The 55,859-nt window shown below is 66.5% G+C and carries 54 protein-coding genes, 1 pseudogene and 2 riboswitches (2 of these 57 running past the window's edge); of the genes and pseudogenes, 33 read left to right on the plus strand and 22 right to left on the minus strand.

Annotation, left to right across the window (positions count from 1 at the left end):
• A protein-coding gene (locus tag ACSGDB_RS01540) for a Na+/H+ antiporter (RefSeq protein WP_434992287.1) crosses the window boundary here: on the plus strand, positions 1 to 872 show its 3' portion. The gene continues 742 nt to the left of window position 1, outside the view; only the last 872 of its 1,614 coding nucleotides appear in the window; its start codon lies off the left edge, out of view; its stop codon occupies positions 870 to 872.
• A gap of 143 nt (positions 873 to 1,015) precedes the next feature.
• Here ACSGDB_RS01540 and ACSGDB_RS01545 read toward each other — a convergent pair whose 3' ends face one another.
• A complete protein-coding gene (locus tag ACSGDB_RS01545) occupies positions 1,016 to 1,540 on the minus strand; it encodes a hypothetical protein (protein WP_434992289.1) in 525 nt (174 codons plus the stop codon).
• A 276-nt stretch (positions 1,541 to 1,816) separates the two neighbouring features.
• Here ACSGDB_RS01545 and ACSGDB_RS01550 point away from each other — a divergent pair, with 276 nt between their 5' ends.
• From ACSGDB_RS01550 to ACSGDB_RS01560, 3 genes are all read left to right on the plus strand, one after another.
• Entirely contained in the window at positions 1,817 to 2,407 is a 591-nt protein-coding gene (locus ACSGDB_RS01550) for a hypothetical protein (RefSeq protein WP_434992291.1), read from the plus strand.
• A gap of 197 nt (positions 2,408 to 2,604) precedes the next feature.
• Positions 2,605 to 2,778 (plus strand): hypothetical protein, encoded by a 174-nt coding sequence (locus ACSGDB_RS01555; RefSeq protein ID WP_434992293.1) that lies wholly within the window; start codon positions 2,605 to 2,607, stop codon positions 2,776 to 2,778.
• Positions 2,779 to 3,937: 1,159 nt separating this feature from the next.
• Positions 3,938 to 5,740, plus strand: coding sequence for a hypothetical protein (locus ACSGDB_RS01560; protein WP_434992295.1), 1,803 nt, complete (start codon positions 3,938 to 3,940; stop codon positions 5,738 to 5,740).
• Between the two features lie 97 nt (positions 5,741 to 5,837).
• Here the strand turns inward: ACSGDB_RS01560 and ACSGDB_RS01565 are convergent, their stop codons facing one another.
• Positions 5,838 to 7,091, minus strand: coding sequence for an ISL3 family transposase (locus tag ACSGDB_RS01565; protein WP_434992573.1), 1,254 nt, complete (start codon positions 7,089 to 7,091; stop codon positions 5,838 to 5,840).
• Positions 7,092 to 7,320: 229 nt separating this feature from the next.
• Between ACSGDB_RS01565 and ACSGDB_RS01570 the strand changes: the two genes are divergently transcribed.
• Complete coding sequence (locus ACSGDB_RS01570) at positions 7,321 to 7,917, plus strand: hypothetical protein (protein ID WP_434992298.1); 597 nt, start codon at positions 7,321 to 7,323, stop codon at positions 7,915 to 7,917.
• A gap of 296 nt (positions 7,918 to 8,213) precedes the next feature.
• A pseudogene (locus ACSGDB_RS01575) lies at positions 8,214 to 9,250 on the plus strand (IS3 family transposase); the annotation flags it as partial.
• A gap of 8 nt (positions 9,251 to 9,258) precedes the next feature.
• On the opposite strand, the gene ACSGDB_RS01580 reads toward ACSGDB_RS01575, so the two are convergent.
• Positions 9,259 to 10,293 carry an IS30 family transposase gene (locus ACSGDB_RS01580; protein ID WP_434992299.1) on the minus strand — a complete coding sequence of 345 codons (1,035 nt, stop codon included), beginning with the start codon at positions 10,291 to 10,293 and terminating at the stop codon, positions 9,259 to 9,261.
• Positions 10,294 to 10,374: 81 nt separating this feature from the next.
• On the opposite strand from ACSGDB_RS01580, the gene ACSGDB_RS01585 reads away from it, so the two are divergent.
• The 4 genes from ACSGDB_RS01585 (at position 10,375) to ACSGDB_RS01600 (ending at position 14,421) form a co-directional block, all read left to right on the plus strand.
• The gene (locus tag ACSGDB_RS01585) at positions 10,375 to 11,439 is read left to right on the plus strand and encodes a hypothetical protein (protein ID WP_434992300.1); all 1,065 of its coding nucleotides are present in this window, start codon (positions 10,375 to 10,377) and stop codon (positions 11,437 to 11,439) included.
• Positions 11,436 to 12,707, plus strand: a complete 1,272-nt coding sequence (locus ACSGDB_RS01590) for a PP_RS20740 family protein (protein WP_434992301.1) — start codon at positions 11,436 to 11,438, stop codon at positions 12,705 to 12,707. The genes ACSGDB_RS01585 and ACSGDB_RS01590 overlap by 4 nt, the downstream gene beginning before the upstream one ends.
• Positions 12,708 to 13,061: 354 nt before the next feature.
• Complete coding sequence (locus ACSGDB_RS01595; protein WP_434992302.1) at positions 13,062 to 13,583, plus strand: GntR family transcriptional regulator; 522 nt, start codon at positions 13,062 to 13,064, stop codon at positions 13,581 to 13,583.
• On the plus strand, positions 13,555 to 14,421 hold the full coding sequence (locus ACSGDB_RS01600) for a DUF3883 domain-containing protein (protein ID WP_434992305.1): 867 nt from the start codon (positions 13,555 to 13,557) through the stop codon (positions 14,419 to 14,421). The genes ACSGDB_RS01595 and ACSGDB_RS01600 overlap by 29 nt, the downstream gene beginning before the upstream one ends.
• A 59-nt stretch (positions 14,422 to 14,480) precedes the next feature.
• Here ACSGDB_RS01600 and ACSGDB_RS01605 read toward each other — a convergent pair whose 3' ends face one another.
• The 5 genes from ACSGDB_RS01605 to ACSGDB_RS01625 form a co-directional block, all read right to left on the minus strand.
• Positions 14,481 to 15,101, minus strand: a complete 621-nt coding sequence (locus ACSGDB_RS01605) for a TetR/AcrR family transcriptional regulator C-terminal domain-containing protein (RefSeq protein WP_434992307.1) — start codon at positions 15,099 to 15,101, stop codon at positions 14,481 to 14,483.
• A gap of 64 nt (positions 15,102 to 15,165) precedes the next feature.
• The gene (locus ACSGDB_RS01610; RefSeq protein WP_434992309.1) at positions 15,166 to 16,128 is read right to left on the minus strand and encodes a zinc-binding dehydrogenase; all 963 of its coding nucleotides are present in this window, start codon (positions 16,126 to 16,128) and stop codon (positions 15,166 to 15,168) included.
• A 228-nt stretch (positions 16,129 to 16,356) separates the two neighbouring features.
• A complete protein-coding gene (locus ACSGDB_RS01615) occupies positions 16,357 to 17,199 on the minus strand; it encodes a glycosyltransferase family 8 protein (protein WP_434992310.1) in 843 nt (280 codons plus the stop codon).
• Positions 17,200 to 17,232: 33 nt separating this feature from the next.
• A complete protein-coding gene (locus ACSGDB_RS01620) occupies positions 17,233 to 17,901 on the minus strand; it encodes a D-arabinono-1,4-lactone oxidase (protein WP_434992313.1) in 669 nt (222 codons plus the stop codon).
• Positions 17,870 to 18,439: an FAD-binding protein gene (locus ACSGDB_RS01625; protein WP_434992314.1), complete on the minus strand. Its 570-nt coding sequence runs from the start codon at positions 18,437 to 18,439 to the stop codon at positions 17,870 to 17,872. The genes ACSGDB_RS01620 and ACSGDB_RS01625 overlap by 32 nt, the downstream gene beginning before the upstream one ends.
• Between ACSGDB_RS01625 and ACSGDB_RS01630 the strand changes: the two genes are divergently transcribed.
• From ACSGDB_RS01630 to ACSGDB_RS01640, 3 genes are all read left to right on the plus strand, one after another.
• Positions 18,381 to 18,638 carry a 4-hydroxythreonine-4-phosphate dehydrogenase PdxA gene (locus ACSGDB_RS01630; RefSeq protein WP_434992316.1) on the plus strand — a complete coding sequence of 86 codons (258 nt, stop codon included), beginning with the start codon at positions 18,381 to 18,383 and terminating at the stop codon, positions 18,636 to 18,638. The genes ACSGDB_RS01625 and ACSGDB_RS01630 overlap by 59 nt on opposite strands.
• 10 nt (positions 18,639 to 18,648) lie before the next feature.
• Positions 18,649 to 18,795 carry a hypothetical protein gene (locus tag ACSGDB_RS01635; protein WP_434992318.1) on the plus strand — a complete coding sequence of 49 codons (147 nt, stop codon included), beginning with the start codon at positions 18,649 to 18,651 and terminating at the stop codon, positions 18,793 to 18,795.
• A gap of 315 nt (positions 18,796 to 19,110) precedes the next feature.
• Entirely contained in the window at positions 19,111 to 19,869 is a 759-nt protein-coding gene (locus tag ACSGDB_RS01640; RefSeq protein ID WP_434992319.1) for a DUF6994 family protein, read from the plus strand.
• A gap of 42 nt (positions 19,870 to 19,911) precedes the next feature.
• Here the strand turns inward: ACSGDB_RS01640 and ACSGDB_RS01645 are convergent, their stop codons facing one another.
• Both ACSGDB_RS01645 and glnT read right to left on the minus strand, forming a co-directional pair.
• Positions 19,912 to 20,907 (minus strand): alpha/beta fold hydrolase, encoded by a 996-nt coding sequence (locus ACSGDB_RS01645; protein WP_434992320.1) that lies wholly within the window; start codon positions 20,905 to 20,907, stop codon positions 19,912 to 19,914.
• Positions 20,908 to 20,913: 6 nt separating this feature from the next.
• Entirely contained in the window at positions 20,914 to 22,275 is a 1,362-nt protein-coding gene (glnT, locus tag ACSGDB_RS01650; protein WP_434992322.1) for a type III glutamate--ammonia ligase, read from the minus strand.
• A 128-nt stretch (positions 22,276 to 22,403) separates the two neighbouring features.
• On the opposite strand from glnT, the gene ACSGDB_RS01655 reads away from it, so the two are divergent.
• Together ACSGDB_RS01655 and ACSGDB_RS01660 are read left to right on the plus strand one after the other, a co-directional pair.
• A complete protein-coding gene (locus ACSGDB_RS01655; RefSeq protein WP_434992324.1) occupies positions 22,404 to 23,111 on the plus strand; it encodes a TetR/AcrR family transcriptional regulator in 708 nt (235 codons plus the stop codon).
• Between the two features lie 124 nt (positions 23,112 to 23,235).
• Complete coding sequence (locus ACSGDB_RS01660) at positions 23,236 to 24,579, plus strand: ammonium transporter (RefSeq protein WP_434992325.1); 1,344 nt, start codon at positions 23,236 to 23,238, stop codon at positions 24,577 to 24,579.
• Positions 24,580 to 24,654: 75 nt separating this feature from the next.
• Here ACSGDB_RS01660 and ACSGDB_RS01665 read toward each other — a convergent pair whose 3' ends face one another.
• A complete protein-coding gene (locus ACSGDB_RS01665) occupies positions 24,655 to 25,575 on the minus strand; it encodes a nuclease-related domain-containing protein (RefSeq protein WP_434992327.1) in 921 nt (306 codons plus the stop codon).
• A 196-nt stretch (positions 25,576 to 25,771) separates the two neighbouring features.
• Here ACSGDB_RS01665 and ACSGDB_RS01670 point away from each other — a divergent pair, with 196 nt between their 5' ends.
• Positions 25,772 to 25,993, plus strand: coding sequence for a hypothetical protein (locus ACSGDB_RS01670; RefSeq protein ID WP_434992329.1), 222 nt, complete (start codon positions 25,772 to 25,774; stop codon positions 25,991 to 25,993).
• Between the two features lie 79 nt (positions 25,994 to 26,072).
• On the opposite strand, the gene ACSGDB_RS01675 is transcribed toward ACSGDB_RS01670, so the two are convergent.
• The gene (locus ACSGDB_RS01675) at positions 26,073 to 26,501 is read right to left on the minus strand and encodes a hypothetical protein (RefSeq protein ID WP_434992330.1); all 429 of its coding nucleotides are present in this window, start codon (positions 26,499 to 26,501) and stop codon (positions 26,073 to 26,075) included.
• Positions 26,502 to 26,736: 235 nt separating this feature from the next.
• Between ACSGDB_RS01675 and ACSGDB_RS01680 the strand changes: the two genes are divergently transcribed.
• Positions 26,737 to 28,287 (plus strand): alpha/beta fold hydrolase, encoded by a 1,551-nt coding sequence (locus ACSGDB_RS01680; protein ID WP_434992333.1) that lies wholly within the window; start codon positions 26,737 to 26,739, stop codon positions 28,285 to 28,287.
• Positions 28,288 to 28,315: 28 nt separating this feature from the next.
• Here ACSGDB_RS01680 and ACSGDB_RS01685 read toward each other — a convergent pair whose 3' ends face one another.
• From ACSGDB_RS01685 to ACSGDB_RS01700, 4 genes are all read right to left on the minus strand, one after another.
• Positions 28,316 to 28,939, minus strand: a complete 624-nt coding sequence (locus ACSGDB_RS01685; RefSeq protein ID WP_434992335.1) for a TetR/AcrR family transcriptional regulator C-terminal domain-containing protein — start codon at positions 28,937 to 28,939, stop codon at positions 28,316 to 28,318.
• A gap of 65 nt (positions 28,940 to 29,004) precedes the next feature.
• Positions 29,005 to 30,102 (minus strand): alcohol dehydrogenase catalytic domain-containing protein, encoded by a 1,098-nt coding sequence (locus tag ACSGDB_RS01690; protein ID WP_434992336.1) that lies wholly within the window; start codon positions 30,100 to 30,102, stop codon positions 29,005 to 29,007.
• Positions 30,099 to 31,601 (minus strand): purine-cytosine permease family protein, encoded by a 1,503-nt coding sequence (locus tag ACSGDB_RS01695; protein ID WP_434992338.1) that lies wholly within the window; start codon positions 31,599 to 31,601, stop codon positions 30,099 to 30,101. The genes ACSGDB_RS01690 and ACSGDB_RS01695 overlap by 4 nt, the downstream gene beginning before the upstream one ends.
• The gene (locus tag ACSGDB_RS01700; RefSeq protein WP_434992340.1) at positions 31,598 to 31,768 is read right to left on the minus strand and encodes a hypothetical protein; all 171 of its coding nucleotides are present in this window, start codon (positions 31,766 to 31,768) and stop codon (positions 31,598 to 31,600) included. Before ACSGDB_RS01700 ends, ACSGDB_RS01695 begins: the two co-directional genes overlap by 4 nt.
• Positions 31,769 to 31,903: 135 nt before the next feature.
• Between ACSGDB_RS01700 and ACSGDB_RS01705 the strand changes: the two genes are divergently transcribed.
• The 3 genes from ACSGDB_RS01705 (at position 31,904) to ACSGDB_RS01715 (ending at position 33,820) form a co-directional block, all read left to right on the plus strand.
• Positions 31,904 to 32,701, plus strand: a complete 798-nt coding sequence (locus ACSGDB_RS01705; protein WP_434992342.1) for a nitrilase-related carbon-nitrogen hydrolase — start codon at positions 31,904 to 31,906, stop codon at positions 32,699 to 32,701.
• Positions 32,702 to 32,731: 30 nt separating this feature from the next.
• Positions 32,732 to 33,055: an NIPSNAP family protein gene (locus ACSGDB_RS01710; RefSeq protein WP_434992344.1), complete on the plus strand. Its 324-nt coding sequence runs from the start codon at positions 32,732 to 32,734 to the stop codon at positions 33,053 to 33,055.
• Between the two features lie 303 nt (positions 33,056 to 33,358).
• On the plus strand, positions 33,359 to 33,820 hold the full coding sequence (locus ACSGDB_RS01715; RefSeq protein ID WP_434992346.1) for an excalibur calcium-binding domain-containing protein: 462 nt from the start codon (positions 33,359 to 33,361) through the stop codon (positions 33,818 to 33,820).
• 169 nt (positions 33,821 to 33,989) lie between these two features.
• Here ACSGDB_RS01715 and ACSGDB_RS01720 read toward each other — a convergent pair whose 3' ends face one another.
• Positions 33,990 to 35,228, minus strand: coding sequence for an amidohydrolase family protein (locus ACSGDB_RS01720; protein WP_434992347.1), 1,239 nt, complete (start codon positions 35,226 to 35,228; stop codon positions 33,990 to 33,992).
• A 93-nt stretch (positions 35,229 to 35,321) separates the two neighbouring features.
• On the opposite strand from ACSGDB_RS01720, the gene ACSGDB_RS01725 reads away from it, so the two are divergent.
• The gene (locus ACSGDB_RS01725; RefSeq protein ID WP_434992349.1) at positions 35,322 to 36,170 is read left to right on the plus strand and encodes a MurR/RpiR family transcriptional regulator; all 849 of its coding nucleotides are present in this window, start codon (positions 35,322 to 35,324) and stop codon (positions 36,168 to 36,170) included.
• 121 nt (positions 36,171 to 36,291) lie between these two features.
• Positions 36,292 to 37,731 carry a sodium:solute symporter family protein gene (locus ACSGDB_RS01730; RefSeq protein WP_434992350.1) on the plus strand — a complete coding sequence of 480 codons (1,440 nt, stop codon included), beginning with the start codon at positions 36,292 to 36,294 and terminating at the stop codon, positions 37,729 to 37,731.
• Between the two features lie 253 nt (positions 37,732 to 37,984).
• On the opposite strand, the gene ACSGDB_RS01735 is transcribed toward ACSGDB_RS01730, so the two are convergent.
• On the minus strand, positions 37,985 to 38,854 hold the full coding sequence (locus ACSGDB_RS01735) for a Rieske 2Fe-2S domain-containing protein (protein ID WP_434992352.1): 870 nt from the start codon (positions 38,852 to 38,854) through the stop codon (positions 37,985 to 37,987).
• 97 nt (positions 38,855 to 38,951) lie between these two features.
• Positions 38,952 to 39,398, minus strand: a complete 447-nt coding sequence (locus ACSGDB_RS01740) for a DoxX family protein (protein ID WP_434992353.1) — start codon at positions 39,396 to 39,398, stop codon at positions 38,952 to 38,954.
• Between the two features lie 389 nt (positions 39,399 to 39,787).
• Between ACSGDB_RS01740 and ACSGDB_RS01745 the strand changes: the two genes are divergently transcribed.
• The 9 genes from ACSGDB_RS01745 to ACSGDB_RS01785 all read left to right on the plus strand — a co-directional run bounded on the left by ACSGDB_RS01745 (position 39,788) and on the right by ACSGDB_RS01785 (position 51,752).
• Complete coding sequence (locus ACSGDB_RS01745) at positions 39,788 to 40,546, plus strand: pullulanase X25 domain-containing protein (protein WP_434992355.1); 759 nt, start codon at positions 39,788 to 39,790, stop codon at positions 40,544 to 40,546.
• A 613-nt stretch (positions 40,547 to 41,159) separates the two neighbouring features.
• On the plus strand, positions 41,160 to 41,915 hold the full coding sequence (locus ACSGDB_RS01750) for a matrixin family metalloprotease (protein ID WP_434992357.1): 756 nt from the start codon (positions 41,160 to 41,162) through the stop codon (positions 41,913 to 41,915).
• A gap of 141 nt (positions 41,916 to 42,056) precedes the next feature.
• A complete protein-coding gene (locus ACSGDB_RS01755) occupies positions 42,057 to 42,602 on the plus strand; it encodes a heme-degrading domain-containing protein (RefSeq protein WP_434992358.1) in 546 nt (181 codons plus the stop codon).
• Positions 42,603 to 42,721: 119 nt separating this feature from the next.
• Positions 42,722 to 42,820: riboswitch (SAM riboswitch) on the plus strand.
• 105 nt (positions 42,821 to 42,925) lie between these two features.
• The gene (locus ACSGDB_RS01760; protein ID WP_434992359.1) at positions 42,926 to 44,590 is read left to right on the plus strand and encodes an ABC transporter substrate-binding protein; all 1,665 of its coding nucleotides are present in this window, start codon (positions 42,926 to 42,928) and stop codon (positions 44,588 to 44,590) included.
• Positions 44,587 to 45,588 (plus strand): ABC transporter permease, encoded by a 1,002-nt coding sequence (locus tag ACSGDB_RS01765; protein ID WP_434992361.1) that lies wholly within the window; start codon positions 44,587 to 44,589, stop codon positions 45,586 to 45,588. Before ACSGDB_RS01760 ends, ACSGDB_RS01765 begins: the two co-directional genes overlap by 4 nt.
• Positions 45,585 to 46,475, plus strand: a complete 891-nt coding sequence (locus ACSGDB_RS01770) for an ABC transporter permease (RefSeq protein ID WP_434992363.1) — start codon at positions 45,585 to 45,587, stop codon at positions 46,473 to 46,475. The genes ACSGDB_RS01765 and ACSGDB_RS01770 overlap by 4 nt, the downstream gene beginning before the upstream one ends.
• A 2-nt stretch (positions 46,476 to 46,477) precedes the next feature.
• Positions 46,478 to 48,250, plus strand: a complete 1,773-nt coding sequence (locus tag ACSGDB_RS01775; protein WP_434992364.1) for a dipeptide ABC transporter ATP-binding protein — start codon at positions 46,478 to 46,480, stop codon at positions 48,248 to 48,250.
• Positions 48,247 to 49,518 (plus strand): acyl-CoA dehydrogenase family protein, encoded by a 1,272-nt coding sequence (locus tag ACSGDB_RS01780; RefSeq protein ID WP_434992366.1) that lies wholly within the window; start codon positions 48,247 to 48,249, stop codon positions 49,516 to 49,518. The genes ACSGDB_RS01775 and ACSGDB_RS01780 overlap by 4 nt, the downstream gene beginning before the upstream one ends.
• 620 nt (positions 49,519 to 50,138) lie before the next feature.
• Positions 50,139 to 51,752, plus strand: a complete 1,614-nt coding sequence (locus ACSGDB_RS01785) for a DUF222 domain-containing protein (protein ID WP_434992367.1) — start codon at positions 50,139 to 50,141, stop codon at positions 51,750 to 51,752.
• Positions 51,753 to 52,016: 264 nt separating this feature from the next.
• Here ACSGDB_RS01785 and ACSGDB_RS01790 read toward each other — a convergent pair whose 3' ends face one another.
• A complete protein-coding gene (locus ACSGDB_RS01790; protein ID WP_434992368.1) occupies positions 52,017 to 52,670 on the minus strand; it encodes an SDR family oxidoreductase in 654 nt (217 codons plus the stop codon).
• Positions 52,671 to 52,888: 218 nt separating this feature from the next.
• Positions 52,889 to 54,277, minus strand: coding sequence for an LLM class flavin-dependent oxidoreductase (locus tag ACSGDB_RS01795; RefSeq protein ID WP_434992370.1), 1,389 nt, complete (start codon positions 54,275 to 54,277; stop codon positions 52,889 to 52,891).
• 36 nt (positions 54,278 to 54,313) lie between these two features.
• A riboswitch (SAM riboswitch) is annotated at positions 54,314 to 54,427 on the minus strand.
• A gap of 304 nt (positions 54,428 to 54,731) precedes the next feature.
• Between ACSGDB_RS01795 and ACSGDB_RS01800 the strand changes: the two genes are divergently transcribed.
• On the plus strand, positions 54,732 to 55,349 hold the full coding sequence (locus ACSGDB_RS01800; RefSeq protein WP_434992373.1) for a helix-turn-helix domain-containing protein: 618 nt from the start codon (positions 54,732 to 54,734) through the stop codon (positions 55,347 to 55,349).
• Positions 55,346 to 55,564: a hypothetical protein gene (locus tag ACSGDB_RS01805; protein WP_434992374.1), complete on the plus strand. Its 219-nt coding sequence runs from the start codon at positions 55,346 to 55,348 to the stop codon at positions 55,562 to 55,564. Before ACSGDB_RS01800 ends, ACSGDB_RS01805 begins: the two co-directional genes overlap by 4 nt.
• Positions 55,565 to 55,572: 8 nt before the next feature.
• On the opposite strand, the gene ACSGDB_RS01810 is transcribed toward ACSGDB_RS01805, so the two are convergent.
• Positions 55,573 to 55,859, minus strand: the 3' portion of a protein-coding gene (locus ACSGDB_RS01810; protein ID WP_434992375.1) for an SDR family NAD(P)-dependent oxidoreductase. It continues 472 nt past the right edge of the window; 287 of the gene's 759 nt are visible here — the last part of the coding sequence; its start codon lies beyond the right edge, outside the window; it ends in the stop codon at positions 55,573 to 55,575.

Genomic DNA, 55,859 nt, shown 5'->3' on the forward strand with positions numbered 1-55,859 from the left:
GGATCAGCACCGCCGCGTCCCGCCGGCAGACCGAATCGACGTGGCCGCTGGGTTCCTACCTCCTCAACGGGGCCCTGTTCGTCCTCATCGGGCTGCAGGTCCAGGCGATCGCCCACGAGATCGAAGCCCGTGACATCGGCCGGCTCCTACTGACCACCGTCGCGGTGTGGCTCACGCTCATTCTGGTGCGCTTCACCTTCCAGACCTTGCTCGTGTTCGTCATCCGTGTCCTCGATCGCAGGCCCTCGCAACGGGAGCGCCGCATGAACTATCGGGCACGCGTAGTCAGCGCCGTCGCCGGGTTCCGCGGAGCTGTGTCCCTCGCGATCGCCTTGTCCGTACCCCTGATTATGGACAACGGACAATCCCTACCCGGCCGCAATGACATCCTCTTCATCACCGCCGGCGTCATCGTCCTGACTCTCCTCGTACAAGGACCGCTCCTACCAAGAATCGCCAAGTGGGCGGATTTGCCAGCCGATGCCGCAGAAGACGAGATCCGCCTGGTCGAACGGGCACTCAACGAAGCGGCCCTGACCGTCCTCTACAACACAGACCCAGCCGACACCCCGTCAGGCCCAGGGCCGGCGACCGACACAGAGACGCGCGAGCTATTGATCCGTGAACACGAAGCCCGAAGAAAGGTCCTGCAATGCCTCGACACCACGGCCGAACAGCGGGATAGCTCAGCCCCGTATGCCACCCACCACATCGAGGAAAACCAGTTGCGGCTGGACATCCTCAAGCACAAGCGTCAAGCACTCCTGACACTGCGCCGCGACGGACACATCGACGACGTCGTGGCACGACAATTCCAGACCCGCCTCGACGTCGAAGAGCAACGCCTCACCGGCGTCGAATCCGTCGACTGATCCCCATAAGTGGAAGCGGAATACGCGACGTGGCACTGGCGCCCACCGGTGCCACACATCGCCACCGTATGGCTTCTCGCACGGGCGCAGGGTGATAGTCGCGGATCCCACTGCGGGATCGCTCTGCGCGCAAGCGTCACTCCCTAAGTGTTGGCTTGCTGCTCGGATCCCGGCGCGGCCGGAACAGTGCGCCCATCGGACAGGGTCAAGCTTCGTACGACTGTCCCGTCGCCGAGCCGGACACCTTTCAAGCCCAAGGTCAGGGTGTTGTCCGTGAATCCGCCGGGCTGGTCGTAGGCGTAGGTCATACCCTCCGGGAGCTCACCCAAATCGGCCTGCGGGGTGAAGCGGACAGTGAACGATGCGCGGCGTGCGGATTCTTCGCAAATCTCGACGGAACCGTCCGGATGCAGTAGGCCGATGAGGCTGGTTGCGTTCGGCGATGCCATGACGCCGAACAAGCTGTATCCCGATGGGAGATTCCTCGCCGGCCCCCCGCCATCCTCGCCTACGAGCATGGCGGCCTCATCCTGCTCTGCCTGCTCGACGGCCTGGCAGGCGCTGATCGCTTCGATGGGAGGGCTGATCTCCTGAGGAGGTGGTGTGTCGTTGATCGGCGGGAGAAGGACGATCCCACTGATCACCCCGGCCACGACAAGCCCGCCCACAACGAAACGCCTACCTTTTGAGGGTGCTGGACGGTGGCTAGAATCAAGGGACCGTTCCTCCGGCGAATCGGCACCAAGATCAATAATCTGGACACGACCGACCTGATAACTACCGTCCCTCAAACCATCAACGCCATTCCCCATGATCCGACCCTAAGGTGCATCGGGTACCGGCGTTTGAGACCAGCCACTCGTGTCGTTCCACCCGCCGAGTGACAACGTCCGGCCGAGGATCCCTCACTGATCGAATAGGTATTGGACTGGCAGACTGTGTGGGTGACTCCCACCGAACAGACCGCAAAGAAGGAAAGCGTCTGGGTCAAAGCGCTTCGACGCCTCCCAAACTGGCTCATTTTCCTCATCATCGCTGCGCTGTACGTAAGTTTTCTGCTCGGAAAGGACCTTCTTTCTGGGGAGTCAATCGGACCGGCTGACGTCGCCCTCGCCGCTCTAACCGGACTACTCGTCTCAGCTGTCATCCTCTGGATCAACCGGTGGAAGAGTTTCAGGGATAGAAAGGAACCACCGGGCACCCCCACTGCGACCAACTTCGAAAGAGCAATGTCCACGGGTCGACTACCACACGACGCAACAGCCGAGCAATGGGTCCCAGAGCTCCAAAGGGCGATTCGCGCGGACCGAGTCATGGCTTGGATAGGCCCCCTATTATTCGGGGCGTTCGGAAGCTTGGGCATCTACTTGATCATCGACAACCCGGAGCACCCCTGGTTCTGGGTGCTTGCCACCATCTTCTTCTTCTCCGTTGCCGCTTGGTACCCGATCTGGACGCGCCGTCGCCGCCCGAAGCTACTAGGACTCATCGCTCAGTTGCCTACCCACGGCGACCCCGACGATAGCGCCCGGTAGCTCATCGGCTAACGGGCGGCTCGACCCTGATCTATCCATACTGTCCGGATCGGTCGGATGACAGGCGAAGCCGCTCGGGCAACTTAGGCGTCTATTTCTCGTCATCGCCGCACTCGTGGGATTGGCTGGCTCTCCATTAGGAGAGACCTCCTCGCGATAGGTTAGAAGCAGAAGATTTTTCACGCCGAGGAGGACAAGTGCAGCAGTGGATGTGGGTCCTTCCTGGGGTGCCGCTTGCTATCGCAGGCTATGCGGTGCTCTTTAAGATTAATAAACGAAAATCAGGTACAAATACTCGCCGCCTGTACTTGATTATCGCGCTGATCCTTCTTGCTATGTTCGCCCTAATTTTCATTGCAATTGAGGGATGAAGCTGGTTCAAGGTCGCTCGTGGTCAGTGACGCGACGCTGTACGACATACGTGGCAGATGGATCCGTCACCGGACGAGAACGGCCCGCGTCCGGTGACGGATCGGCTTTCGGGCGCCCCGCCCCCTGGCCCTCGTCGCGGTCTGGAAAGGGCACCCAGGACCCGAGTGGCCAACCTACTTCCCGATGCAGTAGAGATAGCCTGCAGAAAGAAAAGCCCGTCGGTCCTCATTCAGGCGAAAGTGATATCTATATGAAACGCGAACCGATCCAACAGGTCAGTGCACTCTGGGATTCGCCGCTTTCGTCCGTGGAGGTTCTGACGGCGGTGAGTGAAGCCTTCGATGGAGAGAAGGTGACTGTGGATGCCTCATCCGGCACTGTGGAAGTGAGACGCGGATCAAACTTCAAGTATCGGATATGGGGAGGCTCTGAACGGGTACAAGAACTTCCCCGTCGCTCTCGCATTGGAAGCACGTGCCGCACCCGGGGGCTCCATAGTGGAAGTTTGTGCGTTCGACACCTTCGGATTCCGCGTGACGGACCGCCTTTTTATGGGCACCGACGTGACGCTCAAGTCCAAGCTGGTTGACCTGATGGAAGTTGCCTCGAGTGCAGTGACACCGCGTAACCCTGGTTGGTCGTAGTCGCCATACGCTCGGCCTGTCCCGTGGTCGGATCGAGAACTTGGGCATTTTTGCTTGGGCTAGAGTCTGCCGAGTCAAGCAGATCGATGAACGGGGTGCGTCGTGGATGGTCATGCATCGCAGCGGAAGAAAGCGCAGGCTGCTGGTCTGGTAGCAGTGCTGTCCCTCCTTGTCGCGTCGTTGGTGTTGAGAACTTTCCTCGACGGCGACAGTCCCTGGGTTTGGGTGGGCGTGGTTATCCAAGCGATCGCAGTCGTTGCGAGCGTGGTCTACCTGGTCAAATTCGTTCGGAGGCAGCGCGACGACTATTGGAAGGAGCGAGGCCGCAACCCTCGTGATCCGAAACAACCATCATCGTGAGGAACCATGGAGGATCCTGCCGCGTCCGGTCTGTCAGGCGCTGGCGGCCGGTTCGTCATGGGCCGGCAGTTCCCCTTTCAGCAGTCCACAGTTGTGGACGGGCTCGCCGCGGCCGGTTACTTATCGCAGGCAGCCATAGACGACAATGAATCCTATGAACGTCGAGCTGCGAGCCGTTACTAAAATAGTTGACATGATTTCTGCGTGCTCACGTTTGGAACCAGTGATCGACTCGAATGACAAAACCCTGTTGACTGACGGACACATCGACGTTCATTCATCGGAAGTGCATAGCAAGGAGACCTTTGAGGGTCGCGTTGTCGTTCAAGTCAAAGGCCGCAAGCCCACAGGGGCTAGAGAGCTTCCGCATACATTTCCAATCTCTAAAACGGATCTTGCTGGGTATCTCAAAAATAATGGCGTTCTCTTTTTCGTCGTATTCGTTAATCCAAAAACTAATACAAGACATCCAGCGTATGCACTACTGAATCCATTTAAGATTCAGTACCTTATCGATAAAATGGAAGGCCGAAAGCAGATCGCAGTAGACATAAAGCGACTGCCTTCCGATCCTTCCAAGATTGAAGCCATAGTCAAGCTGGCGCTGCAAACGCGTAATGAGCAACCCGGGATGAGGGTTGATATAAAACAGTTGGGCGATCTTAGTAGCATCACCGTCTACTCAGACGGATCGCTAAATTTCGATGCTCCCGTAGTGTTAAAACGCGCTACGCACGACTTCACTCTTGTCGCGGAAAATGCCAAGGGTATGACAGTGTTTGTTGATATGGAATTTTCCCTTACGCCGAACGAGTACGTTGGCGAAGAGGCGAACCTAACTTTTTCCAGTGGAGATTTCGTATTTCGCAACCCAGTAAAACGAAGAGTGGATCAAGAAACCTTCGAGCTTGTGCTTAGTGATGGCTTGAAGATTCAGTTGTCCATTATGGGGCAGACTGCCTCGGGCTCAATGATGCTGACAATGCGTGAAACCCTGAGAGAGCGATTCAATGACCTGGGCTTTTATTTTGCATCTGTAGACAATCAGTTCTTCCATGTTGATGGGGAAGAAAATAAATTTGATGTCGCCCCAGGCGAGGATCAGCAGGATCTGCGGCGACACTTTAAGTACCTAACGACTTTAGTGTCCCTGTGTGATGCGTTAGGGATCAACTCAAGTCTTGTCGAGCTGGAACCGCTGGAGGGTGTCAGGGGTCGGCAGCTCATCAGTCTGCATGGAGTGATGGTGGAGGGAAAAGAAATTGATGACCCCCATCGGGAAACAGGCAGAATTTTCCAACCAGTGGGGCGCTGGGGTATCCAGCTAATCGTTGTTCGAGACAGTGCCAAGGATAGATGGCAGTGTCGTGATCTTTTCGACCCAGAACTGGGTCAGCAATTTATTTTGACCGGAGAAACCGAATCAGGCGAAAATCAAATTAGAAGAGTGACGCCATATGAGATCGTGGACCGCGAACAGTTGCCGTACACCCTAAACCTGCACCTCGACAATGTGGTCAACGCATACGACGAGATTTTTGAGTACCCTGAAACCTCAGAGTACGCCAACTTGACCGTACTCAACCTCATCCACGCCGCCGATATTGTTGAAGTCCGAAAAACTGAGTTTCTGGATGCGGCGCTAACCCTGAATAACTGGTTGATCTTGAAGCAGGGCGACCGTCCGAATCATCAAATAAACGATTGGCAGATTGCTGCTAGAAAGGGCAAGCTTGCACAGGATCAGCGTTCTGCCATTCGGTCATTAAAACGCGAAATAAGCAGCAGTGAAGATGAATATGCCCCCTTCATTGAAGCTGGCTGCGCAATTCTGCTCGGAGAAGAGGAAGACGTCGCTTATTACCTTAGTCTCCTCGATGCCGCCCAGCTGACCAGGATGCAGGAGTGGCCTATTTGGGATTTGTACATGGCCGCGAAGACGGTGAAGGACGCATAGCGGTCGTCCACTGGCGCCATGCAGGGGTTCCAGACCGGCCAGCAGCGCCAGGCCGGGGGAGGGACGTTTAGCGGCCCTTCGGACATCCGGTGGGGGGTCATTGTTTGAGGCCGCCGGCGGCGAGGAGCATGCGGAGTCGGTAGTTGTGGCGGTTGCGGTAGCCGCGGGCGAGGCGGCGGTGGAGTTCGATGATGCCGTTGATGGCTTCCGTGCCGCCGTTGTTCGTGCGGTTGGTGGTGAAGTAGGCCAGGAACGCCTGACGCCAGCGCCGTAGGGTCCGTCCCAGGCGGGCGATTTCGGGGATCGGGCAGGTCGCGAAGGTATCGGCGATGTCCTCGGCGATCCTGCGCCCTTCTGTGAGATGCTCCGCGCGGTAGGCCGAGCGCAGCCTTTGTGCGCACTGCCAGGCGATGAAGACCTCGTCGTGGACCGGGTTCGCGTCGATCGCGGCGGTGAGCCGGGCGCGTTGTTTGTCGGTGAGGTTCTCCTCGCCGGCACGCAGGATGGTCTGGATTCCGTAGAGCGGATCGCCCTTGCGTCCGCGGTGGCCGAGGGTGTCCTGCTGGACGCGCCGGCGGACCTCGTCCACGGCATGGGTGCCGAGTTTGACGACATGGAACGCATCGAGCACCGCGACGGCGTCCTCGAGTGTGTCGTCGATGGCTGTCTTGTAGCCGGCGAACGGGTCCAGTGCGGCGACGTGCACGTTGTTGCGGAACGCCTCGCCGCGGGCTTGGAGCCAGTCCCTGTAGGCCTTCCCGGACCGTCCGGGAACCAGATCCAGCAGCCGGGCCCGTGTCTTGCCGTCCTTGTCGCGGGTGAGATCGACCATGCCGGTGAGTTCCTTAAGGCCCCGTCGTCGGGGATCGACGTGGTGCCAGATGTGCTCATCCACGCCCAGGGAGCTCACCCCGTGGAAGCGGGATTCATCGGCTGCGAGCCGCGCCAGTTCGGGTTCGACCGCCCGCCACACCGTCTTCCAGGAGGTGCACAGTTGCCGGGCGATCCCCGCGATCGTGGCGTGCTCGCGGCGCAGCTGCCCGATCGCCCAGACGGTCGCGCGTCTGGTGATGGATCCCCGCGCTTTCACGAGTGTTGGGACCTGCTCGAGGAACACGCCCCGAGCACAGTCGGGATCGGCGCACCGCCACATGCGTTGGCGCCAGATCACCTCCACCCTGGTCGCGCCGGGCACGTCGTGGAGCACCCGCCGGCGGCGGCCCCGACCGACCGCGATCACCCCGCATGCCGGACACCCCATCGGTTGCGGCGACGTCGACACGGTCACGACGAGCACGCCCTCCAGGCGCTGGACCTGCTCGACATGCACCCCCTCGAGGCCCACCAGCAGATCGCAGCGCGAACACGCCCGCGAACAAGGACAATCGGCAGGGCGCGCACCGGCGCGCCTCGAACTATGGTGAGACACGTCGAGGTCCTCGGACTAGGAACAGCGGTTGGCGCTACTGATCCTCGGGGACCTCGACCCCTTCCCGCCACCCCTCAACCGGAAAGTCTCAGGTCCTCACCCCCACCGGATGTCCGAAGAGCCCAGAAAGCCTTACAGGAAGGAGTGCCCAATGCCGGCCAATAACCCATGGCTTAGGACCCTCACGGCGGCGACTGCCGTGCTCATGATGGGAATTACAATGGTCGCATGTGTTGAAAAGGAGCCAGTCAATACAATGTCGGATAAAACGATGCCGGAGAAGACGATCAGCGCTAGGGAAGGGCGGGACCGAACGGTCGAACTCGTCATCAACACCACCAAACAGCTCGACGTCACCGGGTGGTGGCCCCGCATCGGCGTGGCCTGGGCTCAGGAGTGTTCCCTTGGAGGTGGTGAGAAGGGCGCAAGCTATAGCTACGACCACTGGGCGCCGCAAGGAACAGACCATATTGAGGACGCAAAACGTGTCGCCGAGTATTGGGAGTCCCTTGGCATGACTGTACGCACCGTAAACCCGACAACACATCCAGTTGTTTTTGCAGAAGGCGGCCCCGTCGCCCGGGCCGAATTCGATACCGATGCATCGGAAAAGTCGTACAGTGTTGGTGTAACGGCTCTTTGCTCACCCGGTGAAGCGTTTGCGCTGAACGACGAGGACGAAGCAGAGCGAGATCGAGGCAAGGTACTCCCCGGAGACGAAGGGATCGTCGTGCAGGAGGACCCCTAGCGATAACTCCACGATGCAAGCACAGTTGAACGCTGATATCGAGTGCTGACCAACAACGGAGCGGCCCGCAATTGGCTGTGTGCGCCAGTGGCCATCTGCACACCCTTACTTCCTTCACCTGGACATCAAGCGGCTCTTCACTAACGAGGGCATATCTGGGGGGATCCTTGGCTCGAGGGGTTCGATGATCTTCGGGTGAGCTTGCTGCGGCCTCAATTGTTGATGTGGGCGGCCTAGGGATTTCGGACGGTGGGCCCTCTTAAACTGAGGGTGCTACTGGAAGAGAGATCCGCAGGATGAGTGCTTCACGACGACGTTTCACCCAGGAGTTCAAGGACGAGTTGTGTCAGGAGGTGATCAGCACTTCCAAGCCCATCAAGGACGTCGCGACCGCATACGGTGTGGCACCTGAGACGTTGCGGAACTGGCTGACCAAGTACCGTCAGTCCCACGGCGGTACCGAGGCCGCGCTGACCGTCCCGGAACGGGCCCGGCTGAAGGAGCTCGAGCGCGAGAACCAGGAGTTGCGGGCCGAGACGGCGTTCCTGAAAAAAGCCAGTGCTTACTTCGCCAGGGAGCAGCGGTAGTGAGCAAGTACGAATACATCGATTCCCAGAAAATCGACCCGGCAGAGTCGAACCCGGTGGCGTCCATGTGCCGGTGGATGGGAGTCTCCACCTCCGGCTACTACCACTGGCGGACGCGCCCGCAGTCAGCGACCGCGGCCCGCCGCGCAGTCCTCGCAACCCGGATCAGGACCTTCTTCGAGGCCTCCGACGGCACGTACGGGTACCGGCGGATCCACGCGGACCTCGCCGCGGAGTCGGTCGAGTGCTCACCGGAACTGGTGCGTCAGATCATGCGCCAAGAGGCACTGGTGCCGTGCCAACCGCGGCCGTTCCGGGCCATCACCAGCGCCGATGCCGAGGCCGCCGCGAGTATGCCGGACCTGGTTCGGCGGGACTTCAGCGCGGACCGGCCCGGGGTGAAGTTCGTCGGGGACATCACCTACCTCCACACGTGGGAGGGATTCGTGTATCTGGCCACCGTCATTGACTGCTACTCCAAGAAGGTCGTCGGCTAGGCTATCGCTGACCATATGCGCTCCGAGTTGGTCGAGACCGCGATGACGAACGCTGCCGCGACGACTTGGATCGCCCCGGACGCGATCTGGCACTCGGACCGCGGGTCGGTCTACACCCCGGCCAGTTTCAGGGCCCTGGTCACCGGCCTGGGCATGCGCTCATCGATGGGCCGCATCGGCGTGTGCTGGGACAACGCGATGGCGGAATCGTTCTTCTCGGCGCTGAAGAACGAACGCGTCTACTGGACCGCTTGTTGTCAACCGGTGGAAGCAACATTGTCGGTGAGTAGTCGGGTGAAGACTTCCCGGGGTGTGAGGTAGCCCAGGGTGGCTCTCGGTCGGTCGTTGAGTTCGTCGGCGATGGCGTCGAGGTAGGGCTGGTGGCTGGTGATCTCGACGCCTTTGGGTAGGTATTCGCGGATCAGCCTGTTGGTGTTCTCGTTCGTGCCGCGCTCCCACGGCGAGTGGGGGTGGGCGAAGTAGACCGGCAGATCGGTGGCGACGGTGAGTTGGGCGTGGCGGGCCATTTCGGTGCCTTGGTCCCAGGTCAGGGATCCGCGCATCAGCGCCGGCAGGTCGTTCACCCGGTCGATGAGCACATCGGCCAGACCCGCGGCCTTTTTGCCCTCGGGCAGGCCCAGCATGATCAGGAACCGGCTCGAGCGCTCCACCAGGGTTGCGACCGCACTCCTGCCGGCCTTACCGACCACGAGGTCTCCTTCCCAGGAGCCCGGTATCCGCCGGTCCGCGGCAGTGTCCGGGCGGTCATCGATGCTGACCATGCCCACGATCCGGCCACCGGTGCGCTCACCCAGGGGTTTGCGGCGTTTCCGGGTGGTCTGCTTGGACTGCAGCAGGATGCCCTCGCGGGCGAGTTCGCCCTTGGGCATCGCGTAGATCCACCGGTAGATCGCTTCGTGTGAGACGGTGCGGCCCTGCGCGTCGGGAGATTTGACCATGCGTCCCACGCTGGAGTCCGCGGCCTCCAAACGCAAACGACCCGCGACCTGCCGCGGTGTCCGGGAGCCTCGGAGGTCCGCTTTCACCCGGGCCAGGAGGACCTGATCAGCGTCGATCTTGCGGACCTGCGGGCGCTTCCGACGGTCCTCGGCCCTGCAGTCAGCGGTCACCGGCTTATAGCCGCGGGTTCTCGTCGTGTTCCTGCGCCGTTCCCGCCACACCACCGTGTGATCCCGCCCGATGTCGGCTCCGATCCGCCGGTCGGAATGACCCGCTCGGATCCCAACCGCGATGTCCGCCCGATCCGAGAACGTCAATGCTCTGCGCCCCACCAGGCAACTCCCTCTATCCAGTTATGTTGTTGCTACGACGCTATGACACCAAGGTGTGCCTTCGGCAAATTAGTTCGCAGCGTGTGGGATCAGCTCGAGAGCGGTGCCGTTCGTAATCCCTCGCTCAGCCACCTGCTCGACAAGTACCTTCAGACTGTGTGGGAACTGGCGCTCGCTGCTCCTCTGCCCTATGTCGAGGGGAGTCCCTCAAGCTTGCCGATCGACGCCGATCTGTTTGAGCTGCCTGGCAACCAACCTGGTGCTGCAACCGAGATTTCGCATGACCAGTTCAAGAACGTACTTCCAGAAGAGGTAGTAGGACAACCATCTTCCCTCCCGTTCGATGTGTTTTTCGATGACCTGCAACTTCAAAGACCTATTGTTTTCAATTCCTTACCTGCAACAAGTCATGCACTTACACGGCCCTTGGTTTTCGCTGGTCATCTGATCGAAGGGTTTGAAGGGCGTGACGAAGCGGATACGACAGGGACACTGGAGTTCTACGCCTACATCATGTGGGCGCCGAAGATTGCACCCGTCGAGCACAACGGCGTGATGATTCGTGTGAACGGCGCGAGCGGGACTCTTTTCGACCGCTCCTTCCTTCAATTCCAGATTGCTGAACTGACTCGGCTTCGCCAGCTATCGTGTGAGGTGTTCGTACTACGCGGCTTCGAGGGCGCACTCAACATCGATCGTGAAGCCTTTAATGCATCTCACCCTCATGCCCTACGACTGACCTCTTGGGTGCACGCAGCAGTCGCCCGCGTAATTAATCAGCAAAAGAGTCTTGCCAATGCAGTGCGTCGGGAAGCGCGGAGTTCAGCAAGTAGCGTCGAGCGAGACAGGCTTGAGACAATCGCCCGCGAAGCGTGGCAGAAGCATCGGAACGTGGATGAAGAATTTCCCGAAATCGTTTGGTCAGACTCATCGCGAGCGCGCACATTAGAGAGCATTTCACTTGAACGTGAAATTATTCTGGGTAACAGCGCGGACAAAAACGATCGGGGTGCTGTTAGGCGGCGTCGGCAAGTGGTAGCCATGGCCCAGGTTTTAGCTGCATTCAACCTTATGGACGACTTCGAGCGGGAGGAGTTCCATGAGCTTCTCCGATATCTCGCCGATGTGCTGGAGGCCGACGCGTGAGCGATGATTTCAGCGACGATCAGTTGGAGTTCGAAGAATTCGACGTAAACAGCGTAGTTGCCAAGTCATCCTACGCGAGCGCCTACCTTCCCGCAGTAGATCTGACTCCTGCCCTAAAGCCCTGGCATAGACCACACAAGCATTATGTTCGCACGCGCCAGTGGCTTAAAGCGGTGCAAAGCCTCTTAGGAGACCCGGCGTCTGCTGCGCTGCGTAGCGATAGCGGAGTGGAACCGAACAAGACAGTCCTCAAATACCTGGGCTTACCGGGAAGTGACCTAATTGATCTTGACATGATTCAGCAGGAGTGCTTGCGCCGCGACATACAGCTCCGCTATCTAGGTTTTGATGATGCTTCCAGAGGATCTGATGCTGATCTTGCATATTTAGCCTTGAATGAAGAAATTCTAAAACGGCGTGGCGGAATACATCGCGAAAGCACAATTATTCCCGACAACATTTCAGAGCTGGGGTTGATTAACTCTATGGCGCGCCATGCTGTCGGAGATAACACTTTTGACGTTGTCAACATTGATCTTTGTGGCAGTCCACTTGCGGACCCGGCCGGCAATGCTCGTACAATATATAGCGCATTGTCAGGGGTGCAGTCCATTCAATCTGCCCGGACTAGACCGTGGCTCTTGTTCATCACCGGTGCGTTCGATCGTCGAGGTTCGGGGCCTAGACAGCTCGAGAACCTTAGGGGTCTCGTAGAGGTTTTTCAATCCGCCTTGGAAGGCTGCCCCATCGCGCAGGGCGAAGTACACCGGGTCTTTGGTTCTGATCCCCTTCCAAAAATTCTCGAGCATGAAGGTTGCTCCGAGTCAACCCATGCGCGGCTAGCGGTGTTGAGTTTCGTAGCCTGGTTGGCAGCGATTAGTAGAGGCCACGGTCACTCGCTACACAACCTTTTGAGCGTTTTAGCGTACCGCACTGATGAATCACAAGAAGATCCTCCGATGCATAGCCTGGCAATTCGAGTTACGCCCAAACTGGCCATCCCTCCTGACGCAACTGGTCTACTACCGAATTCACCCGAATCGGACGCCAGCGCGACGACTTGCAATGAATTCTGTCAGTTTGTAAAACGCACCGAGAAAATTGTGGATGTTGATCAAAAGCTGTGGGATGACGACTCCCTCTTCAATGAACTAGTTGTCGAAATCAGTGCCTTGCTCGAACAGCGTGGTTATGACGTTGGGTCTTATCAGGCGAGTCCCCTTAGCGCCCGATTGTCTTATCCTAGCCGCAGCAGTGGAGCGGTTTAGTGGCAAGACTAGTCGTCTTGGGTCATTGAGTTGGTGGCGGATCGATGAGGGCGTGAGGCCGGGAGCGTTGCCGATCGCTTTGTGTGATCGATGGCAGTTATAGTGGATATTCCAAGACCTGGCGGCGCGTTGCGTCTCTATGGTGGGTTTGCAGGGCTTGGAAAACCTATTTCGCAGAGGTCTGGGTGTAGCGGTTCACATTGCCGTAGTAGTTCGGATTGTTGAAGCGTGCGCCGGGGTGGCGAAGATGCTCCAGTTGAAGCCCTACGCCCGGTGGTCCAATACGCGGTAGGTCACATCCCGGGTGGTCTGGTCGCTGCCGTGGCGGCAAGAGAGTCACTCGCCCCAAAGGCCGTGCCTATTCCGCGGCACACTGTCCTGCTTCTACACACCTGGCTCCCCTTCCCGGCGTTCTCCGCGCTTACCGCGGAGGACTTGCACGACGCGTCCCTCCACGCCGTCCTCGGGGAGCGGTTCGATGTGCAGATCGCCTCCGGGAAGCGGCAGATCCGGGCCGTGCCGGGGGACGCGGACCTGTTGCGGTTGCTGCAGCTGAAGGCGTCGTCGCCCGTCCTGCTGCTGGAGGGCACGAGCTTCGACCAGGACGGGCGACCCGTGGAGGTCTTCTCGACCTGGCACCACCCGGACCACGTCGTGTTCGACATCGACATCCAGCGGGATACCGAGGTGCCGAGCTGGGCGGGCGAGCAGGGCGGGCTGGCGTCGTCTGCTGCCGACGCCCCGGACGCGGTTGCCGACCGTGCCCGCCAGCTGGGCGCCGCACCGACTGAAAGCCGGGCAAGTAGCGACCCGGCTGGACGCCTCTCCGCTTGCCGAGCCAGCCGAAGTGCTCGCGTATCCTGGCACGATGGCTAAAGCGCGGGGGAGCAACTGGACGGACGCGGAGGTAGGCGCCGTCGTCGCCAGCTATTTCGGGATGCTACGGCTTGAACTGGCCGGGAAGTCGTTCAATAAGGCCGAGGAGAACCGAAAACTCCAGGCGATCATCGGCCGCACCAAGGGCTCGATCGAATTTAAGCACCAGAACATCTCCGCCGTCATGATCGAGGCCAAAGGGATTCCGATCGACGGCTACAAACCGATGAGCAACGTCCAGGACCGGCTCCGGACCGCTGTTCTGGAGGAGTTCCAGAGTGACCCCGACCTGCGGCGGCTCATGCTCCGATCGGTCGAGGATGCGGTCCCGCCGATCAGCGGTCCCGCGGATTTGCTGGTGCAGACCGATGCGCCCGTCCTCGACCTGGCGGGCCTGCGGGCGCCGCACACACGCACGGGTCGCTTCGTCGACTTCCAGCAGGTGGAGGCCCAGCGGAGAGATCTGGGGCTGGCCGGGGAACTGGCCGTCGTCGCTCACGAACAGCGCACCCTGAGGAGTCTCGGCAGAACCACGCTCGCAGAGCGGGTGGAGCACGTCTCCGCCACGCGTGGCGACGGGCTGGGCTATGACGTCCGCTCGTTCGAGCCGTCCGGCAGGGAGAAATTCATCGAGGTGAAGACCACCCGGAGCATCAAGCAGCTTCCCTTCCTGGTGTCGCGTAACGAGGTCGAATTTTCGGCCGAGGTTCCCGACCGGTTCCATCTCTACCGCGTGTTCCAGTTCAACAAGCCGCAGATGGGCTTCTATAGTTTGGTCGGCTCCCTACGCAGCACCACGACGCTCGACCCGGTCATGTACCAGGGGCGGCCGGCCTGACAGCCGCCAACGGGACAGTACTCCCCTGCTCGACTAACCCGCGGAGCCCACGGGTGCCCTCAACTTTGGGGAAGCAGCGCCTGGAGGTGGGCGATGATCGCCGCCACACCGACCTCGAAGCTAAGATCGGACCGCTTTCCCGCGAGGGCGGCGCCGGCAAAGACACAGTGCAGCGCGGGCTGGCCCTCGGCGTCGGTGAGCCAGGCCAGTTCCGGGGACGCCAGGTCCAGTGCGGACCCGAGCATGAAGCTGTCGAGGACGGTCACGGCCACCACAACGTCGTTCGCCGCGAACCACTGCTCCACGAACACGGCGGCGAGGTGCTCGTAGATGTCGAGCGTGGCCGTGTCCGTCACGGCCTCCCCCACGAGCAGCGGAATGGCCTTCGCGTGCTGGCCGAGGGCGCTGCGGTAGCTGCGCGCCCACGCCGCCGCCCGGTCCCGCCAGTCGGGTCCCGCGGTGAAGAAGTCGCCGGAGGCCAGGGCATCGGAGCCGATGACGGACCGGATGCCGTTGATGATCTCCGGCCGCCCCTGCACGTGGTGGTAGATGGAGGACGGGCTGACCGACAGCTTCCTCGCGAGCCCCGGCAGCGTGAAGTCCCCGACCTCGTCGACGAGCTCCAGCGCTGCCCGGTAGATCTTCTCCGGCGACAGAATCGCCTGGCGTGGCCGCCCCATACTTCCCCTCACCGCGGCTGCGCCGCCTCTGCTGGTCCAACCGTACGAAAATTCGGCGGCGACCTCAGAACACGATCACGCTACGGGCCCGCTCACCCCGGCGCATCGCGTCGAAGGCCTCGTTGACGTCGTCCAGCCCGATCCTGTGCGAGATGAGCGCATCGACGGGCAGCCGCCCCGCGAGATACAGCGCGGCCAGGCGCGGGAAGTCCCGCCCGGGCACGGTGGAGCCGTAGTTGGAACCGATGAGCGACTTCCCGCTCTCCGCGAGCGCCAGCGCGTCGATGGACACTGGGCTGTCCTCCGGCGGCAGGCCCACGATGACGGCCTTGCCGCCCGCCGCGATGAGCGACGGGAGCGATTCGATCGTCTGCACCCGCCCGATCGCCTCGAACGCGTACGCCGCGCCTTCCCCGGTAATCGCGGCGATCTCCTCCGCGAGCCCGTCCGACGGCACGAGCGTGTGCGTGGCGCCGAACTTCCGCGCGGTCGCGAGCTTCTCCTCGCTGAGGTCGACGGCGATGATCGGGTTCGCGCCGACGAGACGCAGCGCCATGATGATCGAGAGCCCCACGCCGCCGGTGGCGACGGAGCAGCCGATGAGGCTGGCGACGTCGAACGGGACCTCCTCGGGGATGCGGATGGCGCCGGCCTCGGGCACGACGGCGTACTCGCTCATGGACCCGACGGTCAGGTACGGGAACACGCGCTCGCCGTCAAGGGTGAGCGGGCTGCTGCCGTCCGGCAGGAGGCATTCCTCGGACCGGCTGCCCGTGCAGACGTAGGACTTCCCCGACAGGCACGCGGTGCAGCGCCGGCAGGGGTAGAACCAGGAGAGGATCACGTGGTCGCCCACGGCGACGTCGGTGACGCCGTCGCCGATGGCCTCGACGGTCCCGGCACCCTCGTGGCCCCTGACCGTGGGCAAGGGCAGCTTCCAGTCGCCGTCGAGCACGTGGCGGTCGGAGCCGCACACCCCCGACGCTCCCATCCGGGCGAGGACGCTTCCGGGGACTGGATCAGCCACGGTGACGAGCTCGCGTCACTGTCGCGCGCATGGAGGCGCTTGTCGCGGTGGATGACGACATCGTTAGGCTGAGCGCGCTGAACGCCGAGTTTCACGGCGGTGCGGCCACAGGGAGGACGAATGGGTCGAAGTCCTCATGCGGACGCACATCTTGGTGGCGCGGGACGCAATTGGTGCGAACCCGACCGGGGGTAGCAGGGCTGAGACCGAGCACCTTCGCCTGCGGACTCAGGATCCGACGGGCGCGCCCAGGGTGTCGGCTATCTCCCACCAGAGCCGGTTCACGTTGACGTACCGGTCGGTGGGGTCCAGCGGCTTCGCCCACGGCTTGTCGATGATGTAGTGGATGTTCTTCACCGACGCCGGATCCCAGACCGACGGGTGCTGGTGCGGCAGGGTCTTTAGCGCGTTGTACACGTAGGGCAAAGGACGCCAGCGGTCGCGGTAGTACTCGTTGAGGAAGTCCTGCTCGGCGAACGGGTAGTGGGACAGATCGTCCACGCCTGCCAGCCGGACCACCATGTCGGCGAGGACGGCCTCGTCGGGCGACAGCACGAGGAAGCCGCCGTTCAGGTAGTTGTCCGTTGCGTCCGGTTCGGTGACGTGGTCCCCGCCCCGGCAGTGCGTGTAGAAGCAGGTCTCGGGTGTCCAGCTCGGCGGATAGCTGGCGATCCGGTTGGGGTTGCACCGGCAGGCGTGGCAGGCGGCGATGGCGCCGTCGGCCAGGTCCAGCGAGAACAGCTCGTCCATGTTCCGGGTCACCAGCATGTCGGCGTCCAGGAAGACGACGCGCTCGAACTCCGTGAGGCCCCAGACGGCCAGCTTGGTCCACACCTCCGCGAACCGGGCGTTGGCGTAGCTGTCCGCCGACCCGCCGGCCGGGCGCAACGGTGCCACGTCGCGCAGGAGGCACCCGTCGTCCTGGAGGAGGCGCCGGGCCTGCTCGTCGATCCCCTCGGTCACCATGACGACGAGGGGGGCGGTGCTGCCGGAGCGCTCGAGCGAGGCACGCAGCGTCCGGACCCCGATCAGGTAGTCGGGTTGGGTCAGCAAGGTCACCCAGGCGTTCATCGGTGGTGCTCCTGTCCTAGTGGTGGGGTCGGGTCAGTCGAGGAGCGCATCGGTGAAGGCATTCGCGAAGCGGTGGTCCGGGTCCAGCGCCTCGCGCACCCGGCGGAAGGCCTCCCACTGGGGGTAGAGCGCTGGCCAGTCGTAGAGGGACTCGTCGAAGTACTTGCCCCAGTGCGGCCGGCCACCCTCTTCGGCCAGGGCCCGCTCCACGGCCCGGAGGAAGCTGTTTCCCTCCTCGGACAGCGAACCGTCCGCCGCGTAGTAGACCACGAAGCCGAAGTAGCAGGTGTCCTGGCCGTTGGACGGGCTCAGCCATCCCTCGGACGCGCCGGTGCAGCGCAGGATCACCGGGTAGTGCATCCGGGGGCGCGTCTCCGCGTGCCAGTCCTTGATCTTCCTGATCACCGCTCCGGCCTGCGCGAGCGGGATGCCGATCTCCACGTTGATCTGAGGAGTCGCGATCCCCTTGCAGAACACCTGGTAGATGTCACCCGTGACGTCGGTGAAGTCCCGGAAGCGCGACACCGTGCGGAGCGACTTGCCGTTATCGGCGACGCCCTTGCTGTCGTCGCGGAGGTGCTGCAGCGTGGACTCGATCGTGCTGTTCATGGACGTATCGGTCGTCGCGTACTCCACGAGCTGGCTGCCGCCGGCCCGGTAGCGCGCCACCTCATCGTCGGTCGCCTCGTTGGCGGTCCACACCTGGACCTGGTTCTCTTGGGGGAACCACCACGCCTTGACCAGGATGTTCTCCCGGTTCCAGGTCCAGATCCGTCTCGAGGGTGCCGGCGTCGACGGCCTTCTTCACGCAGGTGTAGATCATCGACTCCCGTGCGCGCAACGTCACGGCGGTGATCACGCCCAGTGAGCCGAGGCCGAGCTGGACCGCGGGGAAGTCCGGGTGGTCACGGTCGAACTGCGCGACCGTGCCGTCGGCCAGCACCAGGCGGATGGCCAGCGCGGCGCCGGCGATCGAGCTCTGCTGCAGGCCTTGACCGTGGGTTCCGGTGGACAGGGCGCAGGCCAGCGTCTGCTCGGCGATCACCCCGGGTGCGGCGTCCAGCATCTGCCCTCGCGCGGTGAGGAACGCGTACACCTCGACCAGGGAGGTCGAACCCGCGAAGGTCGCGGTGTCCTCCGTGCTGGAGATCAGGCCGCTCAGCCTGCTCAGGTCCAGAAGCGTGCCGGCACCGTCCGCGACCTCGATCATCCGGCCGGGCGACATCCGGCTCCCGATCATCCGGACCCGGCCGTCACTGGTGGACAGGAAGTCGCACAGCTCCGCCTCAGTGGATCATGGCACGGCGTTCGACATTGCCGGCCAGGGCATCGCCCGCGAGGCGAGCCTCGTGCTGTCGATGCGGCGAGCTGCCGCGCTGGCGCCGGGCTGGGGCCACGTCTGGCGGGCAGCGCAGAAGAAGGAGCGGGTTGGCACCTAGGATCGGAATCATGACTAGCGATGAAGACCTCGATCCACCCGTGCCCAGCTACCTCGAGGGCATCGAGCTCAACCGGGTCCATGACGGGAAGGTCATCGAGGAGCATGACGACGACGCGTCGTCCTCCTCGGACGGTGCCGGCGGAGTAGGCCTCTGATCAACGTAAATCGGAGCAGATTATGGCCGACGTAGACACCCCTGGTTCTTCGGAACGTCTGTTGAACCCAGGGAGCACGAGCCGCTTCACCTGCAGCTCCGCGGGCATCTGCAAGCGCAGATCCTGAACCACTCGCTGCCGCCGGGCGCCTCCCTTCTAAATTCAGACGCGGCATGCAAGAGATTTCAGTGAACAGTTGGGGCGGCTCCGGAGTAAATGACCTCGGCGGAGCTCGTACCTCGGGTGCGGCGCGCCACAGAAGGTGCCGGCAGCGGCATCTCTATGGAATGCCTATGGTGCGCATACAATTCCACAATGCGCGTCTTCGATACTTCTTTTGATTACAAATCCGACAAACCGGCGAAGTCGCGACCCGACGCGGGTAGGGACAGCAAAAGACTTCGACTGGACCACCAATTGCTGTGGACGAAGGAATTGAACTCCCGCGTGCTCTTCGCCCCGACCGCGCCATCGGTCCGACGGAAGGGCTACCTCATTTTCGAGGACACCGCCGGGGCGCACCATTGGTACGGCAGCGACGCCATCACAGCCTCCTACACCCGATGGCTACGTCCGAAACCCCTGGTCGACGCCATCGCCGGACTGAATGAAGAGCAGCGGTCTCGTTACCTCGACCCGCAGTACACCATCGGCAGTTCGATGATTTGGCCGGTCCGGAAGAAGGACCGCCCCACGATGAACACGGCACGAGGGTTGAGACCGGTGATCGCTGACCGGATGGACCTGACCCTCGAGTGCATCCGCCGCCATTACACAGGAGAGCCGGGGAGCCCGCTCTCCGACGTCACCCGCGCCTACGAGGATTTCTTCGCGCTTTTCGACGGGTTCAAGGAGTTAGTCAATTTCTTCCATCTCCAGGATCTCGTGACGCTGGACTACGACGCAATTCAGTTCTACCTGCCGTTCGACAATTTCGAGCGCTCCGGGACACCAGCTACAACCGATGAGTACGTCGCGTACCGGGATGCCACGCTGACGTTCATCGCGCGCCGGGAGAATCGAATGGCCGAGTGGGTCAGTAAGCACCACTCGGAGATCGAGGTTCGCCACTAGCGCCACGATTCGCGCTGGGATGCGATCGGTGGCACTGGACGCTCAACTCCCTAGGAGCTCCTGTACTGCCGCTCGGATCTGCGCCGTCTCAGCCGCCCGAACACCCGGACGCCCCGCGACGTGACCGAGATCGGACACCAGCGGGCGCAACTCCCCCTGCTGCAGCAGCTCAACCTCCCGCTCACTGTCCGCCTGCGGGAAGTACAGGTCGGTGCTGCCCGGCATCACGATGGCCCGGGCCGTGATGCTTCCCATTGCACCCTCGAACCCGCCGGGATGGTGCTTCCCGACGTCGGCCCGCTGCCAGGTCCCGAGCATCGCGAGGAGGTCGTTCGCGTCCTCCCGCTCGTGGTCTGCGGCCCAGCCCTCGATCACCGCTGCCAGCGACGGGTACCCGAGCTCCCGATAGGTGCCCTCGCAGAAGAACTCCTGCGAATACGCCCACCCGGCGTAGACGGTGCCGAACGCGCGAAGTCCCTGCACCGGCGGCGTGACATAGCGCCCCGCCCGGAAGGCCGGATCGGCCAGCAGCGCGGACTTCACCCCCTCGAGGAAGACGACGTTGTGGGGCGAGCACCGTGCCGCCCCGGCGATCGGGAGGATCGCCTCCACCAGGCCCGGGTACCGGACCGCCCATTCGTAGGCCTGGAGCGCCCCCATGGACCAGCCCGCGACCAGCCGGATCCTCTTCACCCCGAGGTGCATGAGCAGGCTGTGCTGCGCGATCACGTTGTCGGCGATGTCGACGTCGGGAAAGTTCGCCCCCGCAATGTCGGGATGGGCCCGCGAGGGCGACGTCGACGCCCCGTTCCCTAAGAGGTTCACCGCGACGATGAACCAGTCAGCCGGATCGAACAGCCGGCCCGGGCGGATCCACGGTTCGTAGCTCGCTGACGTGCCCGTGTAGTAGGACGGCAACAGGATGCAGTTGTCGCCGTCGTCGTTCAGGCGGCCGTGCGTCTCGTAGGCGAGGCGGGCCGAGGGCAGGTCCGCGCCGGAGACCAGCCCGAACCTGCCGAGGTCGAAGTCAGCGAGCATGGCGACCTAGAAGAACTTCAGGTAGCGCTTGGTCTCCCACTCGGAGACATGGGCCTGGTATTCGTCCCATTCCTGGCTCTTGTAGTCGATGTAGGCGTTGTACATCTTCTCGCCGAAGACCTCGCGGGACAGGCTGTCCGCCGCGAACTCCTCGATGGCCTCCCCGAGGCTGCGGGGCAGCAGACCGAGGCCGTTGGAGATGATCTCCGCCTCGCTGTAGTTGTACATGTTCTCGGTGTGCGGCTCTCCCGGGTCGAGGTTGTCGCGGATGCCCTCTAGCCCGGCGGCGAGGATGATCGCGGCGCCCAGGTAGGGATTGCCGCTGATGTCGGCGGCGCGGCACTCCACACGGCCGCCCGCGAGGGGCACCCGGATCATGTTGGTGCGGTTGTTGTTGCCGTAGCTCACGAACACCGGCGCCCACGTGGACCCGGACATGCTGCCCTTGCGGACCAGCCGCTTGTAGCTGTTGACCGTGGGCGCGATGACCGCGCAGATGGCGGGTGCGTGCTTGAGCACGCCGGCGATGAACTGGTAGCCGAGCTTGGAGATGCCGCAGCCGCGGGGGTCGTCGTCGGTCTCGAAGAGGTTCTCGCCCGTCTCGATGTCCGCGAGGGACATGTTGAAGTGCGCACCGGACCCGCTACGGTCGGCGAAGGGCTTGGGCATGAAGGTGGCGAAGTAGCCGTGCTTTCGGACCATCTCGTTGGCCATCAGGCGGAAGAACACCGCGCGGTCGGCCATGGTGAGGGCGTCCGCGTACTTGAAGTCGATCTCGAACTGGCCCTGGGCGTCCTCGTGGTCGAAGGAGTAGACGCCCCAGCCCATCTCGTTCATCGCCTCCACCATCTCGGTGAGCCAGTCGAAGTTGTCCAGCGCCGCGGGCGCCGTGTAGCAGGGCTTGCTGAGGTTGTCCCGGTCGCTGACCTCCACGGGACCTTCGGGGGTGTCCTTGAGGACGAAGAACTCGGTCTCGATGCCCAGGTTGAAGGTGAACCCGAGCTCCTTGGCGGCCTCCAGCTGGCGCTTGAGGATGTTCCGCGACGCCGCCTCGAACGGCTGGCCCTCGTGGTACAGGTCGCTGGAGAAGTAGGCGACCTCCTTGCGCCAGGGCAGCTGGACGGCGCTGTCGAGATCGGGCCGCGCCGAGAGCTCCTCGTCACTGATGTCCTGGGGCAGCCCGTCGAGCGCCGCCCCGGTGAAGAGCTCGGATCCCGCGGCCATCTGCGACAGATGGGCCAGGGGGACGAACTTGGTCTTGATGTTCCCGTGGAGGTCCACGAAGCTCGACATCGCATACTTGACGCCCGCCTCCCGAAGCTTGCGCTGGACGGTCTCGACGGCTGCTTCTGCTGTTGCCACGCTCATGACGATCTCCTGTTCGGTTCCGCAACGCCCACCGGCTTTTCGATAAGCTATTGAAAGTCTCGTGCCGAGCAATTTCGATAGAGTGTCGATATTGTTACGGCGGCGTAAAACCCACAGGAGGACGAGGATTGGAACCGACGAAAACCCCGGGGGCAACGGCGGGCCGGCCCCGCCTGAGCGGATCAACCGGTGAATCACCCCGCCAGGAGATCATCCGTGAGGCGACGGCACTCTTCGCCGCCAAGGGATACGCGGAGACGACGATGAGCGAGATCGCCCGCAGCGCCGGGCTTCGACAGTCGTCCGTCTACTACTGGTTCGCCCGCAAGGAGCACATCCTGCAGGCCCTCCTCGAGGAGAACCGCGGCTCACTCCAGGTGGCACAGGCGCTGGAACCCGCACCGGGCCCGGCAGCAGCCAGGCTCTATGCGGTACTCCACGCCGACGCCGTCCAGCTGTGCGCCTCGCCCCTGGACTTCTACGAGTTCGAACGCGTGGCACGCTCGCAGCCACAAAACTTCGGCGCCTTCTTCGAGGACTACAGCGAACTGCATCGGCTGGCCGCATCGATCATCCGCCAGGGTGTCGACGCCGGCGAACTCAGGAGCGTCGATCCGGAGGCCGCCGCAACCGCCGCACTCAGCCTCAACGAGGGTCTTCAGCGCCACTACCGCCAGCCGCTCCCCGGCCTGCGCACCTATACGGCCGACGACGTCTCCGCCCTGAGCGCCGACACCACCCTCGCCTCGCTCCTCCGGGCCCCCGATGATCTTCCCGCGGTCCGGACCGAGGCCGCAGCCCTGTCCGCACGCGTCAACCCCTCGACGGAGAGTTAACGCGGTCGTAACGATTTCGATATTCCATCGAAAAGGCAGAATCCGAGTATTTAGATAGCGTATCGAAACGCTGCTCCCGCCGGGCACCGCGGGGTGCTTGCTTCTAGCCGTCATGGAGAATCGAATGGACACTGCTGCAATTGCGGGCAATACGGCGTGGGTTCTGACCGCCGTCGTCGCCGTCGCACTGATGCTTCCGGGGCTCGCCCTCTTCTACGGCGGGATGGTCAGCCGTCGGACCACCATGAACATGATGCTCATGGTCTTCGGCTCCTTCTGTGTCGTCGGAGTCCTCTGGGTGGCGTTCGGCTACTCCGCGGTCTTCGGCTCGTCCATCGGCGGGCTGGGCCTGCTGGGCGATCCGCTCGAGTACGCCGGCCTGGGGCAACTGCTCACGGCCCCCGACGATGCCGCCCTGCCACCGCTCGCGCTGGCCGCCCTGCACCTGATGTTCGCCGGACTCACCGCAGGCATCGTGGCCGGGGCCGCCGCCGACCGCATGAAGTTCAGCGCCTGGCTCGTCTTCGCCGGCCTGTGGGCGACGCTCGTGTACTTCCCGGTGGCGCACTGGGTGTTCGCCTTCGATTCCCCCGACGGGGCGGTGCAGGGCGGCTGGATCGCCAACACCCTGGGCGCCATCGACTACGCCGGGAGCACGGCCATCCACGTCAACTCGGGCGTCGCGGCCCTCGCCCTGGCGCTGGTCCTGGGCAAGCGCCGCACCTGGCCCGTCCAGCCGAAGGCACACAACCTGCCCTTCACGCTGCTCGGCGTGGGGCTCCTGTTCACCGGGTGGATCGGCTTCGACGGCAGCGGCCTCGGCGCCGCCGACAACAACGCGGCAGTGGCGGTCTTCAACACCGTTGCGGCCACCTGCGCCGGCGTCTGCGTCTGGCTCCTCGTCGAGCGACTCCGCGACGGACACGCCACCACGCTCGGTGCCTCCTCCGGCGCCATCGCCGCACTGGTCGCGATCACGCCGTCGTGCGGTGCGGTCACGCCCCTCGGCGCCCTGGCCATCGGCGCCGCGGCAGGCGCCGTCTGCTACTTCGCCGTGTCGCTGAAGTACAAGCTGGGCTTCGACGACGCGCTCGACGTCACGGCGCTGCACTTCATCGGCGGCGTGGGGGGCGGTCTGCTGATCGGCCTTCTCGCGACGCCGGAGGCTCCGAGCGGAGCGACGGGACTGCTCTACGGTGGCGGCTTCGATCTCCTGGGCCGCCAGGCCGTCGCCATCCTGGCCGTCTTCACCTACACCTTCACCGTCACCTGGGTGCTGGCGAAGGTCCTCGACAGGACCATGGGCATCCGGGTTGCGGCCGACGTGGAAGCACGCGGGCTCGATCTCGCCCTCCACGCCGAGAACGCCTACGAGAACGGCTCGGACAAGGCCCATTCACCCCGAGGCCACGCCGAGCAGTTGCATGATCTGGAGGCGGCGGACGCGAGCGTCGAGCCTCGCGTCTGAGGTGGCGGCGGGGCGGCGTCGTCGTCCCGCTTCCGCAACATCAGCGGTGGCGGCACCCGCCTGCCTGGGGGTCGGCTATCCAGGCACCTCGGGCCGCACGACGCCGGGTGTCGGCTGCGAGGGCGGCGTCGACAGCGATTCGGCGAACTGCTGGAACGCTCCCGCCCCGATCAAGAGCACCAGCGCCAGCAGCACTAGGCGCAACATCGCACCGAGACAGCCAGGCTCCTTCTTTCGGCGTCGTCGGCTGGCAGGGGTGGCGGTCCGAACGCGCGGCGGCAGGTGCGGTCGATGGGAGGCAACGGGGCGGGCGGCAGCCGCCCGCCGTGCTGCCAGCAGCGACGACTCGACCGGGGGTCGATCGAGCAGGGCCGTCGTCGCTACCGCTGGGCTCTTCGGCCCCGCCAGCAGCCCCTCCAGATACTCGTGGATGGCATGGGCGAATGGCTGCTCGAGGACTGGCGGGAGCGCCAGCACCGCGTCGACCAGGCGGTCGATCCCGACGACGGTCGTGCCGGTGCTGGTCGAGCCCGCGAGGTCGGGCTGTCCGACCAGGCAGATCCAACCCTGGGCCATGCTTCGATGCTGCGGCTCGAGCAACGCTGCCACAGCAGCACTCTGGTCAAGCGCCGACGCCGTCTCATGCTTGCGCGTGTAGCCGTTCTGGTACAGCACGCCGTCGCGCAGGCGCACGTCGCCCGACCAGTTCTTGGCATCGATGATCAGGACGCCCCCGGGACCGACGGCGACGTGGTCGAGGTTCGCCTTTGGCCGGCCGGGCCAGTGCACATCATGAAGGATCTTCCAGCCCTGGAGCTCCAGCCGGCGCAATTGCTCGCCGACCCGCGCTTCGCCCTCGGCTCCGGCGAGCCATGCCTGCTGGGCCTTCCGCGCCTGCGCAAGGTCGGCCTCCAGCCGCTCGAGCTCAGCCTCCAGCCGGGAAACCCGGTCACCAATTCGCTGCGCCCGCTCGGCCGCACCCTGCCCTGCTTCCATGTTCTCCCCCTACGTCTGCGGCTCAAGCCTAGGAGGGCTTCGGCGCGACGAAGCGAAGGAAAGCCCTAGGAGAACGGCAGGATTCCGGTTCGAACCGGAATCACTTCCGAGTCCCGCGCGCGGCCGGGTGGGCGACGTCGGGCCAACGGGTCGCTCGGCCCTGCCGGCTCCGTGCGACACCCGCCATGATCGAACGATGAAACAGAGAACTTCCGAGGAAGCCCTGAAACAGTCTTACCCGGGCATCGGCATCGCCCTCGGTGCGGGGGCCGGATGCGCCATCGGGGTGGCGATCGCCGGCGGACCTGGTATCGCGATCGGCGCCGCCATGGGCGCGGGTGTGGGTCTCGTGGTCGGCGCGATCGCCCGGTCAGCGTCGGGATCGTCGGGACAGTCGTCGGGCAGTCCCGGCGCCTGATCGCGAATATTGAATCCGGATTCGGACGACGGCGGCGCCCACCTGAGCCAGTCGCTACTCCGGACCGGGACACCGCCCGTCACCGCCGCAAGGACCCCCAGTCAGCGCGTGCTGCCGGTATCAGGAAGGCGAGCGCCGGGACGCTCCACAGCCAGATACCGAAGCTGAACAGCATGAGCCCGAAGTGGAAAGCGATGACGCCGACCCAGCCGACTTTGGCCGCCCCGCCGCCGCGCAGGAGCAGGATACCCAGGGTGGCCTCGCCCAGCGAGACCGCCGTGCCCCACCGTGCCGGAGCGGCCATGAAGATCTTGTCCCAGGCCTTCTCGACCAGCGGGATGTAAGCACCCTTGGCAAAGGAGGCATAGTACTGCGGGTTCGCCATGACGATCCCGAGGTGCATCCCTCCCGTGAACAGGAAGAGCCCTCCGGTGATCTTCCGACGGAGCCCCTTTCGCTTCCCCTCGGCGGGATGATCAGGGGCGGATAGTGGCTGGTGCTTCGTCATTTTCAGCATGCTCGCCTCGGCTTCCAAAGGGCCCGCACCGCGGGCGGCGGACTCGTGCCTTCCTCATTGTCGTGGGCGCGCCGACGAGGCACAGGGTCCTTGGTCCCCGGACGATGCCCACGCGGAAACCGACACTCGCCACCAGTCGGACCTTCGGCCCTGTCAGGGCAGGGACTGTCCCGGAATGCTGGAGGGAATCCCGGCCTGCGACGTCCGGAAGGACGACTGACACATCATGGCTACCCCGGTCGACACAAAGCCCACCTTCTCCCACCGCATACGCACGCTGATGGAGCCCGTCTGGGCCGACCGCCGGATGGGCGCTGCCGTGGCGCTGGCCGTCGCCGTCGGCTGCGGTCTCCTGCTGGGCTGGTGGACTCCCCGAGGTCCGCTCACCACGGCGGAGTCGCTGGGAACGATGCTCTTCTGCCTGCTGGTCGGCGCCGCCGTCGGGTTCATCCTCCGGTCGCGGTGGGCCATGCTGGCCGCGCCCGTGGTGGTCGTCATCGTCTTCGAACTCACGCGCATCGGCACCGACGGGCCCACCGTCGACGACATCGCCACCAGCCCCTACGGCATCTTCGCGTTCATCGTCGGGCGCGGTTTCCATGCCCTCCTCGCCCTGCCCGCGATGATCCTGGGTGCGGCACTCGGCGCCGGAGCAGCGCGACGACTCACGCGCACCCCTGATGAGGCCCATCGCGCGAGTGCCGGCGTCGTCGTCCGCCGTGTTGTTGCGGCCCTCACGACGGTGGCGCTCATCGCCCTCGCGGTCGTCGTCGCCCGCCCGGCCAGCACGGCCCCGATCGAGGCCGCGGACGGGGACGCGGCGACCACCAGCATCGCCGAACTCACGACCGTGGAGAGCGGGGGCAAGGACCTCGGCCTCATGCTGCGCGGCGCCGACGTCGACAATCCCGTCCTGCTGTTCCTCGCGGGCGGCCCGGGCGGCTCGGAACTGGGCGCCATGCGGAACCATCTGCAGCTGCTGGAGGAGCACTTCGTGGTCGCGACCCTGGACCAGCGGGGCACCGGGACGTCCTACCCGGCGCTGGACCCGGCGTCCACCCTCACCCTGGAGAGCTCGGTGGAGGACGCGATCACCGTGACCGACTACCTGCGGGAGCGCTTCGGCGAGGACAAGATCTACCTGTCGGGACAGTCGGGCGGGACCGTCTACGGCGTCCTCGCCGTCCAGCAGGAGCCGGAGCTCTACCACGCGTACATCGGCACCGGGCAGATGGTGGACCCGCTCGAGACCGACACCATCTTCTACGAGGACACCCTCGTCTGGGCAGAGCAGTCCGGCGATACGGCGCTCGTGGAGGAGCTGGAGCGGATCGGCCTGCCACCCTACGAGGACATGCTCGACTACGAGACCGCGCTGTCCTACGAACACCAGGTGTACCCCTACGACCGCACGGGCAACTCGGAGGGCGAGGGCGGGTTCTCGGAGAACTTCCTCGTTCCCGAGTACACCCTCATCGACCAGATCCATCTGCTCGGTTCGTTCATGGACACGTTCGCGGTCATCTACCCCCAGCTCCAGGACACCGATTTCCGCACCGACGTCACCAGCCTCGAGGTCCCCGTCTACTTCGTGCAGGGCGCGCACGAGGCGCGGGGACGGGCCGAGCCGTTCGCCGCATGGTTCGACGTGCTGGAGGCCCCGGTCAAGGAGTCCACCGAACTCGCGACCTCCGGCCACCGTCCGCTGTTCGAGCAGCCCGACGAGTTCGTGGCCTATCTGCGCGACACCGTGCTCGTCCGGACCCCGCCGTCCTGACCAGCCGGCCCCGCCACCCGCGCGCGGGTCAGGAACCGACCGGCAGCAGCGACTCCAGGTACGCGATGATCGCCGCCACGCCGACCTCGAAGCTGACATCGGAGCGCGGCCCCTCCAGGGACGCACCGGCGAAGGCACTGTACAGCGCCGGCTGGCCCTCCGGGTCTGCGATCCACGACAGTTCCGGGGACGCCAGGTCGAGCGCGGATCCGAGCATGAAGCTGTCGAGGACGGTCACGGCCACCACGACGTCGTTCGCCGCGAAGCCCTGCTCCACGAACACCGCGGCGAGGTGTTCGTAGATGTCGAGCGTGGCCGTGTCCGTCACCGCCTCCCCCACGAGCAGCGGGATGGCCTTTGCATGCTGGCCGAGGGCGCGGCGGTAGCTACGCGCCCATGCCGCGGCGCGGTCCCGCCAGTCGGGGCCGGCCGTGAAGAAGTCCCCTGCCGCGAGGGCGTCGGAGCCGATGACGGACCGGATGCCGTTGATGATCTCCGGCCGCCCCTGCACGTGGTGGTAGATGGAGGACGGGCTGACCGACAGCTTCCTCGCGAGCCCCGGCAGCGTGAAGTCGCCGACCTCGTCGACGAGCTCCAGCGCTGCCCGGTAGATCTTCTCCGGCGACAGAATCGCCTGGCGTGGCCGCCCCATACTCCTCCTCTGTACCGCGGCTGCGCCGCCCTCTGCTGGTCAGACCTTGCGAAACGTCGGCGACCTCAGAACACGATCACGCTACGGGCCCGCTCGCCCCGGCGCATCGCGTCGAAGGCCTCGTTGACGTCGTCCAGCCCGATCCGGTGCGAGATGAGCGCGTCGACGGGCAACCGCCCCGCCAGGTACAGCTCCGCGAGCCGCGGGAAGTCCCGCCCCGGCACAGTGGAGCCGTAGTTGGAACCGATGAGCGACTTCCCGCTCTCCGCGAGCGCCAGCGCGTCGATGGACACCGGGCTGTCCTCCGGCGGCAGTCCCACGATCACGGCCTTGCCGCCCGGAGCGATGAGCGAGGGAAGCGACTCGATGGTCTGCACCCGCCCGATCGCCTCGAACGCGTACGCCGCCCCTCCCCCGGTGATCGCGGCGATCTCCTCCGCGAGTCCGTCCGACGGCACGAGCGTGTGGGTGGCGCCGAACTCCCGTGCGGTCGCGAGCTTCTCCTCGCTGAGGTCGACGGCGATGATCGGGTTCGCGCCGACGAGCCGCAGCGCCAGAATGATCGAGAGCCCCACGCCGCCGGTCCCGACGACGACGGCGGACGTCCCGGCCTCGACGCCGGCGTCGTTCACCACGGCGCCGAAGCCGGTGGCGACGGAGCAGCCGATGAGGCTGGCGACGTCGAACGGGACCTCGTCGGGGATGCGGATGGCGCCGGCCTCGGGCACGACGGCGTACTCGCTCATGGACCCCACGGTCAGGTACGGGAACACGCGCTCGCCGTCGAGGGTGAGCGGGCTGCTGCCGTCGGGCAGGAGGCATTCCTCGGACCGGCTGCCCGTGCAGACGTAGGACTTCCCCGACAGGCACGCGGTGCAGCGCCGGCAGGGGTAGAACCAGGACAGGATCACGTGGTCGCCCACGGCGACGTCGGTGACGCCGTCGCCGATCGCCTCCACGGTCCCGGCACCCTCGTGGCCCATGACCGTGGGCGAGGGCAGCATCCAGTCGCCGTCGAGCACGTGGCGGTCCGACCCGCAGACCCCCGAGGCACCCATCCGGACCAGGACGGTGCCCGGGGCGGGATCGGCGACGTCGACCGTCGTCAGGTCGAGGCGCTGCGAGCCGCGGCGGTGGACGGCGGCGCGGGAGGTGCGGCTCATGCGCGGCCCTCGACCTTCTCTGCGTCCACGTCCGCCGCGTAGCCGCCGACGCCGCGGCGGACGTAGAGGACCTTCGCGAGGACGTAGTAGACGACGCCGCCCACGATCGCGGCGGGGAAGGACGCCGTGATGTACCCGAAGACAGGCAGGGTGGTGAGCGTGACCGGGTTGTAGATCACCAGATAGAAGGCGGCCCCGACGGCGACGGCGGCCATCCCGGCCCAGTTGATGCCGCGGTGGAAGTGGTAGGCGCTCTCCTGCCGGTGCTTGTACAGGTGCTCCAGATCGACGCGCTGGCGGCGCAGCAGGAAGTAGTCGGCGATGATCGCCCCGCACATGGGGGCCAGGAACGCGCCGCTGAGCGTCACGAAGGCCATGAAGCGCTGGTACATGAACCCGGGGAAGAACGCGAGGACGGCCGGCAGCACGAAGAACGCCGCGCACAGCCACGCCCACCGGACCCCCGAGAGCAGGGTGCCGCTGGCCTGCCGGATGGCGAGCACGGTCGAGTAGACGATCGAGGAGGTGCTGGTGATGTTCGCGAAGGCGATGAACAGGAGGATGAACGCGCCGAGGATCGGCCCGCCGAAGGGCAGCATCCAGACGGTCGGGTCGGAGTCGCCGAGGGTCAGTGCCGCGGCCATGCCGACCACCTGCGCGATCAGTGTGGCGCCGAGCAGCCCCAGGTAGGACGGCCAGAGGGCTGCCTTCGGGGTCTTGGTCAGCCGGGCGAGGGAACCCATGACCGGGTACCAGGACACCCCGACGCCCACGTTGAACTCGACGGCGAGGGCGAAGTTGAGGCGCTCGTCCTCGAACGGGGCGAGCGGTGCGGCGCCGGTCAGCGTGTCCCACGAGGTGTTGAGGACGAGGAAGACCATGAGGAAGACGGTCACGACGATCAGGCCCGGGGCGATGAACTTGTTGAACCGACCGATGGTCACCGGTCCGCGAGAGAGGATCCACCAGGAGACGGCGATCGCTCCGAGGGCGAAGACCGTGATCATGAGGCTCTCGGGCCCGAAGTCGGTGCCGAACGTGGAGTTGGAGACCTGGGTGACGGCCCGGCCCACCATGATGGCCAACAGCGAGGACCAGCCCATCTCGGTGATGAGGATGACGGTGAAGACGAGGAACCCGACCCCCACGAGGCCGAAGACCGGCCGGAGGATGGTGTACTGCTCCACGCCGTAGCGCTGGCTGGCGACGACGCTGGCCAGGATCATGAACCCGAGGCCGATCGCGTTGCCGATAATCATCGCTGCGATGCCCTGCTGGAAGCCGACGAGCAGCGCCGTCGACCCGCCGACGAGGAACGCCCAGGTGGCGATGGCGAGGCTGATGTTGACGCCCGTGAAGTCGGCGCCGTTCCAGATCCGCTCGCTGCGCAGCAGCGGCAGCGACCCGAGGGAGCCGCCGGTGCCGGCGTCGGGGGTGGCCTGCTTCATGGAGGCGCGGCCGGGGAGCTTCCGGACCGGCTCCTGCCTGTCCCGGCTCACAGCGCCAGTACCAGGAACCCGGCGAGGGTGATGCCGAGGGTCACGAGGGCGTACAGGCCGAGGTGCCGTCCCGAGAGGGCGGCGCGGGAGGCGTCGTCGTGCTCGGAGGTGGCGATCTCGCTGAGCCGGGCATGCAGGTCGTGCGCCGTTGCGTCGGTGGGAACCATGGGCGTTTCTCCAGTAATCGAATGTCGTTCGGTTTCGATACATCGTTGTGCCTATCATGAGGGCTGTCAATGGATCGGCGGTCAAATTCTGCGCAGGATGCCTGCCGCCGGGCCGGCCTCCCGGAAGGAGGAGCGGTGCCCGCTCTCGCTGTGCTTCAGGCCGCCGGAACGATCGGTGCCGTGGAGGAGAACCTCCGCCGTCTCGACGGGTACGCGGCCCGCGCCGCGGCCCAGGGCGCGGAGATCCTCGTGACCCCGGAGCTCTTCGCCACCGGCTACGCTCCCGCGCTGGTCGCGGAATCGGACGGGGCCGCCGTCCGCGATGCGCTCGCGTGCATCGCCAGGCGGTACGGGATCGCGCTGGTCGGCTCGTCCGTCGAGGCCACCGCCGACGCGCGGCACATCACCGCCTCCCTCTTCGACCACCGGGGCGTGGAACGGACCCGCTACCGGAAGGCGCACCTGTTCGGGGCCGAGGAGCAGTCCGTCTTCGCCCCCGGCGACGACCTCCCCGAGACGGTCCCGCTGCTGGGCATGACCGTGGCACTCGGCATCTGCTACGACGTCGAGTTCCCCGAGTTCGCGCGCAGCGCGGCCCGCCGCGGCGCCGACCTCCTGCTCATCCCGACGGCGGTGCCGGCCACGGGCGACGTCGGGAACCGGCCGCCGGCGCACACCTACAACGCCGAGCGCATCTCGACGTTGCTGGTGCCGGCGCGAGCCCTCGAGAACGGCGTGTACATCGCGTACGCCAACCACACGGCGCCCGGCTTCACGGGACTCAGCTGCATCGCCAGCCCCTACGGGACCGTCCTCGGCCTCGCCGGGGGCGGGGAGGACCTGCTGTTCGCGGGCGTCGATGCCGCGGAGGTGCGGCGTGCGCGGGAGCTCAACACCTACCTGACGTGCCGCCGGCCGGGGCTCTTCACCTGAGCCGGCGCGATCGCGCCTAGGCTGGCCCTCATGACCTACGAACTGCGCACCTACACCGCCAACCCCGGCAAGATGGACGCCCTCGTGGAGCGGTTCCGCTCCTCGACCATCGACCTGTTCACCGAGCACAACATGAGGAGCCTCGGCTACTGGACGCCGGTCGGGACCGACGACGTCCTCGTGTATCTCCTCGAGCACGACGGCGACCCGAAGGCCAACTGGGCGGCGTTCGGCGCCGACCCGCGGTGGACCGAGGCGAAGGCAGCGTCGGAGACGGACGGCGTCCTCACGGCAAGGATCGACTCGGTGCTGCTCGAGGCGACGGACCTGGTCCCGGTGGCGCAGGCGCGGTAGGCGTCAGCTGGCTGACAGCTACATCAAGTGGCTGTCGCCGCCATCACCGCGTACCGAATACGGGGACTTCGGGGCCCGGATCCGCCCGACCCACGGCGTGTTGCACACCGACACTCATTCCCGGCGCCCAAAGCCCCCAGCTCCGGTACGAGGGTTGGTTGAGCAGAGCGAAGTCTCCGGGTCTGACACAGGGGTTAGTTGCATAGCGCAACAGCAGGGACACCGTGTTGCGTTGCTGTTCAGCGGCTTCACGGGGAACCTACAGTCGGCTCATCATCCCGACCAGGTCTCAGGAGTACCTCCATGAAGAAACTGTCCACCGTCATCGCCGTCTCGGCCGTCGCCGGCGCCTCCCTGCTGTCCGCCTCACCGGCCCTCGCCGTCGGCCTCCCGTTCAACAACTGCACGGACGCAGCGAACGCCGGCGTCTACAACATCCCGCGCGAGTCACGCGCGTACCAGCCGGGCCTCGACCGGGACGACGACGGCTTCGGCTGCGACGAACAGGGCAACCCTCCCTACGATGCCAGCATCGTCGCAGGCCTCGTCGCGCAGAACACGCCTCCGGTGACGCCGCCCGTCACACCTCCTGTCGCGCAGCCGATGCCCGGACAGGTTGCCCAGATGCCGGTCGGCGGAGCCGACACCGGTGTGGCCCAGACCCCGCAGAACGACGCGGGCGCCCTGGCCTTGGGCGGCGGACTCGTGATCGCCGCACTGGGCGGAGCGTTCGTCGTGCGTCGTCGCGCGGTTGCCGCTAGCTGATCGCAGACCGATGACGATGCCCGGCACGATTCGTGCCGGGCATCGTCATGTCCGGTGCTTTCCTCATCCTGCGCTGACCGTACGGCTCCGAACCGGCGGCACCTCCTGGTTGCGGGCACTCGACCCGCCATCGTGCGGCCGGCGCCGCGGCCGCGCGGCAACCTGCCGGTCACGTACCGACCAGTTGCCCACCCTTGATCACGGCACTGATGGTCGCGTCAGGATCGGCGAGCACAGTGACGTCGTCGAGTGGATTCCGGTTCACGATCAGCAGGTCGGCGAAGGCGCCGGGCGCCACGACGCCCAGCTTCCCTTCGAGCCCGATCAGTTCCGCAGCCGTGAGCGTCGCGGAGCGCAGCACTTCCTGCGCCGTCTGCACCTGGGCACGGATGCGGAACTCCTGGCTCTGATGGATCTGCATGGCCCCCAGCAGATCCGTACCGAAGACGATCTTCACGCCACCCTTGTTCGCACGGTCGAGGGCCTCGAGGCCGGCATGGAGCACGGTGTCGACCTTCTCGCGGCTGGCCGCAGGCAGGCCCGCCGCTTCGCCGTCGGCCTTGAGCCGCTCGTAGGTGATGAGGGTCGGGACGAGGTACGCTCCCTTCTCCACGAAGAGACCGACGCTCTCGTCGTCGATCAGGTTGCCGTGCTCGATGGACCGCACCCCCAGGCGCAGGCCTCGATTGACGGCCCGCGCGGTGTAGGCGTGACCACAGACGTAACGGTTGGAGGCCTCGGCCTCCTCGACGACCGCGAGGATCTCACTCTCCGAGAACTGCGTGGAGTCGACGCGGTCCGTCGGTGAGGCGACGCCTCCGGAGAGCATGATCTTGATGTGATGCGCGCCGGTCCGAAGCTGGTCCCTCGCGGCCTTGCGCACGGCGTCGACGCCGTCGCACACGATACCGATGGAGGGGCAGCACTGGTGCGGGTCGAGGGTGCTGGAGCCCATCGCCCGCATATCGCCGTGTCCGCCGGACTGCGAGAGTGCCTTGCCGCCGAAGACCACCCGCGGGCCCTCGAACAGCCCTTCCTCCACGGCCATGGCGACGCCGAAGTCCGCGCCCGCCACGTCGCGGACCGTGGTGAAGCCGCGGTGCAGCATGGCCTTCATGTTCCGCGCCGTGTGCGCCGCGACGTAGGTGGGCGACCATTCGGCCATGGCGCCGAGATCCGCCGTCGCCGCCGTCACGTGCACGTGCCCGTCGATGAGGCCCGGCATCACGAACCTGCCGCCGGCGTCGATCGTCTCTCCGGTCGGCCGGTCCGTGGGGACGTCCGCGGTCGGGCCCACCCAGGTGATCACACCGTCCTCCACGAGGATGCTCTGGCCACCCGACGCGCTGCCCTCGGCGACATCGAGGACCGTCGCATTGGTGATGTGCAAGTGTTGTGTCTCGGGCATGGTTCTCCTCGATGGGTGATGGGGCTGACGCCGTGTCCGATACTGGCAACATTGAACAGAACATGCAACAGGCGTTGCATCATGGGAGGCAGCGTGTCGCAGATTGCCGAGTGGTTCGACGGCCTCGCGCTGGGACGGAAGCCGAGCCCCGGCATCGAGGCGGTCCTCACGATCATGCGCACCGACGCCGGACGTGCGTCCTTTATGTCGACCCAGGAGCTCGCATCGCGAGCGAACGTGAATGTGGCCACTGTGGTGAGGGCCGCACAGTTCCTCGGTTTCTCGGGGTGGTCGGCCCTGAAGTCCGAGTTGCGGCACCGGTACCTCGCCTCCCTCACCGCCGAGAAGCTCCTCACCGAGCGGGCCGTACCCGCCGGCGGCGTCGTCGAATCCTCCCTCGCCAACGATCTCCACAACGTGACCCTCCTCGCCGAGAGCATCGATCCCGATCGCATCACCCGCGCCGCCGCGATCGTCGCCGCCGCCGACCGCATCATCGTCCTGGCCACCGGGAGCTATGCGGCCGCGGGCTTCCAGCTGGCCCATGTCGGCCAGTGGATGGGCCGCGACATCGAACTGCACACCGCCTCCGGGACCGCCCTCGTGAACCGTCTGCTCTCGCTCGGGCCGGGCGACTGCCTCGTGAGCTGCAACCTGTGGCGTGCGAGCAAGTTCGTCCTCGACGTCGTGCGGGTCGCCGCGAAGCGGGGTATCCGGATCGTGGCGATCGCAGACCGTCAGACCGGGATCACCGACCTGGCGGAGGAGGCGCTGCTGGTACCCAGCGAGGGCGTCACCTTCATGCCGAGCACCGTGGCCGCGGTCGCGACGGTCCAGGCCCTCCTGGCCGAACTCTCCGCGATCGACCCGACGCGGACCATGGCCGCCCTGCGCGGCGCGGAGGAACTCTGGAGCGATCTCGACCTGGTCGATCCCGCCTGAGACCGGCCTCCCCCTGTTTCGCTTGCGTAAATTTTTGCAATAACTGTTGCAAAGTGAGCTGGATCACACCAGACTGCTCTGGAGTACCGGCGCTCCGGCCGGCATCAGCGAGAGGCTCCCCATGCAACCCGTGCACGTTCTCATCCTCGCGGGCTACGTCCTGCTCATGGTCCTGATCGGAGCATGGTTCAGCCGCAGGAAGGCGATCGCCGACGGCGAGGACTTCATGCTCGCGGGCCGCTCGCTGCCGGCTCCCGTCCTGGCCGGGACGCTGCTGGCGACCTTCGTCGGATCGGGCTCCATCATCGGCGGCGCGAGCTTCGTCTACACCTACGGCCCGGTCGCCGGGATCTTCTTCTTCGCCGGCACCGTGATCGGCATCGTCTGCCTGTACTTCATGGCGACGAAGGTGCGGCGGCTGTCCCACCACACCATCCCGGAGATGCTCGAGGTGCGCTTCGGCCGGCCCGTCCGCGTTCTCGCGACCGTCATCATCCTCGTGGCCTTCGTCGGGATCACGGCCTACCAGTTCACCGGTGCCGGGTCGATCCTCAGCATCATCACTCCGCTCAGCCCGGCGCAGGGAACCATCGTCGCCGCCCTCCTCATCACGTTCCTCGCCCTCGGCGGGGGCCTGAAATCGGTGGCCTGGACCGACTTCGTCTCGGTCGTCGTGATCGTGGTCGCGCTGGTCGGGTCGCTCGCCGTCGTGTTCATCGCCGACGTCGGTGGGATCGGTGGCTACGTCGACCGCCTCGACCCCGCGCTGACCTCACTGACCGGTACGCTCACCCCGGTCCAGCTCCTCGGCTACTTCCTGCCCCTGTTCCTCCTCATCCTGGGCGACCAGAACATGCATCAGCGGCTGGCCTCCGGCCGCGACGAGGGAACCGCGCGGAAGGCGACGATCGGCTTCTTCGGCGGGGCCGTCCTGCTGCTGGGCACGATCATCCTCCTGGCGTCGTCGTCGTCCTTCCTCCTCCCCGACATCGAGCCGGGCCAGGCCATCCTCGGCCTCGCCGGGACGGATCTCGTGCCCATCGGCATCGGCGGCCTGCTCCTCGCCGGCGCCTTCGCGCTGATCGTGACCACCGGGTCCTCCTACCTGCTCACCTGCTCCGGCAACATCGTGTACGACCTCGTGTTCCAGCGCCGCGGCAGTGCACGGAACGCACAGAAGGCATTGAAGCTGGGGCGCTGGGCCGTCCTCGCGGTGACCGTGTTCGCGTACGTGCTCGGCCAGTTCTTCCCGAGCGTGCTCGCCCTGCAGATGTACGCCTACACGATGTACGGCGTGGCCATCACTCCCGTGGTCCTCGCCGCCCTGTTCTGGAAGCGTGCAACGGCATGGGGTGCCATCGCAGGCATGGTCGTCGGCGGAGTAGTCACCGTCGCCTGGGAGTCGACCGGCCGGTCGGCGGACATCAACGCCGTCGTCGTCGCACTCCCCCTCGCTGTCACGGCGCTGGTCGTCGGAAGCCTGCTGACCCGAGGGAAGACGACGGACGGAGCCGGGGCCGGGACGCGCGAGCAGACCACCGAGGGCGCCCACACGGGCTGATGGCGGATCGCTCCCGCGTCAGGACCTGCTGGCCCGAACGACGGCGGCCACGCCCGGGGCTGGGCGTGGCCGCCGGTCTGCGCTGCCGGTTCGCCGGACGTTGCATTCACGTCCGGCGGATCGTCGGCCTCCTACCCGCCGGCTATCCGCACATCGCCCCGGCGCCCTCCGGACCGGTATGGCGTCCCAGCCCTTCGGTGCGGCATGGCGTCCCAGCCCTGCACGGGCGCGGCGGGGAGCGTGCACCCTGGTTTCAGCCGGCGTGCGGCAGCGACACCTCGACCAGTCCGGCGACCACGCGGGTCTTGAACGACGGCTGCGGCGACGTCGCGGGACCCTGCGTGACCTCGCCGGTCGTCATCGAGAACGTGCTGTTGTGCCAGGGGCAGACCACGCAGGCGTTGCCGTCGTCGAACGTCAGCTTCCCTTCGTTGAGCGGCCCGGACAGGTGGCTGCAGGTGTCCGACAGGACGGACACCTCGTTGCCCTGGCGGAGGACCACGAGCGGGACCTCGCCGAGCATCTTCCGCTCGAGCCTGCCCTCGGGGAGGTCGCTGAGCGCGCCGAGGGCGTGCCAGCCGGGCTCGACGCGGTGCGGGACGTCCTCGGCGTGGTTGGCACCGAGCGACTGGCGGTAGGACATATGCCCACCGAGGAATCCGCCCGCGGAGACGACCGCCAGACCTGTGTAGGAGAGCAGCTTGCCGGACTTCCCGCGCAGGCGCTGGACGAGGGAGAGCGTGTACAGCCCGACGGCGACGAGATTCGCTGCGGCGTGCACGATGCCGACGCGCTGCTGCTGCTCGTGCCCCTCGGACCAGTCCGTCCAGCCGGCCACGGCCGTGGGACCGGCGGTGACCACTCCGGTGCCGATGAGGATCGCCGAGGCCTTCTTCGAGCCGGGGATCGCATCGAGGATCGCCGCGGAGAACCAGGTGCCCGTGGGCACGAGGATCATCAGCGGGTGCAGCGGATGGCCGATGGGCACGCCGTGGAGGATGTCGCGGAGGGCGCCGGGCTTGATCACGGCCTGCACGAGGTCGCGCATCTTCGTGACCAGCGGGTCGAGCCCGGTGGCGTTCTCGAGCTTCTCGACGGATTGCAGGGGGCGGAGGGTCTTCATGGTGTCTCCTCGGGATGCAGGTGGGCATGAGTGGAGCTGCCTGATTTACGAAGCATACTGAGGATCGCCGACCTGTGCCGCTCCGGTTCGGCGCCGGTCACCGACGTCGACCCTCACCGAACACCGTGCGCCGGTCCCGCCACGCGCCGGTGGACCACAGCGCCCACACGACGAGCAGGGGCTGGAAGAACAGGCGGGTGAGGCGGGCGCCGTCGGTATCGAGCCCGAAGGCGCTCACGCCGTCGACGTACTGGGCGATGTTGCCCGGGAAGATCGCGACGAAGAAGGCCGCGACCACCCAGCCGACGATCACGCGGTACCGGCCGAGGACTACCAGCGCAGCGCCGAGCACCAGTTCGACGATGCCCGACGCGACGACCACGAATTCCGTGTCGAGGGGCAGCCACGCCGGGACCTGGGCGGCGAACTCGGTTCGGGCGAGTGTCAGGTGGGCTGTTCCGGCGAACAGGAGGAACGCGCCGAGCACGATACGCGCCGTCGTCCTCGCAGCCGAGGTGCGCTGCGGTGTTACGGGAGACGCCATGCTGGGCACGCTAGCATCGCACCTCCGGCGCCCGGCCTGTGAGTCCGGCTGGTCCTTCCGGGCTCCTTTCTTCGTCCCGAGGGCCGGCCCAGCGCGAGGGCGTCCCCTTTGGTCAGCCGTGCAGCACGAAGCGCCGTCCTGACGATAAAATCAGTGGGTCGTCATCGGACCTCGAATCACGTACCCTGCCTCCTGTAGGAACCCAGCCCCGGAACGCACTTGCGACCAGCGTGGCCGAATGGTCACGATGACCGGCAGTCAGCCGCAGGACCACCACGAAGGAGCTCGTCATCGCCCCCAGCAACCGCACCAATGCCCGTCTGCGCACCACCCTCGCCCTGCTGGCGGAGCACCAGGCGTCGGGCTCCGTCGTCGCGCCCAGCGAGCTGATGGCGAAGGCCGTCGCGGACGTCCCGTTCGACGCCAAGGAAGCGGAGCTCCTCTCCGGCGGTGTGCCCCGCGGATTCAAGGCCCTGACGACGGCGACGTCGAAGCTCGTGAAGGCCGGTTGGCTCGTCAAGGGCCGCAGCGGTTGGACCGTCACCGACGAGGGCGTCCGTGCCGTCGCGGCCTTCCCCGACCCCGAGCAGTTCGTGGACGCCATGGTCAGCGGTGCACCCGTCCCGGAGCAGCCGACCCACGCTCCTCAGGCGCCCGAGCAGCTGGGCGAGGAGGCGCACGCTACCCCGGATCAGACACCCGAGGCTCCGGCCGTCGATGCTCCGGCGCTTGACGCTCCCGCCGAACTCGTCGAGTCCGCGGCCGAGGCGCTCGCGGCGTCGCCCACCGATTCGGCCGGCTCAAATGCCAGTTCGGATGGTTCGGATGCCGACATCGCGTGGCAGGACCAGCCGCAGTCCGTGGCCCTGTCGGGCGACTTCTCCCCGCTGTTCGGCGACGCCGGGCACTGGAGCACCGATCTCCGTGAACTGCAGTTCGCCTGGGAGCCGGCGGAGAACCTCTGGCTGCAGACCCTGCAGCTGCCGGCCGGGACCTACCAGTTCAAGATCCTCGTCAACGGGTCGTGGGAGGAGAACTACGGCCGTTTCGGGACCCGTGACGGCGCCAACCACGAGCTGCACCTGATCTCCGACACCACGGTGACGTTCCGGTTCGACTACGACACCAAGGACATCCGGACCTCCTAGTCCCGGATCGGGCCTTGGTCCGTCGGCTCCGGCCCCGTCTGCTGCCTCCGGGTGGCGGGCGGGGCCGTCGTCGTTCCCGGGGCTCCTTCCCCGATGTCGTCGTGCACGGCTCTGCCCCGGAGATGCTGCGCCTTCGTGCACGGGTTCGCGCCCCGCAACTGCGTGTCGGGCCGGGACACGCCGCCTGCCACGCCTCGGACCGGGGAAAGGCGGCAACGAGGGCGCAGCCGACGGGTTGGTGTGCTGCAGCCTTCGCTCAAGTTTCCCCAAGGACTGGCGACACTCCCCGACTCCGCACCGTCGGCACAGCAGGATGGGACGGAGATCAGTCGGTCGGGGGAAGTGCGGGGCATATATGGGGGCAATGGATCGCGAGTGGTTCCACGAGGGTCGCGACGCGCGGATGAAGGCTGTTCAGCGGTCGCCGTCGGGCAGGATCCCGCAGTGGGCGCTCGATGACGCCCTCGGCACGCCCTCCGCTCCCCCGCCCTGGCGGGCCGCCCCGACCTACGGACCGCCGCCTTCCAGGCGGGCCCCGCGGGCCGGATATGTCAGGACGCGCACGACGCCGATTCGCAAGCGACGGAACCGACGGGTCGGCACCGTCGCAGGTTTGGTCCTGATCGCCGCCCTGTATGCGACGCCGTCGCTGTTCGACCGCTTCGTCCTGCCGGTCGCGCTCCCCTACCTGCCCGGCGCTGACGTGCCGCCGCGCGGCGTCGAGGCCGGCGATGCACCGCTCGGGACGCCGCCGCCGGCACCGGCGTCGACGGCGTTCTCGCTGATGGAGTCGCCCGTCGAGGAGCAGGAGTGGGTGGCGTACGACCCGTGCCGGCCCGTGCACTACGTGGTCCGGCCGGACAGTGCCCCGGTCGGGTCCGAGGGGCTGGTGCAGGAGGCCGTCGCTGCGGTGTCCGCCGCCACCGGGCTGCAGTTCATCGACGACGGCGCGACCACGGAGGCGCCGAGCGAGGACCGCGACCTGTACCAACCGGAGCTCTACGGGAAGACCTGGGTGCCGGTACTGATCACCTGGACCAGCGAGGCCGAGATTCCAAGACTCGCCGGCGACATCGCGGGGCTGGGCGGCAGCGACTACGCCCAGACGCCCGGGCAGCCGCTGGTATACGTGGGTGGGCAGGTGCAACTCGATGCGCCGGACGCCGTCGAGTCGCTCCGCTACCCGGACGGGCGCGCGTACCTGAGGGCGACGATCATGCACGAACTCGCACACGTGGTCGGACTCGACCATGTGGATGACCCCGGCCAACTGATGTACGAGCAGAACGTGGGACGGGTCTCGTTCGGTGAGGGCGATCTTGCCGGACTCGCACTCCTCGGCTCAGGACCGTGCGCGCCCGGACTCTAGCGCGTGGCGATCCTGATCGACGGAGGATCACGAGGCACACGTGCCACACATGTTCCAGAGGAAGCGCATCTCACGCGCGGAAATTTGCTAAACAACCGAGGAAAAGCCCGCCGCACCCCGCCGACGACGTAAATTAGGCAGATGAGCAATGATGCCCTCCCGACAGCCGTCCGACCGTTCGACCCGGACGGCGGCAGCGAACAGTCTGCCGAGGCACTCGAGGCGCTCATTGCCACGGTCGAGAGGGAAGTCGCCGAACTCCAGTTCACCCGCTTCACGAACGACGACGCCGTCGCGCTGGGGCAGTTGATCGTCCAGCTGGGTGCAGGACGCAACCTGCCGATAGCCGTGTGCATCCGACGTCCGGACCACATCCTCTTCCGGGCTGCGCTCGACGGGACCACCCCGGACAACGACTACTGGCTCGACGCGAAGAGCCGGACGGCCGAACGCTACCTGGTTCCCTCGCTGCTCGTCGGCCTGCGCGGGCGCCGGAACGGCGGGCGGGTGGAGGACGATCCCCTGTTCGATACGACGCAGTTCGCGGCACATGGCGGCTCCTTCCCGCTCTACATCCAGGGCGTGGGGCCGGTCGCGACGGTCACCGTCTCCGGCCTTCCGCAGCTCGAGGACCACAAGCTCGTCGTCGAGGCGCTCCGGACCTTCCACGCGGCCGCCGGCCTGTAGCTCGCCGGGCGCCGTCGTGCCGTCAGGGCATGCCCCGCATATCCCCGGGTGACGCCGCGTGACCGAATGTGACGGGCGCCGCTGGCGGACCGGCGTCCCCGTGCGCTTAGCTGGAGCCGTAACCATCCCGAGCGGCCGAGAGACCTGGATCGACGACGCCGCAGCAACCTCCCCCGCGTAGCAACGGGGAACGGTGCTACTGCCAGGACCGATGGAGAAGCTACACGCTTTCGTTGGTCGGCCCGTGCGTGCTCCTCCACGCCCGGGTAACCGCTGGCGACCCTGTATCAGCCCTCCATCGGGCGATGATTCAGGAGCCCCGTGTGAGAACAGCAAGCACCAGCACACCCCCACCCACCCGCCGATCCACACCCCGCGGCGTCGTCCTGCTCGCCGCGGCGGCGGCAGTGGCACTCACCGCCAGCGGCTGCGGAGGGACGGCGGCCGCGAGCGAGGACGACACCTTCGTCTTCGCCACCGGCAAGGACATCTCCTGCCTCGATCCCCACGTCAACGGGGACATGCCACAGGCGTCCATCGCCGCGAACTACCTTGACTCCCTGGTCTCGCAGGACAAGGAGGGCCGGATCCACCCGTGGCTGGCCACGGACTGGTCGGTGTCCGACGACGGCCTCACCTACACCTTCACGATGCGCGACGACGTCCACTTCACCGACGGCACCCGGCTCACCGCGGAGGCAGTCAAGGCCAACCTCGACCACATGGTCGACCCGGATACGCAGTCGGGGACGGCCGGCGGCTACCTCAAGCCCTATGTCGGTACGGAGGTCGTGGACGAGACCACGGCCGTCGTCACCCTCAACCGCCCGTACGCGGCGTTCCTCGAGGTGCTCGCGCAGCCCTTCCTCGGCATCGAATCGCCGGAGGCGCTCGAACGCCCGCAGGCCGAGAACTGCAACGCACCCGTGGGGACCGGCCCCTACAAGATCGTCGACTACGTACCGCAGTCCAGGGTCAGCCTCGTCCGTAACGAGGACTACAACTCAGCCCCGCCCTACGCGCAGCACCAGGGTCCGGCGCACATCGAGAAGATCGAGTGGCGGATCGTCCCGGAGGACTCCACGCGTTACGGGCTGCTCCGGGCCGGCCAGGTGGACGCCCTGGACCTCATGCCGTCCGTCCACTTCGACGAGGCGGAGGCCGACCCGCACGTGGAGCTCATCCTGCAGGACCGGCCCGGCAACCCGACGAACCTGATCCTCAACACGACGCGCGCACCGTTCGACGATCTCGCGGTCAGGAAGGCGTTCCTGCACAGCGCCTACCTCGACGCCGGCATCGACAGCGTCTACTTCGGCACGGTGACCCGAGCCGGCGGACCGCTGAGCTCCACCACGGGGTTCTACTCCCCCGACTTCGAGCACGTCTACGATCCGGACCCGGAGAAGGCCGCACGTCTCCTGGACGGGGCCGGCTGGACGGAGCGCGACGACGAGGGCTTCCGCATCAAGGACGGCGAGCGCCTGACCGTTCACTTCCCCTACACACCGGGCGCGTGGCCCACCGCGCATCAGGCGCTCGTGACGCAGATCCAGGCGACGGCGAAGAAGGCCGGTTTCGAGGTGCTCATCGAGAACGGCGACGGTGCAACCGTCAGCGAACTCGGCAACACCTTCGACTACGACCTCCGCGCCGACTACTGGAACACCAACACGGCCGACGTCCTGAGAATCGTCTTCTCCTCCGAGTACACCGAATCGGCGGGTTTCGTGCCCAACGGATCCGGTTTCCGCAACCCCGAGCTCGATGGCATCCTCAACGACGCCCTCGCCACCGACGACCCCGCCGAACGCGGGGACCTCTACTACCGGGCGCAGCGGATCGTCAGCGACAACGCGCTGCAACTGCCCCTCTACAACCAGGCCAGCCAGGTGGCGCTCCGGAGCGACCGCTACCGGAACCTCACCCTCGAGCCGAGCCTGTCCCTCCCCTACCTCTACGACGTCACGGCGGTGGATTCCGAATGAGTACCCGATCCCTCGATTCCCTCAGCGCCGCAGCCCGCACGACGGCGACCGCCGGCCCCGCCGGCAAGGTCGTCGCGAAGCGGGCGGCCGGCAGCCTCTTCGTCCTCTGGGCGGCCGTGACCCTCACCTTCTTCGTCCTGCGCCTCACGCCGGGCGATCCCGTCACGGCGATCCTCGGCGGTGCGGGCTCCTCACCGTCCGCGGCTACGGTCGCGGCGGTCCGCGCGGAGTACGGGCTCGACCAGCCCGTACTCGTGCAGTACCTCTCCTATCTGGGACATCTCGTCCGCGGCGACTTCGGCGTCTCGTACATCTTCAAGGTCCCGGTCCTGGAGATCATCGGGCCGCAGATCCTGCCCACGCTGCAGCTCGCCGGGCTGGCCCTGGTCTTCGCGTGGGTGATCGCCCTCGCGTTCACCCTCCTCACCGTGGGGCGCGGGCGCGTGCTCGACGGCGCCGGCCGCGCCGTCGAGGTGCTCTTCGCCTCCCTCCCTCAGTTCTGGGTGGGCATCATGCTCGCGGTGGTCTTCGCCGTCACCCTCGGCTGGTTCCCGGTGGCGGGCAATGACGGCTTCCGGTCGCTCGTGCTGCCGGCGCTCTCGCTCGCGATCCCCCTGGCCGGGTTCATCGCCCAGGTCACCCGCTCCTCGTTCGAGGACGCCCTTGCGCAGCCGTTCGTCCTCAGTGCCCGGGCCCGCGGCCTGAGCGACACCGCCGTCCGGCTCACCCACGCCCTCCGGCATGCGATCCTCCCCGGCCTCACGCTCTCCGCCTGGGCGGTGGGCTCGCTCGTCAGTTCCGCCGTCGTCGCGGAGATCATCTTCGCCCGTCCCGGCCTCGGCAGGTCGCTCGTGGACGCCATCGTGAACCGCGACCTGCCCATCACCCTCGCCGTGGTGGTCATCATCGCCGCGGTCTACATCCTCGTGAACCTCGTGGTGGACATCCTCTACCGCGTGGTCGACCCCCGCACGAACCCGAAGGGATCCGCAGCATGAGCCTCACCCTCGGCCCCACGACGGCGGAGGGCGGCACCGTCGCCCCGGCCGCGCCCGCCCCGTCCCGGGCCGGACGCCTGGTCCGCAACACCCCGATCGGTGTCTGGATCGCTGCCGCACTGTTCGCCTTCCTCGTCCTCGCCGCCGTCGTCCCGTCCGTCTTCCTGCGGCAGGACCCGTTCGAGATCGATCCCGCCAACGCCTTCCAGCCCCCGGGCGGCGCGCACCTGTTCGGCACCGACCAGAACGGACGGGACGTCTTCTCCCGGGTGATCGCCGGCACAGGGCAGTCCCTGCTGCTCGGGCTCGCCGCCACAGCGATCGGCCTGCTCCTCGGCGGCGCCCTCGGCATCACCGCGGGCGTCTCGGGCCGGTGGCTGGACTCGGCGATCTGCCGTTTCGTGGAGATCCTGTTCGCCTTTCCGGGCCTGCTCCTGGCCCTGATCGTCATCGCGGTATCGGGCACCGGCGTCGTCACCGCCGCCGTCGCCGTCGGGGTCGGTTCAGCCCCCGGTTATGCCAGGATGCTGCGCACGCAGACCCTGCAGGTCATCGCGGCCCCCTATGTGGAAACAGCCCTCGCGCTCGGCCGGTCCCGGACCCACCTGCTTTGGTCCACGATCATCCCCAACGTGGCGCGGCCCCTCTTCGTGCTCGTCACCCTCGGGATCGGCCAGGCGATCGTCTGGGCATCCTCGCTCAGCTTCCTCGGCCTCGGGGCGCAGCCGCCGGCCGCGGAGTGGGGCGCCATGCTCGCCGACGGCCGCAACTACCTCCAGGTCGCCTGGTGGATCGCCGCCTTCCCCGGCATCTTCATCACCCTCGCCGCCCTCACCACCACCGTGGTGGGACACCACCTGCAGCGCCGACTCGAAGCAGAGGTCTGACCATGACTGACCCCCACACCAACCTCAGGGACACCGCCGAGCAGCCGCTGCTCGCGATCGACAACCTCACCGTGTCCTTCACCACCCCGCGTGGCACGGTCGACGTCGTCCGCGACGTGTCGCTAGCGCTCGCACCCGGCCGGGCGCTCGCCCTCGTGGGCGAGTCGGGTTCCGGCAAGACCGTGACGGCTCGCACGCTCGCGGGACTGAACGCCCCTAACGCCCGGGTGGCGGCCGACCGCCTCGACGTCCTCGGCCGCGACGCCACCCGCCTGTCCGAGCGGCAGTGGCGGCGCCTGCGCGGCAAGGACATCGGCTACGTACTGCAGGACGCCCTCGTCTCCCTCGATCCCCTCCGCACGGTCGGCCAGGAGATCGACGAGGCCCTCCGCACCCATGGAATCCGGGGACGGGCCGAACGGCAGGAGCGGATCCACGCCGCGCTGCGCGACGCCGGCATCCCCGACCCCGTGGTCCGCGCACGCCAGCGGTCCGACGAATTGTCCGGCGGACTCCGGCAGCGGGCGCTCATCGCCCAGGCCACCGTGCTCGACCCGCGCCTCGTGATCGCCGACGAACCGACCACCGCGCTCGACGCCACCGTGCAGGCACAGATCCTCGAACTACTCGCAGGGCTGAAGGAGCAGGGACGCGGGCTCATCCTCATCTCGCACGACCTCGCCGTCGTGAGCCATCTGGCCGACGAGATCGCCGTCATGCAGCACGGGCGCATCGTCGAATCCGGGCGTGCGGACGAGGTGCTCGGCAATCCCCGGCACGAGTACACGCGCCAGCTGATCGACGCCGTCCCCTCCGCCGCCGGCAAGGGCACCCGGCTGTCCGCCGTGCCGCGGGTCTCGGTAGCCACCCGGCCCACGCGGCGCTCGGCGTTCTCCGACGACGCCCCTGCCATCGAGGCACGGAACCTCGTGAAGGCCTACGCCGGCCCGGCCGGCACGCGCCGCACCGTCGTCGACGACGTCTCCTTCACACTCGCCGCGGGGAAGACGCTCGGCATCGTCGGCGAATCGGGGTCCGGCAAGTCGACGACGGCGCGCATCGCGCTCGGCCTCACCGATCCCGACGCCGGCACGGTCGCCCTCGGGGGCCTGCCGTGGGTCGGAAGCGGTATCGGCGAAGCCCTCCGTCGCCCCCACCGACCGGACATCCAGCTCGTCAACCAGGATCCGCTGAGTTCGTTCGACCCCCGCTTCAGCGTGGGCCGCATCATCACCGACGCCCTCGACGCCGGATCCATCGGGGCCGCCGGTGAGCGACGGGACCGTGCGGCCAAGCTCCTCGGGCAGGTGGGGCTGCCACTGGATCTGGTCGACCGGCGACCGCTCACGCTCTCGGGCGGCCAGCGGCAGCGCGTCGCGATCGCCCGGGCCCTGGCGCTCCAGCCCCGCGTCCTGCTGCTCGACGAACCCGTCTCCGCGCTCGATGTCTCCATCCAGGCGCAGGTCCTCGACCTCCTGGCGGACCTGCAGGAACAGCTCGCGCTCAGCTACCTGTTCATCAGCCACGACCTCGGTGTCATCCACCACGTGAGCGACGACGTCCTGGTGCTCAAGGACGGACGCGTGGTGGAGTCCGGCACGGCGTCGTCGATCTTCACCGCGCCGGCCACGGGCTACACGCGGGCCCTGCTCGACGCCGTGCCCGCCATGCCCGCCCGGGAGACCGCCGTCGTCCGTCCCGCCGGCGCTCCGGACGCCGGTCCCGGCGCATCCGCACCCACCCCGTTCCACGACCCGGCAGGAGCCGACCGATGACCGCAGAGACACTCACATCCCCGACCACCCAGCTCACGTATGCGCAGCTCGCCGAACGCTTCCGTCCGTTGTTCGAGGAAATCGCCACCGGCGCTGCTCGGCGCGAGGACGAGCGGATCCTCCTGCACACGCAGGTGCGCCGGCTGGCGGACGCCGGCTTCACCGCGCTGCGGGTGCCACTCGAGTACGGCGGAGCCGGGGTGAGCGCCCCGCAGTTCTTCCGGCTGCTCATCGAGCTCGCTGCTGCCGAGTCGAACCTCGCGCAGGCGCTGCGCTGCCACATCGCGTTCGTCGAGGACCGCCTCTACGCCGCCGATCCCGTGTGGCTGCGGCGCATCGCCCGGGGCGCGGTGCTCGGCAACGCGTGGACCGAGACCGGACCGGTCCCCGTCGGCGGTGTCAGCACCACCATCACGCGCGACGGCGATGTGTACCGGGTCGACGGCACCAAGTACTACACCACCGGCAGCTTGTACGCGGACTGGATCCAGACGGGTGCGCGAACGAGCGACGGCGCCGACGTCATCGCGCTCGTGCGGCGGGATGCGCCGGGGGTCGAGGTCGTCGACGACTGGGACGGCTTCGGTCAGCGCCTCACCGCCAGCGGTACGTCGATCTTCCGCAACGTCGTCGTACCTGCTGCGGACGTCATCACCGAGACCGAGCATCCGCCGTACGACACCGGCGTGTACCAGCTCGTCCACGTCGCGACCCTTGCCGGGATCGCGCGGGCAGCTGTCCGGGACGTGGCTGCGGGGGTGCGTGGCAGGACCCGCACCTTCAGCCATGGGAACGGCACGAGACCCAGTGAGGACATCCAGGTGCAGCAGGTCGTGGGGGAAGTCTCGGCGCTCGCCTTCGCGTCCGAGGCTGCTGCACTGCGGGTGGCCGAACTGGTGCAGGAGGCATACGAGGCACACCTCGACCTCCCGCATGAGGACGCGGACTCCGCCGCAGTAGCGGTGGAGTTCGCGTCGTCGCAGGCACAGATCGTGGTGACGGAACAGGTCCAGCGGGCCGCCTCGATCATGTTCAACGCGCTCGGGGCGTCGTCGACCCGCAGGGGGCTCCAGCTCGACCGGCACTGGCGGAACGCACGTACCATCTCGTCGCACAACCCGGTGATCTACAAGTCGAGGATCGTGGGTGACCGGGAGATCAACGGGACGATCCCCGCGTTCGTGTGGCGGGCGGGTGACGCGCCGGGGGCGACGTCGGACGGGGCGACGGGGTCGTCGGGATCGTCGGGATCGTCGGGATCGTCGTAGGCCGGGCGCCGTCGGGCATGACGGGGTCGTCGTCGGCCGAGGCGCCGTCGGGCACGACGCGGTCGTCATCGGCCGGGGCGCCGCCGGGCACGACGGGGTCGTCGTCGGACGCGTCGTAGGCCGGGCGCCGTCGTGCGCGCCGTCGTGTGCGCCCTCGGAGGGAGCTTCGTAGCGGACGGCGTGTCGCGTGCGGTTGGGCGCCCGACCGGGCACGCCGTCGGCCGAGGCACCGTCGTGTGCGCCCTCGTGTGCGCTCTCGTGTGCGCCCTCGGAGGGAGCTTCGTAGCGGACGGCGTGTCGCGTGCGGCTGGGTACCCGACCGGGCACCGGCCCAGTATCCCCAGCACCCCTCGGTATGTCGACAACCAGCAGCCACTCTTCCTCCACATTCCCTTCCCAGCCGCCGAAATAGTACCCATGTTCGATAAAATCGAGGCATGACTACCGCCCCGGTCGAGCGTCTGACCGCACCTCCGAGCCCCCTGGACAGGTCATGCGCAGCGCTTGCCGAGTGCACCCGTGATATCGGCCAGGGCCAGGGCACTCGGTCCCGGCAGGAGGTCGCGGGCCTTCTCCTGGCGATCGAACGCGCCTCGAGGATCGTCGACCACCTCCAAATTTTGGCGGCTCGGCTGGCTGAAGAGCATCACCTTGCCGACGACGAGCAATCCGGCAGCGGCTCGCTCCTGGCGCGGGCAGAGCAGTCGATCAGAGGTGATGCTCCCGCCGGGCCTGCTGCCCGGTGCGCCTCGGTCGGCAGTGGGTTCAGGGATTGCGCCGACTTCCTGCGGGCCACGCTGCGGATCAGCCGCGGTGAGGCGAGACGCCGCCTGAGCCTTGCCGACCTGATCCTCCCTCGCGTCTTACCGACCGGCGCACCGGTTCCTCCCCGGCTCATCAGCCTGGGCGCTGCCGTGACCTCGGGGCTCATCAGCGGTCGGGCCGCCACCCTCGTGGCTCAGGCGATGCAGCGGGTGGACTCGTTCGCGACGCCGGACCAACGCGGGTCGATGGAGCACCACCTGACCCGACAGGCGATGGAATCCGACGAGGACATCCTTCGGGTGCTGGCGCGCCGCTGGGAGAGCGTTCTCGATCAGGACGGGCAGGAACCCACGGACAAGGTGCTGCGCGCACGGCAGGGCGTCTTTTTCCGGGGCAGGCGTCATGGACTGCACTACCTGGAGATCGGTGCGACGGACGAGCAGTTCGAGTTGCTCGCGACCGTCATGAACTCGACGGCGAATCCGCGCAGCACCGCGGGCCGGGCAGAGGGCTCCGCGACCGTCCGCGCATCGGGCACTTCTGACGAAGCGGATGTCCCGAGGGCTTCGGAGGTGGTGGCTTCCGTCGCTTCGGGGTCTTCCATAGCCGGAGTCGCTGACCCGCCGACGGCAACGAGAGCGCAGAGCCTGCTCGATGGGCTCGTCGCCGCCTGCAGGCTCACCTTGAGCACGGCGACGCTTCCCGCGACGGGCGGGCATCGCCCTCAGGTCATGGTGACCATCGACTACAAGGACCTCGTCGGTGCTACTCATCGCGCGGGGTATGCAGTTTTCTCCGAGCAGATGAGTGCGAGGAATATCAGGAAGCTGGCGTGTGACGCCGACATCATCCCGGTGGTCCTGGGCAACGGGGGTCAGGTCCTCGATGTCGGACGGGCACAACGGCTCTTTCCGCCGCATCTTCGGCGAGCGCTCGTCGCGAGGGACAGGGGCTGCGCTTTCCCTGACTGCTCCATCCCCGCCAGTTGGTGCGAAGCCCACCATCTGAAGCCGTGGTCCAAGGGAGGCGTGACGAGCATCGACAACGGAGTCCTGCTCTGTTCACGGCACCATCACGTGATTCATCAGGGGACCTGGACCGTGGAAGCCCGACGTGGCATCCCGTGGTTCACGGCGCCGCGGACATCCGGCCCTCCGCGGATCGCCCGACGAAACAGGTATTGGCAGGCAGGACAGGCAGTCGACACGGCACTGTTCGACGAGGCCGCCCGGTTGCTCGGGGAGGGCTCGGAGGCCGTGGCGACCTTGGAGTTCGCGGACATCGCGGATTGCTCGGAGTTCGCGGATGGCACGTCGACCCCAAAGTTCACGGACGTCGCGTCGACCCCGGACGCAGTGGAGGCCGCGTCGGCCCCGGAGGCCGCGCAAGTCTCGGACGTCACGACGGCCCCGAAGTTCTCGAGGGTCGCGGAGCGTCATCCTGACGCCGGGGAGCGCAGCACCGGGTGATCGGTGCGTCCGGTGCGTCCAGCACGTCCGTCCGGAGTCGAACGTGCACGCTGACGCCCCTCATATCCGGAGCAGGACGTGCACCTGGTACATCCGAGGCAGAACGCACGCCCGAGGAGCCCTGTGCATGCGGTCCGACCCGTGCGTCCGGTGGGGACCCCCGGGAATCAGGACCATTCACCCACCGCACCACGGACGACGATCGCCTGACACACCGAAGGCGACGCCCCGACAGGGCGCCGCCTTCGTGTCGCTTGTTCCGGCCTACAGCGCGGCCTCGATGGCCTCCGTGACCGGCGTCTCACCACTGTTGAACTGGATGGTCTTGTCCACCGTGCCGAGGTTGCCGAGCACGACCGCGGCGACGAGCGCGACATCCTCACGGGCCACCGAGTCCTGCTGCGGCTCGGCCGACACCTCGATCATCCCGGTGCCTGGATCCGTGGTGAGCGCTCCCGGCTGGAGGATGGTCCAGGCGAGCTCCGAGTTGCGCAGGTGCTCATCGGCCGCAGCCTTCGACTCGGCGTAGGGGAAGAAGCTGTTGTCCTCCGGGACACCGTGGTCCTTTCCCGCTCCGAGGTAGGACACCATGACGTAGCGACCCACAGCAGCTTCCTGAGCGGCGTCCATCGAACGGATCGCCGCATCCCGATCCACGGCATACGTCGCTTCGGGACTTCCACCTCCTGCGCCGGCGGACCACACGACGGCGTCGTGACCACGGAACACATCCGCCATCTGCTGCACCGACAGTTCGGAGACGTCGGCCACGACCGGCGTTGCGCCTGCCTGCTCGACGTCGCCGGCATGATCCTGGTTACGGAAGATCGAACTGACCTGATGGCCCTGACTGGTGAGGATCTTCGTGAGGTGCAGTGCTACTTTTCCGTGCCCACCGATGATGGCTACGCGTGACATGGGAACTCCTTCTGTCGATCGACTGAATGCCTTGTCTTCGACGCTAGTCCCCGAACCCTCGCCCTGACCACCTCCGCCCAGGGGTTCTGCCGCGAGCGGAGGCCTATTCCCGCGGATCGTGATCAATGCTCCTGGCGCTCAGGGAACTGACGCGCGCAGCCCTCCGAGAACCATCGGATGCAGAAGGTGGACCAACGGAGCGGACGAACCGACACACGTCAGGGACGGACCGACTGGAGCCGGTACCGCGCACCACGGTGTTCCGCGGGCAACCGGTCGCCCTTCCCGAACAGCTTGTGCCGCAGGGTTCCCTCCGTGTACTCGGTCGGGTAGACACCACGCTTCTGCAGTTCCGGCACGACGAACTCGACGACGTCCTCGAAGGTCCCGGGGGTGATCGCGTAGGCGAGGTTGAAGCCGTCGACGTCGGTCTCCTCGACCCACGCCTGGAGCTCGTCGGCGACCTGCACACCCGAACCGACGAGACGCGGACCGAGCCCGCCGATCCCCGCCGATTCGGCGATGTCCCGCACGGTCCACGGCGAGCCGTCGTCGTTCACCTTCTGGAAGTTCGCGACAGCGGACTGGATGGCGTTGGACTTCACGTTGCCGAGCGGCTCATCCGGATCGTAGGCGGACAGGTCGACGCCGAGCCATCCCGAGACGAGGACGAGCGCTCCCTCATAGCTGACGTACTGCTGGTAGTCGGCATGCTTGGCGTGGGCCTTCTCCTCCGTCTCGTCCGTGATGATGGTGAGCAGCGTGTAGATCCGCACCGAATAGCGATCGCGGCCCTCGGCTTCGACCGCATCCCGGATCTTGCTGACCACACCCTTCAGCGCCTCCTTCGTGGGCGCCGCGACGAACACCGCTTCGGCATTGCCGGCGGCGAACGCGATGCCGCGGGAGGACGCTCCCGCCTGGAAGATGACCGGCGTCCGCTGGGGCGACGGTTCACTGAGGTGGATCCCCGGGACCGTGAAGTAGGTGCCGTCGTGGTCGATGTCGTGGACCTTCGCCGGATCGGTGAAGACACCGGTCTCGCGGTCGCGCACCACGGCGTCGTCCTCCCACGATCCCTCGAGCAGCTTGTAGAGGACCTCGAGGTACTCGTCGGCATGGTCGTAGCGCGCATCGTGCTCGAGTTGATCCTCATGGCCCATGTTGCGGGCAGCCGAGGGCAGGTAGCCGGTCACCACGTTCCATCCGACGCGTCCCTTGGTGAGGTGGTCAAGCGTGGAGAGCCGACGCGCGAAGGGATAGGGGTGCTCGTAGGCCGTACCGGCGGTGACGCCGAACCCGAGGTTCTCGGTGACGAGCGCCATGGCGGAGACGAGCAGGAACGGATCGTTCACCGGCGTCTGCGTCCCCTGCCTCAGCGTGGCCTCGTTGGAACCGCCGTACACGTCGTACGTGCCGAGGACGTCGGCGATGAAGATGCCGTCGAAAACCCCCTTCTCCAGGGTCTTCGCCAGCTCCGCCCAGTAGCTCAGGTCCTTGTAGCGCCAGGACTGGTCCTCGGGGTGGCGCCACAGACCGGGTGACTGGTGTCCTACACAGTTCATGTCGAAGGCGTTGAAGCGGATACGGCGCGGTGGTGTGGGCATGAAGAGTCCTCATGTCGGGGCACTGCCGTGGCGGAAGCGCCATACTTGCCCGCACTGTCCGTGCCGGGCCGAATCCTCACCTGGGGCACCCCACTACAGCGAGAGGGTTGCCGTCCAACGAACCAGGGTTTTGCGTTGGAGCTCTTGATTCTGGTCCCGAGCGTAGGTGGGTCGGCACGCCGTCGTCCACCCGTCGCCGTCACGGAGCGTCATCCGCCGGAGCACTTCCCCACCGCCCCGGGACATGCCCGACGGCGTCACGCGCCCCGCCCGCACCCCGCCCCGCCCGCGCGCCGCCCCGCCACCGCGACGTACCCGACGACGACAAACGACACCTACCCGATGACGGCGCACCGAACCTGCCCGACGACGCGCCACACCTCCATCCACGTGCATGACCACACCATGCAAAGAAAGTATTGCAAAGCTTTCTTTGCAAGTGCACACTGGTGTCATGGAAGAGACGACAGGCAGCACGGAGGGCCCAGCCGACGCCGGCAACCGCGTTCTGGATGGAGCAGCCCTCAAGGCGCTCGCCCATCCCCTCCGGATCCAGCTGCTCGAGGTCCTCTCCAGCTATGGCCCACAGACCGCCAGCAGCATCGGCAAGCGCATCGGGGAATCCAGCGGGTCGACGAGCTACCACCTGCGGCAGCTTGCGCGCCACAGCCTCGTCCGCGAGGTGGATCGCGGCTCCGCCCGGGAAAGGTGGTGGGAACGGCCCCCAGGCTCCCTGACGCTCAGCACCCCGGAGCTGGAGCAGGATCCCACGACCCGGGAAGCCACCCGCCAGGTGAACCGCCAGTTCGAACGCGGCCGTTCCGAAGCCCTCGCGGCCTTCATGGCCGGCGGATGCGAGTCCGTTCCACCCGAATGGGCGGATGCGGCCGTGATCGCGACCATGAACGCCTACCTGACGGCTGACCAGCTCGCTGCACTCACCCATGAGATGACCGGGATCTTGCGCGAGAAACTCGACGCCTACCGCTCCGAACCGGGTGCCTCCGGGACCCGGCCCGTCCAGCTCCACTTCAATGCCTTCCCCCTCATCGATCCCCAGGAGTCGTCATGACCAGCACGCCACTGACCGCCGGATACGTCGTCCTCACTGGACCGCCCCGGGGAGGACTCACGTCACGGGCCCTCATCCGTCTTGGCACCGCGTTCATCACGGCGGGATCCTCTCTCGCCTCGGCTGAGGGGAGCAATGTGGAGTTGTTCCACCGCCACCTCGAGCGCAGGACGGACCTGCGCGCGCTCGCCCACGGCGGCATCCACCTCATCTGACCCGTCGGCTACCGCAGGTAGGACGCTCCATTGACGTCGATCACGGTGCCGCTGACCCACGACGGAGCATCGCTCGCGAGCCAGCCGACCGTCTGCGCCACCTCCTCCGGCGTCGCGACACGGTTGAACGGACTCTGCGCACGCACCGCATCACCCTGCGGACCGTCCAGCACGGTTCTCCCCATGTCTGTCTCGACGAATCCAGGCGCGACGGCGGCGGCGAGGATGCCGTGCGGGGCGAGGGCGACGGCCAGGGACTGGGTCATCGAGTGCAGCGCCGCCTTGCTCGCGCCGT

Source organism: Arthrobacter sp. Ld5, from assembly GCF_051172775.1.
Taxonomy (GTDB): domain Bacteria; phylum Actinomycetota; class Actinomycetes; order Actinomycetales; family Micrococcaceae; genus Arthrobacter_D.

What these genes read in the sequence shown, in the direction of transcription:
- ACSGDB_RS01560 (WP_434992295.1), top strand. Translation starts at nt 3,938, where the DNA reads ATGAACGTCGAGCTGCGAGCCGTTACTAAAATAGTTGACATGATTTCT.
- ACSGDB_RS01570 (WP_434992298.1), top strand. Translation starts at nt 7,321, where the DNA reads ATGCCGGCCAATAACCCATGGCTTAGGACCCTCACGGCGGCGACTGCC.
- ACSGDB_RS01605 (WP_434992307.1), bottom strand. Translation starts at nt 15,101, where the DNA reads ATGGGGCGGCCACGCCAGGCGATTCTGTCGCCGGAGAAGATCTACCGG.
- ACSGDB_RS01615 (WP_434992310.1), bottom strand. Translation starts at nt 17,199, where the DNA reads ATGAACGCCTGGGTGACCTTGCTGACCCAACCCGACTACCTGATCGGG.
- ACSGDB_RS01625 (WP_434992314.1), bottom strand. Translation starts at nt 18,439, where the DNA reads ATGATCGGGAGCCGGATGTCGCCCGGCCGGATGATCGAGGTCGCGGAC.
- ACSGDB_RS01635 (WP_434992318.1), top strand. Translation starts at nt 18,649, where the DNA reads ATGACTAGCGATGAAGACCTCGATCCACCCGTGCCCAGCTACCTCGAG.
- ACSGDB_RS01640 (WP_434992319.1), top strand. Translation starts at nt 19,111, where the DNA reads ATGCGCGTCTTCGATACTTCTTTTGATTACAAATCCGACAAACCGGCG.
- ACSGDB_RS01645 (WP_434992320.1), bottom strand. Translation starts at nt 20,907, where the DNA reads ATGCTCGCTGACTTCGACCTCGGCAGGTTCGGGCTGGTCTCCGGCGCG.
- glnT (WP_434992322.1), bottom strand. Translation starts at nt 22,275, where the DNA reads ATGAGCGTGGCAACAGCAGAAGCAGCCGTCGAGACCGTCCAGCGCAAG.
- ACSGDB_RS01660 (WP_434992325.1), top strand. Translation starts at nt 23,236, where the DNA reads ATGGACACTGCTGCAATTGCGGGCAATACGGCGTGGGTTCTGACCGCC.
- ACSGDB_RS01665 (WP_434992327.1), bottom strand. Translation starts at nt 25,575, where the DNA reads ATGGAAGCAGGGCAGGGTGCGGCCGAGCGGGCGCAGCGAATTGGTGAC.
- ACSGDB_RS01670 (WP_434992329.1), top strand. Translation starts at nt 25,772, where the DNA reads ATGAAACAGAGAACTTCCGAGGAAGCCCTGAAACAGTCTTACCCGGGC.
- ACSGDB_RS01675 (WP_434992330.1), bottom strand. Translation starts at nt 26,501, where the DNA reads ATGACGAAGCACCAGCCACTATCCGCCCCTGATCATCCCGCCGAGGGG.
- ACSGDB_RS01680 (WP_434992333.1), top strand. Translation starts at nt 26,737, where the DNA reads ATGGCTACCCCGGTCGACACAAAGCCCACCTTCTCCCACCGCATACGC.
- ACSGDB_RS01685 (WP_434992335.1), bottom strand. Translation starts at nt 28,939, where the DNA reads ATGGGGCGGCCACGCCAGGCGATTCTGTCGCCGGAGAAGATCTACCGG.
- ACSGDB_RS01690 (WP_434992336.1), bottom strand. Translation starts at nt 30,102, where the DNA reads ATGAGCCGCACCTCCCGCGCCGCCGTCCACCGCCGCGGCTCGCAGCGC.
- ACSGDB_RS01700 (WP_434992340.1), bottom strand. Translation starts at nt 31,768, where the DNA reads ATGGTTCCCACCGACGCAACGGCGCACGACCTGCATGCCCGGCTCAGC.
- ACSGDB_RS01710 (WP_434992344.1), top strand. Translation starts at nt 32,732, where the DNA reads ATGACCTACGAACTGCGCACCTACACCGCCAACCCCGGCAAGATGGAC.
- ACSGDB_RS01715 (WP_434992346.1), top strand. Translation starts at nt 33,359, where the DNA reads ATGAAGAAACTGTCCACCGTCATCGCCGTCTCGGCCGTCGCCGGCGCC.
- ACSGDB_RS01720 (WP_434992347.1), bottom strand. Translation starts at nt 35,228, where the DNA reads ATGCCCGAGACACAACACTTGCACATCACCAATGCGACGGTCCTCGAT.
- ACSGDB_RS01730 (WP_434992350.1), top strand. Translation starts at nt 36,292, where the DNA reads ATGCAACCCGTGCACGTTCTCATCCTCGCGGGCTACGTCCTGCTCATG.
- ACSGDB_RS01735 (WP_434992352.1), bottom strand. Translation starts at nt 38,854, where the DNA reads ATGAAGACCCTCCGCCCCCTGCAATCCGTCGAGAAGCTCGAGAACGCC.
- ACSGDB_RS01740 (WP_434992353.1), bottom strand. Translation starts at nt 39,398, where the DNA reads ATGGCGTCTCCCGTAACACCGCAGCGCACCTCGGCTGCGAGGACGACG.
- ACSGDB_RS01745 (WP_434992355.1), top strand. Translation starts at nt 39,788, where the DNA reads ATGGCGAAGGCCGTCGCGGACGTCCCGTTCGACGCCAAGGAAGCGGAG.
- ACSGDB_RS01755 (WP_434992358.1), top strand. Translation starts at nt 42,057, where the DNA reads ATGAGCAATGATGCCCTCCCGACAGCCGTCCGACCGTTCGACCCGGAC.
- ACSGDB_RS01765 (WP_434992361.1), top strand. Translation starts at nt 44,587, where the DNA reads ATGAGTACCCGATCCCTCGATTCCCTCAGCGCCGCAGCCCGCACGACG.
- ACSGDB_RS01770 (WP_434992363.1), top strand. Translation starts at nt 45,585, where the DNA reads ATGAGCCTCACCCTCGGCCCCACGACGGCGGAGGGCGGCACCGTCGCC.
- ACSGDB_RS01775 (WP_434992364.1), top strand. Translation starts at nt 46,478, where the DNA reads ATGACTGACCCCCACACCAACCTCAGGGACACCGCCGAGCAGCCGCTG.
- ACSGDB_RS01780 (WP_434992366.1), top strand. Translation starts at nt 48,247, where the DNA reads ATGACCGCAGAGACACTCACATCCCCGACCACCCAGCTCACGTATGCG.
- ACSGDB_RS01790 (WP_434992368.1), bottom strand. Translation starts at nt 52,670, where the DNA reads ATGTCACGCGTAGCCATCATCGGTGGGCACGGAAAAGTAGCACTGCAC.
- ACSGDB_RS01795 (WP_434992370.1), bottom strand. Translation starts at nt 54,277, where the DNA reads ATGCCCACACCACCGCGCCGTATCCGCTTCAACGCCTTCGACATGAAC.
- ACSGDB_RS01800 (WP_434992373.1), top strand. Translation starts at nt 54,732, where the DNA reads ATGGAAGAGACGACAGGCAGCACGGAGGGCCCAGCCGACGCCGGCAAC.
- ACSGDB_RS01805 (WP_434992374.1), top strand. Translation starts at nt 55,346, where the DNA reads ATGACCAGCACGCCACTGACCGCCGGATACGTCGTCCTCACTGGACCG.